Below are 52,839 nucleotides of genomic sequence, written 5' to 3'. Positions count from 1 at the left end.
GGGGACCATCGGTCCCCGCCCGCCGCGTCATGTCTGCCGGGGTGTCCTGGACACCGCACGTTGCTCAGCCGACCGGGGCGAATCCCGGCAGCCAGCGTTCCAGGATGCCCCGGTAGGGGGCCTTGGCCTCCAGCTGGCACAGCACCCCGATCGACCCGAGCGTCACCCGGTGGATGAGCAGGTACGAGGGCGGCAGGTTGAGCTGCCGACCGAGTTGGTACGCCGGGGAGCGAGGGCTGGCCAGTCGGGTGGCTTCGGCGCGCAGCCAGGCCCGGGTGAACTGGAACTCGTCGGCGGCGATCGGTTCCAGCATCGGACGCAGGAACTCCAGCAACGCCTGCGCGTCGATCGGCTCCGCGGTGCTCACGAAGCCCTCGGCCCGTAGCCCGGCCACCACCTCCTCGGCGTCGCCGCGCAGGGCCAGCCCGGCGATGCGGCCGATCGGCTCCGGCGTGCCCTCCGGCATCCGGGCCACCGCCCCGAAGTCGATCACGCCGAGTCGACCGTCGGGCAGCAGTCGGAAGTTGCCCGGATGCGGGTCGGCGTGCAGCAGCCCGGCCCGCGCCGGCGCGGAGAGGTGCAGCGTGGCCATCAGCCGGCCCGCCTCGTTGCGCTGCTCCTCGCTGCCGGACCTGATGATGTCGGCCAGCGGGGTACCCGCGATCCACTCGGTTACCAGCACCCGGGGCGAGGCGAAGAAGACCTCCGGTACGTAGATTTCCGAGTCGTCGACGTACCCGGCGGCGAAGGCTCGCTGCGACTCAGCCTCCAGCTCGTAGTCCAGTTCCTCGGTGATCCGTTCCCGCAACTCGGCCAGCAGGGGCTTGATGTCCAGCCCGGGCTGGATGGCCCGGAACATGCCGCCCAGCCGGGAGAGCTGCTTGAGGTCGGCGAGCAGGGCGTCGCCGGCACCCGGATACTGGATCTTCACAGCGGCGTCCCGGCCGGCGCCGTCCGGCAGCCGCCACACGGCCCGGTGCACCTGCCCGATGCTGGCCGCGGCCGCCGGTGAATCGTCGAAGCTGACGAACCGGTCCCGCCAGGCCGGCCCCAACTGCTCGGCCAGCACCTTGTGCACGCTTGCGGCGGGCAGCGGCGGCGCGGCCTCCTGGAGTTTCGTCAGCGCCTGCCGGTAGGGCGCGGCGATCTCCTCGGGCAGGGCCGCCTCGAACACCGACAGCGCCTGACCGAACTTCATCGCGCCGCCCTTGAGCTGGCCGAGGACGCTGAACAACTGCTCGGCGGTGCGTTGCTGGATCTCGGCGGAGATCACGTCGGAGGCGAGCCCGGTGACGCGCTTTCCCATGCCGAGGACGGTCCGGCCGGCGAAGCCGAGCGGCAGAGCGGCGAGCTTGGCGGTCCGGGACACGGCCCGGCGCGGGATGTCGGTCACTTGGTCATTGTTACCGACTCGGCCGGCCCGTTGCTGCCGTGCAGCCGCACCCGTTGCCGCCGGCGCACCTGTCATCCGCCGCAGCGGCAGCGCGGGTGCGGCGGCCAGTGACGTCGCCGGAGACTGCCGGGGGCCACCACCTCGACCGACCCGCCGAGGGTCTCGGGACTGCCGCCGTCGAGCTGACTCAGCGCCTCGCCGACGGCGTACCCGGTCGCGGCCAGCAGCAGACTCGCGGCGCAGGCCGGGACGGGCGGGGTGCTGGCGAGTTGGGCGGCGAGCGTCGGCCAGCCAGGGTCCCGGTCGGCCCGGTGCAGGTCCAGACAGCGCAGGCAGGGTCCGACCGGCGGGCGGACAAGTGGCCCGATCGTGGGAACCCCCTCGCGGATGTCCACGAACAGGTGCGGTTGTCGCCGTTGGGCGTGACCGGCGGCCAGCAGCGCGGCCGGTCGGTCGGAGCCGAGCTGCACGACCAGGTCGGGACGGGGTCTGCGGAGCGGGCCGGTACCGGTGCCGGGCGCGGCCCGTTGTACCGCCGCGCGAACCGCGGCGTCGAGCGGATGCCCGATCTCCGTGGCGGCGATACCGGTGCCGACGAGATCGACCGGGCGAACCGGTCCGGGCAGGTCGGGATGGACGTGTCCGACACCTGCCTGGGCGAGCGCGACAGCGATGGCGGGGCCGAGCGGGCCGCTGCCGGTGATCGTCACCCGGGCGGCCAGGCGGCGCCGGAGCACCTGGGCCGGGGTGCCCGGTAGCCGGGCGGTGGCCAGCGCCAGCGCGCCGGCCTCAGCAGCGAGCCGGGCCCGTCGTGGCCCGGTGAGATCCCGGGGTACGAGAGTGTGCGCCGGCACCACCAGGCCGGCGGTGCGCAGCGCGTCGAGCAGGGCCCGGGCGTGTTCCGGACGTGCTCCCGTCCCGGCCAGCACCTGCCGTTCGCTGTGGGCGCCGTCGAGCAGGTCGAGCAGCCGGGCCGCCCGGGGGTCGGCCACCTCGACCAGGACCGCGCGCTCCCGGCCGAGGCCGAGCTGAAGGGTGTGCCGGTCGCGCCAGAGCCGGGTCAGCCCGGGCAGCAGCCGGGGACGGGGAGACGGTGGACGTTCGGTGGATCGCGTCATGAGCACGAATAGTGATCGTGCCCATGCTTTCCGTCGATCGTTGTCCACAGGTGGGCGGCCCCAGATCCAGGGCTGTCCACAGGATTCGGCGAGTTATCCACAACCTGCGGGTAATGGAGTCGGTGGTCCGACAGTCACCGAAGACACGGATGGGGGTGGCCGCAGCCACCCCCATCCGCATGCGCGTACGTACGTCAGACCTTCGCCTTGCCCAGGATGCGGTTCACTGTTGTGCCACATACCGGACACTTGCCCTTGGCCATGTTCATGCCGGTCTTCGAGACCTCGACACGGCCCTCGAAGTCCCGCTTCTCCTTGCACTTGACGCAGTAACCGTTGTAGGTCTGGGCCTGGTCGGCCACGATGTGCCCTCCTCGTGTCGTCCACCGGTCGATAACGACCCGGTGGGTCTCCCGGTGGCGGTCGCTCAGGTCGCCGGCGCCGGGTTCTGTCCGGTGGCCACCTGCGTGACCACTGGTTGGCGGACCCTACCCAGGTCTGGGCGGTTCCATGTCAGCTGCGCATTGCCACTGTGAGCAAGGCGACGTCGAGAGTGTGCACGCCGAATTGGGTCAGATCAGTCAGTTTGGCGGGGACACGCCGACCGGTACCCCGCAATTGCGCTGGTGGTGCCGCCCGGACGGGCGATCGGCAGTCGATTTGAGGTCCGTCGCGGTGATCACTTAACGTGGTGGGCGGCTCAGGGTGTGACACCTCACCGGCCACCACGAAGGGTGACCGTGACGGCTGCTCCGGGTCCGGCAAGAAATTTTTCGGGACTCCTGGCGACCAATCCCCATTTTCCGGACGCGCGTCGGGGGGTTGACTCTTGCGGACCCCTGGTCACAACGCATTAGCTTGCCAACGTGACAGCAAACCGAGGCTGCGCGGTCCACTGATGGCAGGGCCGCGGAAGCCGGTCGTCGAGGTACGGCGCAGCCAGCGTCGGCGACGCACGGTGTCCGCCTACCGCGACGGTGAGCGGGTCGTGGTCCTCATCCCCGACCAGTTCTCCCGGGCCGAGGAGAGCGAGTGGGTCGACCGGATGCTCGCCCGGCTGGCCGCCCGCGAGGGACGCCTGGCCCGCTCGGACGCCGAACTGCTGGTCCGGGCCGGCCGGCTGATCAAGCTCTATCTCACCGAGTACGGCAACCAGGCTCTGCCGGCCAGCGTCCGGTGGGTGAGCAATCAGAACGGCAGGTGGGGATCCTGCACCCCGGCGGACCGTTCGATCCGGCTGTCGCACCGGATCCAGGAGATGCCGGACTGGGTGATCGACTACGTGCTGCTGCACGAACTTGTCCACCTCATCGTGTCCAGTCACAACGCACAGTTCTGGGCGCTTGTCGGCAGATACCCGAAGACCGAACGGGCGCGCGGCTACCTGGAGGGCGTGGCGGCCGTCGCCGGCACCCCCTGAGCGCCCCGTCGCCGCGGCGGTAGGGTCGGTGAATGGCCCGACGTGTGGTGGTGGCGCTGCTCGCGCCGGTGGCCTGGGCGCCACCCGGCGTCGACCCGGTGGATTGGCGAACCGCGCTGGCCGAGGACGTGGTGGACCTGCTCGCCATGCTCAACGAGGTGGACACCGCGGTGGCTGTCACGCGGGCGGACCGCTGGCTGGCCGACGCGGTGATCTGGCCCGGCACGACCGTGTACGAGGTGGCCGAGCCGACCCCGAACGCCGTGTTCGCCGCCCTGACCGGTGCCCGTGAGTCGGACGGGACGGCCGGCACGGACCGGCCGTCAGGTGCCGTTCCGGGCGGCGACCCGGCGACGAGCGAGCGCTACGAGCAGGTGGCGGTCGTCGCCGGCGACGCGCCCGACCTGCCCGGGCTCACCGTCGGCAAGCTGCTGCGTCCGCTGACCAGTCGGCCTGTCGCGGTCGCTCCGGCGGAGGGGGGCCTGCCCGGGCTGCTCGGGGTGGCGGCCCGGCTGCCCGTACCGTCCTGGTTGCCGCCGCTGGACATGGACGCCACGGTGCCCGCGGCCGTGCGGGCGGCGGCCCCGCGCCCCGGCGACCTGGCGGTGACACCCTCCTGGCACCGGCTGCGCGGCCCGGCGGATCTGGCCCGGCTCGATCCGGCGCTGGACGGGTGGGAGCACACCCGGTCCCTGCTCTCCGGTGCCGGCCGGACCGGCTGACGCCGCCCCCGCCGACTCGGCGCGACGACGTCAGCCGGGCGAATCGTCAGGAGCGGTCCTCGCCGCCCTCGGTGTCGTCGCGGCGTTCCGTCTCACCCGGGGCCTTCTCCTCCGGGCCGCCCGGCGCGGAGAAGTCGAAGTTCTCCAGCTCGGTCATCAGATCCACGTCAGCCATCGCGAAGGCCACCGGGTCGGCGAAATCGTCGTCGGAGGGCAGCAGGTCGGGGTGGCCCCAGAGCGCGTCCCGGCCGGCGATGCCCCGATGCTCGGTGAGCGCCGCCCAGAGCGCCGCGGCCTCGCGCAGCCGACGGGGCCGCAACTCCAACCCGACCAGGGCCGCGAAGGTCTGCTCGGCGGGCCCGCCGGCCGCACGGCGGCGGCGGAACGCCTCGCCCAGGGCCACGACGTTCGGCAGCCGGCCGGCTGCCGCCCCGTCGACCACGTGGCACACCCAACCCTCCACCAGGGCGAGGGCCGTCTCCAGCCTCGCCAGCGAGGCCTTCTGCGTCGGGCTGTCCTCCGGGGTGAAGATGCCCTCCAGGGCGATCGCCTGCATCGACTCGGGGTCGGTCGGGTCGACCCGACCCATCGCCTCCTCGATCGCCTCCCGGTTCACCCGGATGCCGGCAGCGTACGTCTCGACGGCGTTGAGGACGTGCCCCCGCAGCCACGGGACGTGCTCGAAGAGCCGCTGGTGTGCCGCCTCACGCAGGGCCACGTAGAGGCGGACCTCGTCCTCGGGCAGCTCCAGACCCTCGCCGTACGCCTTGATGTTTGCCGGGATGAGCGCGGCCGTGCCGGCGGGTCCGAGCGGCAGACCGATGTCGCCGGCCGAGAGCACCTCCGCGGCGAGTGACCCGAGTGCCTGGCCGAGCTGGCCGCCGAAGAGCGCGCCACCCAGGGTGGCCACCATCGACTGCATCGGGCCGAGCTGGGCCCGGGCCTCCGGTGGGACCAGGTCGCCCATCGCGCCGACCATCCGGCTGGCCACCGGGTCGCACAGCTTGCGCCAGACGTCGAGCGTTTTGAAGATCCACTCGTTGCGGTTCCAGGACACCGTCGTGCGGATGCCCGAAGGCAGCGCGGAGGCCGGCTCCAGCCAGAGGTCGGCGATGCGCAGCGCCTCCTCGACCGCGTGACGCTCGTAGGGCGAGACCGCCGGGTCGCCCGCGGCGGCGAGCTGACTGGCCGCCACCTGGCGGGCCAGATCCCAGTTGACCGGCCCGCTGCCCGACGCGGAGAGCAGGTGCTGCAACTGCGACATGAACTGCTGCATCTGCGCGGGGTCGTTGGGGTCGGGCGGCTGCCCACCCGGAAGCGCGAAACCGAACGGAATATCAGGCACGACGTCTACGGTACGCGCGCCACCACCCGGGCCGCCGCCACCGCGGTTGCGCTGAGGGCGAAGTCGTGCGTCGTGCCGGCCGGGAGGCGCGATCGGGATCGGTACGCTCTGCCGCATGAGACGTCGCGGCCTGACCGTCCTGCTCGGTGCTCTGCTCACCGCGCTGCTCAGCATCGGGGTGCTCGGCGCGCCCGTCCCGTACGTGGTGCTCGGCCCCGGCCCGACCGTCGACACGCTGGGCCAGGAGGACGGTAAGGAGGTCATCCAGGTCACCGGCCGGGAAACCTCCACCTCCGCGGGCCAACTGCGGCTGACGACGGTGGGGGTCCAGCCCGGCGTCAAGCTCCGCTCGGCCATCCAGGGCTGGCTCTCCGACGAGCAGGCGGTGGTGCCACGCGAACTGGTCTACCCGCCGGGGGAGAGTCAGGAGGAGGTGGAGCAGCGCAACGCCGAGGACTTCCAGGTCTCGCAGACCAGCGCGGAGACCGCCGCGCTGCGGGAACTCGGATACGAGGTGCAGGTCGTGGTCAAGACGGTGGCCACCGACGGACCGGCCGCCACCGTGCTCCGCCCGGGTGACGTGGTGACATCGGTCGACGGTGAACCGGTGCCGTTCGCCTCCCGGCTCACCGAACTGATCAGGGCCAAGCCGGCCGGCACGGCCCTGCGGATCGGGTACACCCGCGACGGCGCCGCGCGGACCGACACCATCACCAGCCAGGAACAGGACGGCCGGCCCCGGATCGGGATCGAGATCGAGCAGCAGCAGCCGCACCCGTTCACCCTCTCCTTCGATCTGAAGGACATCGGTGGACCCAGCGCCGGCCTGATGTTCGCCCTGGGCATCATCGACAAGTTGACCCCTGATGATCTGACCGGCGGCCGGATCATCGCCGGTACCGGCACCATCGACGACGCCGGGCAGGTCGGCCCGATCGGCGGGATCCCCCAGAAGTTGGTAGGAGCGAAGCAGGCAAACGCGACAGCGTTCCTGGTGCCCGCGGCCAACTGCGCCGAGGCGGTCCGTAACCGGCAGCCGGACCTGCCGTTGGTGAAGGTGGGCTCGCTCGACGAGGCGTTGGACGCGCTGGAGACGCTGCGTTCCGGTGGCGAGCCGGCGTACTGCTGAGTCGCGCGGTATGACCTTGCGCTCACGCTTTCAGGAACACCCCGTACTCTGGGTGCCTGGTCGGAGCCGATCATAACGAGCGTGCGGAGCCAACAGTGGTCATGCGTAGCAGCAGCCCCCTGCCGAGGATGAGCCGACGCGGACGCGTCACGATCGGGGTCCTGATCGGGGTGTTCGTTCTGTTCACCCTGCTCGGCTGGGGGGTGCAGGCCTGGACCGACTGGCTCTGGTTCTCCGAGGTCGACTACACCGAGGTCTTCCGGGGAGTGCTTGTCACCCGGCTGCTGCTCTTCCTGGCCGCGGGCCTGGCGATGGCGGCGATCGTCGGCGGCAACCTCTGGCTCGCGCAACGGCTGCGCCCACGGATGCGACCGCACTCACCGGAACAGGCCACCCTGGAGCGGTACCGGATGCTGCTCGGCCCCCGACTGGGGCTGTGGATCACGGTGGCCGCCGCCATCGTCGGCCTCTTCGCCGGTCTGTCGGCGCAGAGCCGCTGGAACCAGTGGCTGCTCTTCCTGCACGGCGGCAACTTCGGCGTCGACGACCCGGAGTTCGGCGTCGACATCGGCTTCTACGTTTTCCAGCTGCCGTTCTGGCGGTTCCTGCTGGGGCTCGGCTTCACCGCTGTGGTCCTGGCGCTCATCGGCGCGCTGGCCGTGCACTACCTCTTCGGCGGGGTGCGCCTGCAGGGCGTCGGTGACCGGATGAGCAACGCCGCCCGGGCCCACCTGAGCACGCTTGTCGCGGTCTTCGTCCTGCTCAAGGCCGTCGCGTACGTGCTGGACCGGCGGGCGATGCTGCTGGAGTACAACGACGGCGTGGGCGTCTACGGCGCCGGCTACGCCGACATCAACGCGCTGCTGCCGGCCAAGGAGATCCTCGCCTACATCTCCGTGGTGGTGGCGATCGCGATCATCGTGTTCTCCAACGCCTGGATGCGCAACCTGGTCTGGCCGGGCATCTCGTTGGCCCTGCTCGGCGTCTCGGCGGTGGCGATCGGCGGCATCTACCCGTGGGCGGTGCAGACCTTCGAGGTCAAGCCCAGCGCCCGGGACAAGGAGGCGCCGTACATCCAGCGCAGCATCGACGCGACCCGCGCGTCCTTCGGGCTGGACATCGCGCAGAGCTCGGCGTACGCCGCGAGCAATCTGAACCCGCCGGAGAGTCTGGCCACCGACACCTCGGTGGTACCGAACGTCCGACTGCTCGACCCGCAGTTGGTGAGCGAGACCTACACCCAGCTCCAGCAGGTCCGAGGCTTCTACGACTTCGGCCCGAAGCTCGACATCGACAGGTACACGATCGACGACGCCACCCAGGACTACGTGGTCGGCGTACGCGAGATCAACTACGGTGAGCTGACCGCCCAGCAGAGCAACTGGATCAACAGGCACACCGTCTACACCCACGGCTACGGCGTGGTGGCCGCACCCGCGAACCGGGTGGTCTGCGGTGGCCAGCCCTTCTTCGTCTCCGGATCGCTCGGCGAGCGGACGCAGGAGTCGTGCGCGTCGGCCACCGACCTGATCCCGGCGAGCCAGCCCCGGATCTACTACGGCGAGCGGATGGCCGCCGGTGACTACGCGATCGTCGGCAAGCCGAGCGAGGACGCCAACCCGGCAGAGTTCGACCGTCCGGCCGGTGAGAGTGGCGAAGGCGGTGAGGGGTCCGAGTCGTACTACACCTACACCGGTTCCGGTGGTGTCGACGTCGGCTCGTTCACCCGTCGCCTGCTCTACGCGATCAAAGAGCAGGAGGCGAACTTCCTGCTCTCCGAGGCGGTCAACGACAACTCCAAGCTGCTCTACGTGCGTAACCCCCGGGACCGGGTGGAGAAGGTCGCGCCGTTCCTCACCCTGGATGGTGACCCCTACCCGGCCCTGGTGGACGGTCGGGTGCAGTGGATCGTGGACGGCTACACCACAGCCGCGACCTACCCGTACGCGGAGCGGGTCAACCTCCAGCAGGAGACCACCGACGAGCTGACCGGCCGGGGCACCATCCAGCTGGCCCGGGAGAACGTCAACTACATCCGCAACTCGGTGAAGGCGACTGTCGACGCGTACGACGGCACTGTCGTGCTCTACGAGTTCGACGACAACGACCCGGTGCTCAAGGCGTGGAACAAGGCGTTCGGCGGTGACCTGATCAAGCCGCGCGCCGAGATCCCACCGGCACTCGCCGACCACTTCCGGTACCCGGCCGACCTGTTCAAGGTGCAGCGCAACCTGCTCACCCGGTTCCACGTCACGAACCCCGGCGACTTTTACTCCGGCCAGGACTTCTGGCAGGTGCCGAACGTGCCGGACGCGCCGGACAGCGGGCAGAAGCAGCCGCCGTACTACCTCTACACCCAGTTCCCGGGCCAGGACGCGCCGCGTTTCCAGCTCACCAGCGCGGTCACTCCGAACGGCCGGCAGAACCTGGCCGCCCTGATCTCCGGTTCGTACCAGGACGGCAAGCCGACGTTGCAGGTGCTGGAGCTGCCGGACCAGACGGCGATCTCCGGGCCGGTGCAGGTGCACCAGCGGATGACGAACACGAACGCCAACATCCGGCAGCAGCTGAACCTGCTCTCCTCCAACCAGGCCCAGGTGCAGTACGGCAACCTGCTCTCGCTGCCCTTCGCCAACGGGATGCTGTACGTCGAGCCGGTCTACGTCAAGAGCAACCAGCAGGACGCGTACCCGCTGCTGCAGAAGGTGCTGATGTCGTACGGCGACGGAGGTTCCTACGTCGTGCTGGCCGACAACGTGGCCGACGGCATCAAGCAGCTCGTCGAGCAGGGCAAGCAGGCGGCGGCAGGTAACCCGCCGCCGCCGGCCGGGGGCACCGAGGAGCCGCCCGAGGGCGAGGAGCCTCCGGCGTCGCCGTCGGCCACCCCGACGCCCGGCGACGCCCCGCCGCTCACCGGCGAGCTCGGCGCGGCCGCCGAGCGGGTGCGGGCGGCGATCACCGAGGTGCGTGCCGCGCAGGCGTCCGGCGACTTCGAACGCTACGGCCGGGCGCTGGCCGCGCTGGACGAGGCGCTCACCGCGTTCCAGCAGGCGCAGCAGGCGGCGGGCACCAACGGCACGCCGAGCCCGCCGGCTCCCTCCGGCAGTCCGTCACCCACCGGCTGACCAACTGCGAACGGTGCGGCCCACGGTCCGGCGATCCTCGCCGCCGTGGGTCGCACCGTTTCCGGCCGTCCTCGAAATGCCGCGCTGACCCGGGTGCGGCCTGACCGACGCGGTGCGGAACCGCGCGGTTCCGGCTGTCGTTTTGCGGGGGCCGGGGGTCGTACGCTACGGTGGATCTACCGACGCGGGGTGGAGCAGCTCGGTAGCTCGCTGGGCTCATAACCCAGAGGTCGCAGGTTCAAATCCTGTCCCCGCTACCACGCGAAAGAGGTCCCGGATTCGTCCGGGGCCTTTTTCGGTTCCGCACCTCGGTGACGCCGGTGACGGACGGGGCCGGTGACGAGTGGCGTGACGGATGGGGTAGGCTGGTCCTACCGACGCGGGGTGGAGCAGCTCGGTAGCTCGCTGGGCTCATAACCCAGAGGTCGCAGGTTCAAATCCTGTCCCCGCTACCACGCGAAAGAGGTCCCGGATTCGTCCGGGGCCTCTTTTTCTTTGCCCCGGGCGGCACCTGTCGACACGAGCGTCGTTCGGCCCGCCGAGGTTGCGCGGCTCAGCGAGGATGAGCCCATGTCTTCCTTCGGTAGGTGGTGGGGGCGGCTCGGCACGCTCCTGGGTACGGTCGTGCTGACGGTGTTCGTCCCGGTCGCGGCATGGGCCTCGACCGGCACCGGGGAACTGGTGGTGGAGGCGGCGCGACGGCGCGGGCGTGGCTCCGGCTTCTTCGGTTTCCTGAGCCTGCTCTGCTGTCTGGTGGTGGTGGCCGTGATCGTCCTGCTGGTGATCCGGATGACTCGCCGCCGGCGCTGACCAGGCGGACCGAGGGGACGTTCGTGCCCTGGCGGTCGCGCCGTGGACCGCCAGCGGTGGTACGTCAGGCGCGTGGTCTACTTGTCCGCGTGGAACTTCTGCACTCGGGCAAGGTGAGGGACGTCTACGCCGAGGGCGATGACCTGATCCTGGTCGCCTCCGACCGCGTCTCCGTCTACGACGTGGTGCTGCCGACCCCGATCCCGGACAAGGGCAAGCTGCTCACCGCGTTGTCGCTGTGGTGGTTCGAGCAGTTGGCCGACCTGGTCCCGAACCACGTCATCTCGGCCACCGACGTGCCGCCGGAGTTCGCCGGCCGGGCGATCCGGTGCCGTCGGCTCGAGATGGTCCCGGTCGAGTGCGTCGCCCGTGGCTTCCTCGCCGGCGGCGGCCTGAAGGAGTACGAGAGCACCGGGAAGGTCTCCGGTGTCGAACTGCCGCGCGGACTGGTCGAGGCCTCCATCCTGCCCGAGCCGATCTTCACCCCGTCCACCAAGGCGCCGGCCGGCGAGCACGACGAGCCGATGACCTTCGCCGAGGTGGTCGACAAGGTCGGCGCCCAGACCGCCGAGCGGCTGCGGCTGCTCACGATCGACGTGTACTGCCGGGGTGCCGAGCTGGCGGCCGACCGGGGCATCCTGGTCGCCGACACCAAGATCGAGCTTGGCTGGGCGTCGGACGGCACCCTGGTCCTCGGCGACGAGCTGCTCACCCCCGACTCGTCCCGGTTCTGGCCGGCGGAGTCCTACCAGCCCGGGCGCGCCCAGTTCTCCTACGACAAGCAGTACGTACGGGACTGGGCGGCGACCAGCGGCTGGGACAAGCGGCACCCGGCCCCGGAGGTGCCCGCCGAGGTGGTCGACGCCACCCGGGCGCGTTACGTGGACGTCTACGAGAAGCTGACCGGCACCCGCTGGTAGGGACCCGGGCGGCGGCGGACCGCCGCTATTCGCGGCTGCGGTGGCGTCCGACGTGCTGCTCGGCGGGGGTGGTCGCGGTGATGATGCGCACCGTGGTGCCGGCGGGTCCGGTATCCACGTCCATCGCGTCGGTCAGCTCGCGGGCCAGCCAGAGCCCCCAGCCACCGGCCGTCTCAGGCGCGGGCCGGCTGCGGTTGTCGAGGTCCTGTGTGCTGATGCCCTGACCGTGATCGGCGACCTCGCACAGCACCAGGCCGGGCTCCTCCCACAGCCGTAGCCAGCCCTGCCCGCCGCCGTGCCGCACCGCGTTGGTGATCAGCTCGTTGACCGCCAGCACGAAGTCGTCAAGCCGCTCGTCGCGCAGCCCGGCAGTGCGCGCGCAGGCGGCGACCGAGTGTCGGAGTTCGGTCACCTGGGCCTGGTCGAAGGCGTCGGCGATCAGGAGGGCGTGTTCGATGGGCACCACCGTACGCGGTGGGGGAGATCCTGCGTTCGTCATGGCCCCGTCCCGACAGAGATCGCAGAGGTTTACGCGGCTTTTACCACCGTACGTCAGGGTTGGTCGAGGTGCTCGGCCGCAGGGGGCTCCGACGGCCTGTGGCATCGTGGCGCACGTGCCCACTGCCGGTGGTTTCGAGGTCCCGCTCTGGCGGGCCGTCGCGGTCTTCCGGGTGGCTTCCCTGGCGTACGTCTGTGTGGTGTTGATCCGGGACGCGGACCGGTACGCCCACCCCCTCGCCGCTGGAGCACTGGTGCTGGTCATGGCGGCCTGGACCGGCGTCACCGCGATCGGGTACGCGGACCCGGCGCGGCGCGGCTGGCCACTGCTCCTGGCCGACCTGGCGGTTGTCGTGGCGATCCTGCTGGCCACCCCGTGGGTGATGGGCCGGCCGGCGCTCGACGCGGGACTACCCACCCTTCCGGTGGCCTGGCTGAGCGGACCGGTGCTGGCGTGGGCCGTCTCCGGCGGGCGGCGGCGTGGCGTGGTCGCGGCACTCGTGCTCGGCGCGACCGATCTCGCGACCCGGGGCATGGTCACCCCTGGCGCGTTCAACGGAGCGATCCTGATGCTGCTCGCCGGCGTGGTGGTCGGGCACGTCGCCCGGCTTTCGGTGACCGCCGGGGAGCGGCTGCACCGGGCGGTGGAGTTGGAGGCCGCCACCAGGGAGCGGGAACGGCTGGCTCGCGACATCCACGACTCGGTGCTCCAGGTGCTCGCCCTGGTGCAGCGGCGTGGCGCGCACCTCGACGGCGAGGCAGGCGAGCTGGCCCGGTTGGCCGGCGAGCAGGAGGTGGCGCTGCGTTCGCTGATCTCCGCTGCCGGGCCGGTCCCGGCCGGTGCCGCCGACGCGCCTGTCGACCTGCGTACCCTGCTCGGCCGGCACGCCTCGGCCACCGTGTCGCTGTCCGCACCGGCGGGCCCGGTGCCGTTGCCTCCGCCGGTGGCGCGTGAGCTGGCGGCGGCCGTCGGGGCGGCGCTGGACAACGCGGCCCGGCACGGTGGCGGTCGGGCGTGGGTGCTGGTCGAGGACGAGGGCGCGGTGGTCACCGTGTCGATCCGGGACGAGGGTCCGGGCTTTCCGCCCGACCGCCTGGCCGAGGCCGTGGCCCAGGGACGGCTGGGCGTCGCCCAGGCCATCCGGGGCCGGTTGGCCGACCTCGGTGGCACGGCCCGGATCAACTCGACACCGGGTGCCGGCACCGAGGTGGAACTCACCGTGCCGAGGAGGGAACCATGAGCGGCTTACGTGTGATGGTCGTCGACGACCACCCGATGTGGCGGGAAGGAGTGGCCCGCGACCTTACCGAGGCCGGCCACCAGGTGGTGGCCAGTTGTGGGGAGGGACGTCAGGCGGTCCGGGTGGTCGCCGCGGCCCGTCCCGACGTGGTGGTGCTCGACCTGCAACTGCCGGACATCTCCGGTGTGGAGGTGATCCAGGGACTGCGGGCGGCGCACCCCGACGTCCGGGTGCTCATGCTCTCGGCCAGCGGCGAGCAGCAGGGAGTGCTGGACGCGGTGAAGGCCGGCGCCACCGGCTATCTGCTCAAATCCGCCGGGCTGGCGGAGTTCCTGGAGGCGGTACGGCGTACCGCGGCGGGCGAGCCGGTCTTCACGCCGGGGCTGGCCGGACTGGTCCTCGGCGAGTACCGCCGACTGGCCACCGTCACCAGTCACGCGGCGGCTGACGCCGAGGACGCGGCACCCCGGCTCACCGACCGGGAGACCGAGGTGCTGCGTCTGGTCGCCAAGGGCATGTCGTACAAGCAGATCGCCGAGCGGCTCGGGCTGTCGCACCGTACGGTGCAGAACCACGTGCAGAACACGCTCGGCAAGCTTCAGCTGCACAACCGGGTCGAGCTGACCCGGTACGCGATCGAACGCGGCCTGGACGACTGAGCGGCGGTGCGGACCGGTGCTCGCTCGCCGCTCAGACCGAGTGCGGCGGCCGGGTCTCGTGCACGGCAAGTTCCTCGGCGCTGGCTCCGCCACCGGCGGCACCCGCGTCGTACGCGATCGAATCGGTCTCCTGGTCGGTGTGCGCCCCCTCGTCCGGTTCGACAAGCCGCCCGACCGTGGAGTCCACGCTGGTGCCGAGCTGGTCGTGGTCGTAGAGCGAGACCGGGGACTTCGGGTCGGAGGTGGGACCCGGGTCGATGACGTCGGCGTCGAGTTGCGCCTGCGCCGCCTGTTCCCGGCTGTCCGCCTCGGCCGCGATGTCCGGATCCACCGGCCCGGCCAGCGGATCGTCTACCGGCAGCTCGAACTGTTCCCGGCTCAGCTTGTAGTCCAACGACTCGCCGTCGAGCTGCTCCTCAGCAGTGGTGCCGAACTCGTCGACCGCCACCGGGGTCCGGTCACCGGGCAGCTGGGCCGGTGCCGGGCCGTCGGCCTCCCGTCCGGTGAGCACGTCGTCCCCGGCCGTCGAATCGTCGTCGGCGGTGTCGGGCAGGCCATCGGCCTCTGGATCGGACACGGGGGTCGGGTACTCGTCGTCGCGCATGACTGACCACTACCCGTTGCCCTCCCGCCGTAACCGGTCCCGCCGGGCGGATAGCCGGCCGGACGTCACCGGGTGCCGGCCCGAGCGCTCACCGGGTCAGTTTGCGGGCCAGCGCGGCGGCCGTGCCGACGGCGGTCCCGGCGGCGGCCAGCCCGAACACGGTGGAGATGCGGACCAGCTGGCGGCGTCGGCCGGCCCAGTCGCCCTCCGGCTGCGCCGTCGCGTCGGGGTGGAAGACGTTGCCCGTGGTGTCCGCCATCGGCGTCGGGCCGAACTGGGTGTACCGGCCGTACCACCCCAGAACGCGTTCGGCCAGCGCCGGGGCCAGCCGCCACTGCATGCCGATCAGGCGGGCGGCGCCACCGGCGTACGCCTCCCGGCGGGGTCGCCTCAGCAGCCGGACGATCGTCTCCGCGACCACCTCCGGCGGATAGACAGGTGGTGGCGGAACGACCTGCCGGCCACTGTGATTGGCGGCGTGCCGGAAGAACGGCGTGTCGATGGTGGCCGGGAGCACCGTGCAGATCGAGACGGACCCCCGACCGGTGGCGCGAAGTTCCTGGCGGATCGTGTCGGCCAGGCCCCGGACACCGTGCTTGGCCGCGTTGTACGGGGACTGGTAGGGCATCGCCACCTCGGCCAGCACCGAGGCGTTGTTGACCACGACGCCGCCGCCGGCCGCGCTCAGGTGTGGCAACGCGGCCCGGATCCCGTTCGCCGTGCCGAGCAGGTTGACGTCCAGCACCTGGCGGAACTCGGCCACCGGGATCTCGTCGAACAACCCGATGGTGCCCACTGCGGCGTTGTTGATCCAGGCGTCGATCCGGCCGAACTCCGCCACAGTTGTCGACGCGAGCCGTCGCATGGCCTCCGCGTCCGTCACGTCGGTGGGCACCACAAGGGTGCGGCCGCCCAGCTCACGGCAGTGTCGGGCCACCTCCCGCAGGGCCGGCTCGGTACGCGCGGCAAGCACCACTGTGCTGCCGCGCCGCGCCAGGGCGTACGCGGTCGCGGCACCGATGCCGCTGGACGCTCCGGTGATGACGATCGTGGCGTCGGCGAGTGCTCGGGCGAGGGGCATTCCTCATCGGTACCCCGTCATGTCCGGGTCATGCCGCCGGGCGTGCCCGCGATCTGCGAGGTTTCGGCTCGTCGGAGGCCGGTTAATGGGACGCTCTGACCGAAGACCACAGCCCTCATCCGCATGGAGGTGACCCATGCGCGTCGGCCTTGTCTGTGCCCACGCCGCTGCGCCGCCGTCCGGCGACGGAACCGTCGTCGGCACCTACCAGCACATCGCACGGGTCGCGGCCGAACTGGCCGGGCGAGGTCACGACGTGCGGGTGTACACCCGCCGGGACGACCCTGAGGTGACCGAGACCGACGTCGTGGACGGTTACCGGGTGGAGCGGGCCTCGGTGGGCCCGGTCGCGCCGATCCCCACCGCTGATCTGGTGCCCTACGTGCCCGAGTTCGGTGAGTGGCTGGCCGGCAGGTGGTCCCGCGACTGGACCCCCGAGGTGGTGCACGGCCACTACTGGATCGGCGGCCTGGCCGCCGCGCACGCCGTACGGGAGACCGACATCCCGATGGTGCAGACGTTCCACTCGATCGGCATGGAGCAACTGCGCCACCTCGGTGCCCAGTACGACGGTCCGGGCACCCGGATCCCGCTGGAGCGGGCGCTGACCCGAGCCGTGGACATCGCGGTTGCCCAGTGCAACGACGAGGTCGACGAGCTGACCCGGATGGGCCTGCAACGCACGTCTGTCGCGATGGTCCCCACCGGGGTCGACACGGAGCGCTTCCATCCCGACGGTGAGGCCGCCCCGCGTGAGCAGCGCCCCCGGATCCTCTCCGTGGGTGGGCTCGGGCGGGGTCACGGCCAGGAGGATCTGATCCGCGCGTTGCGCCTGGTCGGCGACGCGGAGCTGGTGATCGCCGGCGGGCCACCGACCGACCGGCTGGCCAACCACGCCGAGGCCCGTCGGCTGCGTGAGCTGGCCGACCGGGTCGGGGTCGGCGAGCAGGTGCACCTGGTCGGCGCGGTGCCGCACGAGCAGATGGCCACCTGGTACCGCTCGGCCGACGTGGTGGCCTGCACCCCGCACTACTCCTCGGCGGGCCGGGTGTCGCTGGAGGCGATGGCCTGCGGTGTCCCGGTGGTGGGCTACGCCATGGGTGGCATCGCCGACGCAGTGGTCGACGAGGTGACCGGCAAGCTGGTGCCGCCCGGCGACGTACGAACCCTCGGGATGACGCTGCGTCGACTCCTCACCGACAACGCCGGCCGGTTCGCGTACGGGCACGCCGCGGTCGATCGGGTGCGGTGCAGCTACACCTGGGAACGCACGGCCAGTGCTCTGGAGCGGCTCTACGAGCGGGTGGTGGGCCGACGCAAGCCGGTCGAGGCGGCCTGAGGCAGCGCGTCACCCACGCCGCTGCCCGCGCCCGCGACCTCGCAGCCCGCCGCCGTGGGCCGCGGGATGAGCGGCAGCGGGGCGTTGACCACCGCCCGGCTGGTCTCCTGGGCGACGGCGTGCTGATGCTGCGGCTCCGCGTACCGGGTGAGCCCGACGACGGCAGCGAGGGTGACCAGGAACCCGATCCCGGCGAGCCACTCCCGACCCGGCCAGATCTTGTCGTTGAGCAGCAGCAGCCCGACGATGGCGGCGGGCACCGCGCCGGCCGCGTCCATCGCGGCCACCGCTGCCGTTGTCGAACCGCGCTGCATCGCCAGCCCGAGCAGCAGTTGCCCGACCACGGAATGGGCGACGAGCAGGTAGAGCAGCGGGTGGCTGAGGAAGGCGTCCCAGCTCGACGCGGAGGCCAGCGGCCGGGCCGCCACCGCGGCGGCGGAGAAGGCCAGCCCGGCCAGCGATCCGAGCGCCACCGAGCCCGGCGCGCCGTGCAGCCGGACCGCGAAGAAGCCCAGCACCGCGATCACCGCCAGGGCCACCAGCAGGGCGATCATGCCCTCGGTGCCGAGGGCCTTCGACGGCGCCGGTCGGGCGGCGAGCACCAGCGCGGTGATTCCGGCGAACAGCAGCACCAGCAGCGCGACCTCGGCCGCCGGCAGCCGCCACTTCAGCAGGATCACGCCGAGCAGGGCGGTGACGCCGAGGCCGGCGGCCACGCTCGCCTGTACCAGGAACAGCGGCAGGTCCCGCCGGGACAGGAAGGCCAGGACGAATCCGGCGACCTGGCAGGCCAGCCCGACCAGGTAGGTGCGGTGCCCGGCCAGGCGCAGCAGCAGCCCGGGATCGAATGTGTGATGCACTGTGGTGCGGGCGGCGGCGACCGACTGCAACAGATTGGCGACGCCATACGCGACGATCATCGCCGCCAGGAAACACCAACCCGAGGTAGCCACCTGGCGAGGATAGAGGTTACCCGGCGTCAATGCTCGGCGGGCTACCGAGCCTTTCGAGGATGTCGGGATGCAACGCGCCGTTGCTGGCCAGCGTGCTGTTGTCGCCACCGGTCGGGGCCGGCTGACCGGCCAGATCGGTGATCGCGCCCCCTGCCTCGGTCACGATGGGTACCAGTGCGGCCACGTCCCAGAGGGACAACTCGGGCTCGATCATCACGTCCAGCGCACCCTCGGCCAACAGCATGTAACCGTAGAAGTCGCCGTAGGCGCGGCTGCGCCAGGTGTCCCGCATCAGTTGCAGCACGGCGTCGAGCCGGCCCGCCTTCTCCCAGCCGTCAAGCGAGGAGTAGCAGAGGCTGGCGTCGGCCAACCTGGTCACCCCGGAGACCCGGATGGGCGTACCGCGGGCCGCGTCCGGGCCCGCGTAGGCCCCGGTGCCCCGCGCCGCCCACCAGCGGCGCCCCAGGGCCGGTGCGGAGACCAGCCCGGCGACCGGGCGGCCCTCCTCCAGCAGGGCGATGAGCGTGGCCCAGATCGGCACGCCCCGGACGAAGTTCTTGGTGCCGTCGATCGGGTCCACCACCCACTGGCGGGTGCCGGCGGTGGGCGTCGCGCCGTACTCCTCGCCGAGCAGCCCGTCGTCGGGCCGGTGCTGGGCGAGCAGGGCGCGGATCTCGCGCTCCACGGCGGTGTCCGCGTCGGAGACCGGGGTCAGGTCGGGCTTCGACTCGACCCGCAGGTCCAGGGCGCGGAACCGGGCCGTCGACAGGGCGTCGGCGGCGTCGGCGAGCCGGTGGGCGAGGGTCAGGTCATCGGCGTACCCGGTCATGCCGGACACGGTAGCGACGCCGGCACCGGGACCACGCCGGGGGCCGGCGTCGGCGCGTCGGTGCTGGTGCCGACGTGAGGTGCCGCGTCGACGGGGTGGGCCCGCCGGATCACTCCGGGCGCCCGCGCGGGTCGGGCTCGGTGCGGGTGTCGGTCTCCCCGGCGCGGGAGGCCAGCAACCGGCGGTACGAGGCCAGCCGGCGGGGGTCGGCCCGCCCCGCCGCGACCCAGCCGTCGAGGGCGCAGTCGGCCTCGTCGGCGGTGTGCGGGCAGTTCGCCGGGCAGTCGGCGGTGGCCTCGACCAGGTCCGGAAAGCCGTGCAGCAGGCTCTCGGCCGAGACGTGGGCCAGCCCGAAGCTGCGTACGCCCGGGGTGTCCACGATCCAGCCCGGATCCTGCTCCGCGTCGGGTGACGCGGGCAGTCGCAACGCCACAGCGCTTGTCGAGGTGTGTCGTCCCCGGCCGATCGCGCTCACCGTGCCGACCGCCCGTTCGGCCTCCGGTACGAGGCGGTTGACAAGGGTCGACTTGCCCACCCCGGAATGCCCGACAAGCACCGACACCCGGCCGGCCAGCAGACTGCGTAGCGGGTCCAACGGCGAGTCCGGCCGCAGGAGCAGGTACGGCAGTTCCAGCTCGGTGTAGTAGTCGAGCACCGCCTCCGGCCCGGCCAGGTCGGCCTTGGTCAGGCAGAGCAGCGGTTCGATGTCCGCGTCGTACGCAGCCACCAGGCAGCGGTCGATGAACCCGGTGCGCGGCGGCGGGTCGGCCAGCGCGCTGACGATCACAAGCTGGTCGGCGTTGGCGACCACCACCCGTTCCAGCCGCCCCTCGGCGGTGCTGGCGTCGTCCTCGGCGGTGCGCCGCAGCACGGACCTGCGTGGTTCGATCCGGACGATGCGGGCCAGCGCCCCGGACGAACCGGAGGTGTCGCCGACCAGCCCGACCCGGTCACCGACCACCACCGACTTACGGCCCAGCTCGCGGGCGCGCATCGCGGTGACTGTGGGGTCGTCCGGCCCGGCACCGGGCAGCACGCAGGTGTACCTCCCGCGATCCACAGCGATGACGAAACCGTCCCTGGCGTCGGCGTGCCGTGGCCGGGTCCGGGTACGCGGGCGTGAGGATCTGCCGGGTCGGACCCGGACGTCGTCCTCGTCGTACTCCCGCCGTCTGGTCGCCAGGACCGCCCCTTCGTCCGCTCAGTTCTTGTCGGTCACCAGTGCCGACCATAGCGCCGGAAACTCGGGCATGGTCTTCGCGGTGCACGACACGTCGTCCAACTCGACGCCCGGCACCACCAGCCCGGCAACCGCCGCCGCGTGCGCCATCCGGTGATCGTGGTAGGTGCGGAACACGCCACCGTGCAGTGGTCGGGGCCGGATCTCCAGGCCGTCGGTCGACTCGGTGATGTCCGCGCCCAGCCCGGTGAACTCCCGGTTCAGCGCGGCCAGCCGGTCCGTCTCGTGGCCCCGGATGTGGCCGACGCCGGTGAACACCGAGGGCGAGTCGGCGAGCAGGGCCAGCGCGGTCAACGCCGGGGTCAGCTCGCTGACGTCGGACAGGTCGGCGTGCAGTCCCTTCACCGGGCCGGTGCCGCGCACCGTCAGCCCCTCGGTGGTGAGGGTGACCGCCGCACCCATCTGCTGCAACAGCGAGCGCAGTCGCTCCACCGGCTGGGCACTGCCCCGTGCCGGCCAGCCGCGCAGGGTCACCTCGCCGCCGGTGACCAGGGCGGCGGCGAAGAACGGCACCGCGCCGGAGAGGTCCGGCTCGATCTCCCACCCGCGCCCGGTGAGCGGCCCCGGCTCGACCGCCCAGACGTCGGGGGTGCTGTCGTCGACCGCGGCACCGGCGGCGCGCAGCATCTGCACGGTCATCCGCAGGTGCGGCGCGGAGGGCACCGGCGGGCCGACGTGCCGGACCACCAGCCCCCGGTCGAAGCGGGGGGCGGCGAGCAGCAGACCGGAGACCAGTTGACTGGAGGCCGAGGCATCGATCACGACCTCGCCGCCGGTCACCCGGCCGGCGCCCAGCACGACGAGCGGCAGGCTGCCCGAGGCGGGGGTGTCGACGCGTACGCCGAGCGAGCGCAGCGCCTCGATGAGCGGGCTGAGGGGACGGGTGCGGGCGGCCGGGTCACCGTCGAGGGTGACCTGCCCGTCGGCCAGCCCCGCGACCGGGGGTACGAAGCGCATGATCGTGCCGGCCAGCCCCACGTCGACCTGGGCCGGGCCGAACAGGCGGTGCGGTCGGACCAACCAGCGGTCGTCGTCGGCGATCGAGACGTGGGCGCCCATCGCCCGCAGCGCGGCGGCCATCAGCTCGGTGTCCCGGGCCCGCAGCGGCCGGGACAGGGTTGACGGCCCGGCCGCCAGCGCGCTGAGCACCAGGGCCCGGTTGGTCATCGACTTGGAACCGGGCAGCCGCAGCGACGCCGACACCGGATCGCTGGCCGTAGGTGCGGTCCACGGCTGTAGCGGCCGGGTCGCTGGCACATTCCCCACAGCTACATTCTGCCGTGCCGTCAGCCCCGCGTTGCCACGGCCATCGTCCGCTCCCGGGGAACGGGACAGCCGCCCGGCGGGCGGCGCGCTAGCGTGAACGGCATGTGCGGGAGGTACGCCACGACCCGGAGCGCCGGTGACCTGAGCGGCCTGTTCGAGGCCGTCGACGAGACCGGGGACGGGCTGGTCGCCGATCACAACGTGGCGCCTACCGATCCCGTGCCTGTCGTCCGGGTGAGGGCCGAGGGTCACCGGGCGCTCTCGCGGGGCCGATGGGGTCTGGTGCCGCAGTGGTCCCGGTCGCCCGCCGGAGCGGCCCGCATGATCAACGCCCGCGCCGAGACGGTCGCCACCAGCCGGGCGTACGCGCCGTCCTTCGCCCGCCGACGGTGCCTGGTTCCCGCCGACGGCTGGTACGAGTGGGTGCGGCTGGCCGACGGTTCGAAGCAGCCGTACTACATGACCCCGCGCGACGGCTCGGTGCTCGCCTTCGCTGGCATCTGGTCGCGCTGGGACGGCCCGGACACGACGCTGCTGACCTTCAGCGTGCTGACCACCGCGGCCCTCGGCGAACTGGCCGAGGTGCATGACCGGATGCCCCTGCTGCTGACCCCCGGGCGCTGGGCGGCCTGGCTGGGTGGCGGCGGCGACGCGGCCGAGCTGCTGGTGCCGCCGCCGACGGACTGGCTTGCCCGGTTGGAGATACGGCCGGTGGGCAAGGCAGTTGGCGATGTGCGAAACGACGGTCCGGAGCTGACCGCCCGGGTGCCGCTGAACCGTTCCACCGAGCCGTCGGAGATGACGCTCTTCTGATCACGGCCGGCACATTGTCGGGAGTGATTTGCTGCGGTTGCGGGCGAAAGGTGACTCCAACGTTCTGCCAAGTTCCCGGCAGAGTCTTGTCTCGGCGTACGTAAGTGCGATAGAACACAGCGCCGGTGGTGGGTGTCGTTCACGTCGGGTGAACGATCTCCATCGATCTTGCTGGTCCCACGGGGGAGGTGGGTGGATGACACGGGCGCGTATGCCCCGTCCGCACGAGGTGGCCGCCGCGCGGCGTGATCCGCGACTGTTGCGGGCGTTGCGTGAGCGGCGACAGGACGAAGCCTGGCGCACCAGAGGCACCTGTCAGAGCGTCGACCCGGAAACGTTCTTTCCGGCGCCGAACGAGCCGGCGGATGCGGCGGTGGCACTGTGCCGCAGCTGCGATGTGCAGGGCTCCTGCCTGGCCTGGGCGTTGGAGGTCGGCGATTGTCACGGCGTCTGGGGCGGCACCACGCCACGGGAGCGGCGGGCGATGCTCGTGGCCTGGCGCAGCGAGGTGCAACCCGACCCGGATGCCGCAGGTGAGCCGGGTCCGCCGGTGCGTGACCGGCTGCTCACCCTGGTGCCGTTGAGCTGATCCGCGGGGTGCCGCCCAGGTCGGGGCGGGTTCAATGGGGCGGTGCCACACGACGACGTCATCGCCACTCCGCGCGGTCCCGCCCGGGTCGACACCGATCACCCGTCCGGCCCGCCCCGGGCCCTGCTGGTGCTGGGGCACGGGGCCGGCGGCGGTGTCGATGCCCCGGATCTGATCGGCCTGCGCGACGCGGCGGTGCCCGCCGGGCTGGTGGTGGCCCGGGTGACCCAGCCGTACCGGGTCGCCGGCCGGCGTGCGCCCGCCCCGGCCGGGCACCTCGACGAGGCGTGGTCGACCGTCCTCGCCGTGCTGCGGCGACGGCATCCGGGCGTACCGCTGGTGGTGGGTGGTCGCTCCAGTGGCGCTCGGGTGGCCTGCCGGACGGCGACCGCGGTGGCCGCCGCCGGGGTGGTGGCGCTCGCCTTCCCGCTGCATCCGCCCGGGCGACCGGAGCGGAGCCGGGCCGGCGAGCTGATGACCGGCCTGCCGACCCTGGTGGTGAACGGGGACCGGGACCCGTTCGGTGTGCCCGAGCGGGGGCCGCTGGTACGGGTGCTGGTCCGGCCGGGGGAGCGGCACGACCTCCGGGGCGACCCCGCCGGTACGGCCGCGCTGGCGGTGGGCTGGCTGCGCGAGCACGGCTGGGCGACCTGACGGCACGCTGGCTGCCCGCGCGCCGCAGTGCCTCCCGGTGCCGTGTCCGCCGGCCGCGCCGCTTCGTTGCACCCGATGGTGTCCCAGTGCCCGGTCGGGCGGCGACACCGGGCTCCCAGGCCCTTCCTGGTCCCAGCCACGGTCGCACCGCCGGGGCGGGGACCAGGAACGCCCGGGCCGAGCCGGAATGTCCCGACCCGCGGCGCGCGTTGAACACCTCGGACAACCACTGTGCGAGGGGGTGACCGGTGCCGACCGAGATCCGGAACCGGGAACGCGACGAGCGGGAGGCACGGCAGCTCAGGCAGCTGCTGGCCGGCCCGAACTGGCCGGCGGCGGTGCCGCCGGCCGAGGTGGCGACGGGCACACCCGTCGGAACCGAATCTTCCGGAAGGTCGGTGCGCGTATCCTCGGCGGGGAAGCATCCAACCCGAGGGGATGTGCGGTTGACCACGGAGAAGACGGACGAGCGCAGGGCCCGGTTCGAGCGGGACGCAATGCCATTCGTCGATCAGCTGTACGCGGCCGGCCTGCGGATGACGCGTAACCCGGCGGATGCCGAGGACCTGGTCCAGGAGACCTACCTGAAGGCGTACGCCGCCTTCCACCAGTTCGAGCAGGGCACGAACCTGAAGGCCTGGCTCTACCGGATCCTGACCAACACCTACATCAACTCGTACCGCAAGCGGCAGCGCCAACCGGTCCAGGCGCCCACCGACGAGATCACCGACTGGCAGCTGGCCGAGGCGGAGTCGCACACGTCGAGCGGGCTGCGGTCCGCCGAGACCGAGGCGCTCGACCGGCTGCCGGACAGCGACGTCAAGGAGGCCCTCCAGCAGTTGCCGGAGGAGTTCCGGCTGGCCGTCTACCTGACCGATGTCGAGGGCTTCTCCTACAAGGAGGTGGCCGACATCATGGGCACGCCGATCGGCACGGTGATGTCGCGGTTGCACCGCGGGCGTCGTAATCTGCGCAAGCTGCTTGAGGGGTACGCCGCGGAGCGGGGTTTCTCCGCGGCCCAGCCGGCCCGGAGCTCGACCGCCGCGACCGGCCGGGAGGTGTGACGTGAGCTGTGGAGATCCGCACGAGACGGACTGCCGTGAGGTGCTCGCCGAGGTCTACCTGTACCTCGACCTGGAGTGCGCGCAGGAGCGGCGGACGCTGATCCGTCACCATCTCGACGAGTGCGGCCCCTGCCTGCGCGAGTACGGCATCGAGCAGGAGGTCAGGGCGCTCGTGGCGCGTTGCTGCGGCAACGAGTCCGCGCCTGACGAGCTGCGCGAGCGGCTACGGGTACGGCTCAGCGAGCTCGTCGTGTTCGAGAGCAGCGAGTCGCGCGAACTGGCCGACTGACCTGCACAGGTGCCCGGGTCGGAAGTGACCCGGGCACCTGTGGTCCGTCGTCCGATCGCGGCGGGCAGCCGCCCGCCGGCTCAGGAGTTGGGGCGCTTGCCGTGGTTCGCGGCGCTCTTCTTACGGGCCTTCTTCTTACGGGCCTTCTTCGCCATGGTGACCTCCTCGTGATGGCCGGATCGGCTGCGCGCGACCCCGCCGCCGGGGCGCTGTCGCCCTCGCCGGCGTCCGGGTCTGACCCGTTGATGCTAGTGCCGGCGGTCCCGGTGGGCCGCTCCCGGGGCCGCTCCACGCCCGCCGCCCGCCTGCGCATGATTGGATACGTCGCAGGAGCCGCGAGGGAAGGGGCCGAAAGATGGCCGAGGAGATCCGCGCCGAGATGGTGGCGAACGTCTGGAAGGTCGTCGCGTCGGCCGGGGACACCGTGTCCGAGGGGGACACCCTGGTGATCCTGGAGTCGATGAAGATGGAGATCCCGGTGATCGCCGAGTCCGACGGCGTCGTGCAGCAGCTCGCGGTGAACGAGGGCGACGTGGTGCAGGACGGTGACCTGATCGCGGTGATCGGTTGAGTGACCTGCTGATCCGCCCGGCCGAGCCGGCCGACTTCGCTGTGCTCGCCCGGCTCACCGTCGCGGCGTACGAGGCGGACGGCCAGCTCAAGGGCGAGACCGGCTACGCCGACGTGCTGGCCGACGTCGCCGCTCGGGCGGAGCACGGTGAGGTGCTGGTGGCCGTGGACCGGGCGACCGGGCAGTTGCTCGGCTCGGTCACCTTCGTGCTGCCCGGCACCCGGTACGCCGAGATGTGCGCCCCGGGAGAGGCGGAGTTCCGGATGCTGGCGGTGGACCCGGCCGCGCAGGGCCGGGGCGCCGGTGCCGCGCTCGTCGAGGCGTGTGTCGCACGCGCGATCGAGCTGGGCTGCGCCGCCGTGTCCATCTGCGTACGCGAGGGTCACGCCGAGCCGGCCCACCGGCTCTACCGCGGGCGCGGCTTCGTCCGCCAGCCTGAGCGGGACTGGAGCCCGCTGCCCGGAGTGGACCTGCTCGCTCTCCGCCTGCCGCTGCGCTAGCTGTTCCGTCCGGACAGGTCAGGGACGCGGGTGGGCGGTTCGGCGATCGCCGCGAGCAACTCGTCGGCGACCTCCAGAGCCACCTGCTTGCGCTCGGCGTCGGTGATGTCCGGGGTGCGTACGGCGAACCAGCTGCTGTGCACGGCGAACAGGGCCAGCACGGCCCGGAGCTGGGCACCGGGGGAGTCGTCACCCTGGCAGAGCGCGGTGGCCAGCCGGAACATCCGATCGCGCAGTTCCCGGCCGGCGGAGAGGCTCTTCAACGCTGTCTGGTTCTGCTCGAAGAACCGCATCACCGAGGGCTGCTCGCCACTGAACATGGCGTCGGCGTACCGCTCGATGACGGCTCGGCGGGTGGCCAGCGTGGCCGGCTGGCTCTCGGCCCAGGTGATCAGGGTGTCCATCCGCTCCAGCCGGTCCTCCACCACGCTGGTGACGATCTCGTCCTTGCTCTTGAAGTGGTAGTAGAGCGCGGCCTTCGTCACCCCGAGCCGTTCGGCCACCTCGCGCAGTGAGGTCGCCTCGTAGCCCTGCTCGGTGAAGAGCTCAAGCGCCACGGCCTTGATCCGCTCCCGCGTGCCGCCTGTGCTCTGGCTCACCCGTACCTGCCAATCCGGTTGACCGTCGTTACCTGTCCAACTTACCGTCCGGCTAGTAAGGTGACTAGCCGGGCGGCAAGTAAGTGCGCCGCATCTCGGGGGGAGCTTACCGATGGTCCAGCAGAACCAGGCTGCCGTGCGACCGAATGTCCGGGTCGTACTCTTCGGTCTGATGATCGCCATGATGCTGGCGATGCTCGACAACATGATCGTCAGTACCGCCCTGCCGCGCATCGTGGGGGAGTTCGGCGGGCTCAACCACTTCACCTGGGTGGTGACCGCGTACGTGCTGGGCACCACCGTCTCCACCCCGATCTGGGGCAAGCTCGGCGACCTCTACGGGCGTAAGGCGGTCTTCCTCACCGCTGTCGTGATCTTCCTGGTCGGCTCCGCGCTCTGCGGCATGGCCGGGTCGGGATTCCTCGGCGGTCCCGACGACGGCATGGTGCAGTTGATCGCTTTCCGGGCCGTCCAGGGTCTGGGTGCCGGTGGCCTGATGGTCGGCGTCATGGCGATCATCGGCGACCTCGTGCCGCCCCGTGAGCGTGGCCGCTACCAGGGCATGATCGCCGGGATCATGGCCATCGCGATGGTCGCCGGCCCGCTGGTCGGCGGTTTCATCACCGACCACCTCTCCTGGCGCTGGGCGTTCTACGTCAACCTGCCCCTGGGTGGGGTGGCGCTGGTGCTGCTGATCGCCACCATGCACCTGCCCCGGTACCGCACCGAGCACCGGATCGACTGGCTCGGCGCCGCACTGCTGTCGGTGGGCATCACCGGGATCGTGCTGATCACCACCTGGGGTGGCAACGAGTACGCCTGGGCCTCCCCGCAGATCCTCGGCCTCGCCATGCTGGCCGTCGTGGCGCTTGTGGCCTTCGGGTTCGTCGAGCGCCGGGTCCCCGAGCCGATCCTGCCGCTGCGGCTCTTCGCCAACCGGAACTTCGCCCTCATCTCGGTGATCGGCTTCCTGCTCGGCTTCGCGATGTTCGGCGCGATGAACTTCCTGCCGCTCTACCAGCAGACCGTGCAGGGCGCCTCGGCCACCGACTCCGGCCTGCTGCTGCTGCCGCTGATGTTCGGCATGCTGCTGGTCTCGCTCGTCGTCGGCCGGGCGATCACCCGGACCGGGCGGTACCGGATCTTCCCGATCGTCGGCGGCGTGGTGATGGCCGTCGGGCTCGCCCTGCTGAGCCTGCTGGACGTGGACACCAGCAAGGTCCAGTCGTCGCTCTACATGCTCGTGCTCGGCGCCGGTATGGGCTTCCTCATGCAGACCTCCATGCTTATCGCGCAGAACAGCGTCGCCCAGAAGGATCTGGGGGCGGCCAGCGGCGCGGCCACCTTCTTCCGCTCCATCGGCGGGTCGTTCGGCATCTCGCTGTTCGGCGCCATCTTCGCCAACCGGCTGGCCGGCTCGGCCGCCGGTGGCGCGTTCAGCGGTGGCGGCGAGGCCGGCGCGGCGATGAACATCGAACAGCTCAAGGAACTGCCGGCACAGGCCCGCGAGGTGGTGCTCGGTGGCCTCGCCGACGCGATCTCGCACGTTTTCCTCTGGGCGGTGCTCTTCGCCGTCGTGGTCCCGGCGCTCGCCTGGTTCATCCGGGAGATCCCGTTGCGCACCAGCAACGAACCCGAGCCCGACGCCAGCGGGCAGGAGCAGGCCGAGGCCGACCTGGCCCGGACACCTGCCGTCTGAGCCTGCCCGGTCCGCCCTCAGGGCATGCCGGGCGATCGTCTCCGCCACGGGGGCAGGAGACGACGCAGCAGGGCGCGCAGCGTGCCACGTCGCTGGCCGGCGGTCACGCCGGCCAGCGTGCGCGCCAGGGCGATGGTCGCCGGATCGAGATCCGGCGTGGCCAGCGCCAGGTGCGCCAGGGAGACGGCGTTCGGCACCGGATGTCGGCGGGCCGCCTCGGCCACCGTGGCCAGCCGCTCGGAGACCAGCGCGGCCACGTCGGGCCGGACGGCCGGGTCGACCCAGGCGGCGGTCACCAGGGCGAACAGGGCCGCCTCGGCGACCTCTGGCACCTCGCGCGACAACTCCACGAGCACCCGCCGCCGGGTCGACTCCGCCCACGGCTCGTCGGTCCGGTGGTGCAGCAGCCCGAGGCAGGTCCAGACCTGCACGCACCGCAACCACAGCGCCGGGTCCTGGCCGGCGAGCACCCGCCCCAGCGCGGTCTGCGGGGTCTCCGGTGGATGGGCCAGCAGGCCGAGCAGATCGGCCAGGTCGAGGGTGGCCAGGCCGACCGCCGCGTCGTACGCCGCAGGGGGGTGCGGCCAGGCCGGGTGGGCGAGTTCGCGCAGGCGGCGGGCGGCCTCCGCGGACGGCGGCGGCGGGGCAGGGAGGAGTGCCCCCCGCTCCGACCGGTCGAGGTGCCCGGTGCCAGGTGGTCCGGGGATCGCGCCGGCCGCCGGGGCCGGCGCGGCCGGCGTCAACTGACCCAGCCAGGGGCGTCCGCGGCAGCACTCGGCCAGGTCGCCGTGTTCGTGTGAGTCGTCCGGATGATCGCGGATGAAGTCCGCAAGCGCGACCAGGTGACGGACCGCGCCGTCCCGTTGGAACCGCAGGCGGTGTGCCGTGTGCACGGCGCAGTCGAAGGACGGGTTGCGGGCCAGGGCCCGCTCGATCCAGCTCAGCGCCTCCTCCAGCCGACCATTGTCGGCCAGGGTGCCGGCGATGTCGGCGTACACCGCCAGGTCGTCCGGGTCGTGCTCCACGGCCCGCCGCAAGGCGGCCAGCGCCTCCCGGGTCCGGCCGGCGCTGCGCAGCGCGTACCCGAGCCACACCTCGCCCATCTTCGACGGTGTCGCGCGTACTCCCCGGCCGGCCCAGTGGACCGCGAGCGGTACCTCGTCCACCCGCCGGGCCAGCGCGGACGCCGTACCCAGCAACAGCGCGTGCTCCGGGTGGACGGTGATCGCGTTGCGGGCGAGCGTGAGGTACGGCGACAGGGCCGCCCGGTTCGACGGTGGGACCGGATCCGGGATGGCGGCGCAGACCTGCATGAGCACCCGGGCGGCCTGCTCGGGGCCGAGGCGTTCGGCCAACTCGGGCGAGGTCACCCACGGCACTCCCGCCCAGTCCGCCCCGGGCGCGTGTGCGGTGGCGGCGACCAGCAGATCGAGTCCCTCGGCCGGGTGGCCGGCCGCGGCGAGCAGGTGCGCGCGGGCAACCACGGCACCGACGAACGTGTGGTGCTGCAACGGGAACAGGCCGATGCCGCCGTCGCCGCTGGCGGCGGCCAGCCGGGCGAGGGTCTCGTGCACCTCGGGCAGCGTCGGTGCCCGGGCCAGCGCCGCCGCGACGTGATCGGCGGCATGCGCCAGCTCGCCGGCGTCGAGGGCCCGTCGGGCCAGGGCCAGTTCCTCAGTCGCCGGCAGCGCCCGGTCGTCCGTTCCCTCGGCCACGTGGTCCTCTCGCTCGTCGGTACCGGTTGCGCGGTGAGGTCGGGTCAGCGTAGGTGACGAGGCCCAGTTTTGGTGATCCACTGCGCGATGCTGCTCGTTTTATTGCTCAGAATGGTCCAAAGGTGCAAGACTGAGCATCGTTCGCGCGGATATCGCGCAGGGGAGGAGTTTTCGTGACGCGCCCAGGCAGCGGCATGGCCGCCGACATCGACGAGCAGCCGGCCGGTTACGACCTGCTGCTCTCCACCGAGCACGCCGCGGATATCGCCCGGGTGGCCGGAATCGTCGCCGAGCGCCGCCCCCGACACGTGGTCTTCACCGCGCGGGGAACCTCGGACCATGCCGCGCTCTACGGCGCGTACCTCAGCGAGATCCGTCTCGGCCTGCCGGCCGGCCTGGCCTCGCCGAGCGCTGTCACCCTCTTCGGTGCCCGGCCGGACCTCTCCGACGCCCTGGTCGTCGGGGTCAGCCAGAGCGGCGGATCCCCCGACCTGACGGAGGTGCTCCGGGCCGCCCGCGACTCCGGTGCGCTCACCCTCGCCGTCACCAACGCCCCGGACTCCCCGCTGGCCACGACCGCGGAACTCGCCGTCGACATCGCCGCCGGGCACGAGCGGGCGGTGGCCGCCACCAAGACCTACACGGCCGAGCTGCTCGCCCTGCTGATGCTCGTGGAGGGGATCCGGGCCGGCGACGGCGTGCTGCCCGCCGAGGAGCGCCGGGCCCTGGCCGACCTGCCCGAGCTGGCCGCGCGCACCCTCAACGACCCGGTTCCGGCCCAGCTCGCGCCGCGTTACCGCTTCGCCGCCCAGATCGTCACCACCGGCCGGGGATACGCGTACCCGACCGCCCGGGAGGCGGCGCTGAAGCTGATGGAGACATCGTACCTGCCGGCGCTGGCGTTCTCCGGCGCCGACCTGCTGCACGGCCCGCTGGCGATGACCGATCCGGACGTACCGGTGCTGGCGGTGGTCGGCTCGGGGCCGGGCGGGCGGTCGATGGGCGAAGTCCTGCCCCGGCTCGGTGAGCGCCGCGCCGACGTGGTGGTGGTCGGCTCCGCCGAGGTCGACGGAGCCACCCGCCTCGCTGTGCCCGAGGTCGACGAGCGGTACGCCCCGCTGCTGGACATCCTGCCGTTGCAGCGGCTGGCGCTGGCGCTCGCGCTGACCCGCGGCGAGGATCCGGACGCGCCGCGTGGGTTGAAGAAGGTCACCGCGACGATGTGACGGTCGGCGTGGCACCCTGGTCGGCGTGTCAACGCTGCGCGATCTCGCCGAGGAGCACACCCGCCTGCGTCGGGTCGACATCGACCACCTGCACCGCATCGCCGGTGACTGGCAGTTGCTGTCCGACCTCTCCTTCGCCGACCTGCTGCTCTGGGTTCCGGTGGACGGTGAGGGCAGCTTCCTCTGCGTGGCCCAGGTCCGCCCGACCACCGCGCCCACCGCCTACCAGGACGACCAGGTGGGGCGGATCGTCGGCGGCCCGGAGGTGGCGCACCTGGAGGTCGCCTACCGGCAGGGACGCATCTGGCGGGAGGGTGACCCGGTCTGGTACGGCGACGTGCCCGCCCGACACGAGGCGATCCCGGTCCGGCTGCGCACGGCCGACGGCGAATCCGGCGAGGTGATCGCCGTGGTGGGCCGGGACACCAACCTGTCCACCGCGCGTACGCCCAGCCAGCTGGAGTTGAACTACCTGACCACCGCCGACGACCTGGCACAGATGATCGCCGACGGCACGTTCCCACCGCCCCGGCACCCGGGCGAGACCACGTCGGCGCCGCGGGTCGGTGACGGGCTGGTACGGCTGGACGCGGGTGGCAAGGTCACCTACGCCAGCCCCAACGCGCAGTCGGCGTACCGCCGTCTGGGGCACGCCTCGCTCCTGGTCGGCGAGGATCTCGCGGCGCTGCACCGGCGGCTGGCCGGCGATCCCCTGGAGGGCACCGACGCCGCGAACGGCATCCTCGCCGCGCTGCGCGGCGAGGCGCCACCCCGGCGGGAGATCGACGCGCGCGGGGCGACAATGCTCACCCGTGCCCTGCCGCTGATGCCCGCCGGGGTGCCGATCGGCGCGCTGGTGCTGGTCCGCGACATCACCGAGGTACGCCGGCGCGACCGCGCCCTGATCACCAAGGACGCCACCATCCGGGAGATCCACCACCGGGTGAAGAACAACCTCCAGACGGTGGCCGCGCTGCTGCGCCTACAGGCCCGTCGGGTGTCCATGCCCGAGGCGCGGGTCGCCCTGGAGGAGTCCGTACGCCGGGTGGCGTCGATCGCGCTTGTGCACGAGACGCTCGCCATGTCCAGCGACGAGGCTGTGGAGTTCGACGGGATCGTCGACCGGGTGGCAAACGCGGCGACCGAGGTGGCGGCGACCGAGGTGAGCGTCGCGATGCGCCGTACCGGCACCTTCGGCGTGCTGCCGGCCGAGATCGCCACCTCGCTGGTGATGGTCCTCAACGAGCTGCTGCTCAACGCCGTCGAACACGGTTTCCCACCGGCCGGTGACGACGACCCGCCGGTGATCGAGGGGCCAGCGAAGCCCGAGGTGGTGGTCTCGGCTCACCGGCTCCGCAAGATGCTGAACGTCACCGTCACGGACAACGGCCGGGGTCTGCCGGCCGGCTTCGACGCCGAGGGCGGCGCCAAGCTCGGCTTGCAGATCGTCCGGGCGTTGGTCACCGGAGAGCTGCGCGGCACCATCGAGTTGCGTCCCGGCGCCGACGGTGGCACCGAGGCGTTCCTGGCTCTCCCGCTGGCGCGCAGCGCCCCCGAGGGCCGCAGCGGCGGTTGACCGACGCGTCCGGCCCGGCCGCGACCGGCGCTCGTCGGTCAGGCCGCGCGGACTGCGGGTCAGCCGAGTCGGGTCAGCAGGGCGAGCGTGATGCCGGGGCGTGGCCACACCCGGGCCACCGCGAAGCGGTCGCGGAGCGCGTCGCCCTTGGCGCCGGGCACGGCGGCCAGCGGATCGGATCGTCGTCCGGCCAGCACCAGCCAGACCCGGTCGACCCCGGCCAGGCACTCCGCCGGCCGGTCGCACTCGGCGGCCCACAGGTCACCCCGACCTTCCTGCCCCTCGACCAGCAGCGTGTCCTGCGGGGTCCGGCCGCCGAGGTGATAGCGCAGGCCGAGGTCGAGAAAGAGCCAGCTGCCCCGGGGTGAGTAGACCACCGCGTCACCGGGCTGCCGATCGCTCGCGACGATCTCGGCCACCGCCCGGTAGTCCACAGTCGCGCTGCGTGGCCACTCGTGGGTACGGCGCAGCGCAGCCTGGTCGGGCAGGCCGAGCAGGCCGGTCAGGGCCACCACCGCGAGCGCGGCGGGCAGCCGGGCGGAGGCGAGCGCCGCGCCGGCCAGCAGGCAGCCGAAGGGCACCACGAAGACCAGATAGCGGGGTACCCAGAGGGGGACGACCAGCCCGGCGAGGAAGAGCAGCAGCACCGGTGCCAGGACGCAGCTCACCGGCAGCAGCCCTCGGCGGCCGGCCTGGGCCGCGCCGAGCGCGGCAAGTCCGAGCAGTACCCCGCCGACCACGGTGCTCTGCGCCACCCCGCCGGCCAGCGCGGCCAGGTCTCCGGGTCGGGCGGCGTCCACCCAGTCGAGCTGCCGGGCCCGCTGGCCTCGGGCGATCAGGGCCAGCGGCACCACCGCCGCGGTCACCGGCACCAGGGCGGCGAACCACAAGCGGAGCACCCGGCCCGGTGGTGGCGGCTGGCGTTGCCCACCGTCGCCCGACCCGTCACCCCGGCCGCCGGCCCGGACCGCCCTGGTCGCGGTCAGCACGGCGACCGCGTGGGAGGCGAGCAGGGTGAGGGCCACCAGGTGGGTGAGCCCGAGAGCGGTGGTCGCCGCGGCGTAGCCGAGCCAGCGACGCCGAGCGGGCCGCCGCAGCGCGTCGACGAGCAGCAGCGTGCTCAGCACGGCGAGGGCGCTGGCCAGGGCGTACGGTCGGGCTTCCTGCCCGTAGCGGGAGGTGCCGGGAAGCACCGCGAACAGCAGGCCGGCGAAGGTGCCGACGCGGGTGTCCCAGAGCCGTTGCCCCAGGACCGCGGTCAGGCCGGCGGCGGCGGCCATGGCCAGGGCGGAGGGCAGGCGCAGGGCCGTCACCGAGTCGCCGGCCGCGCTCAGCCAGGCGTGCATGAGCAGGTAGTAGGGGCCGGCGGCGGCGTCGATGGTGCCGGCCAGCCGGATCAGGCCGGCAAACCCTCGGGTGGCGGCACTCCAGGTGGCCAGCTCGTCGCGCCATGGCTGGGCGGTGTCCAGGCCGACAAGCGTCGCCAGCAGGGTTCCGGTCGCCGGCACCAGCCACACCGGCACCGAGCGAAGCCGTCTGCCGCTGAGCCGGACGCCGTCACCAACGACCGGAATAGACCTATCGGACAAATCCCCCACGTCGCGAGCCTGCCACACGGTGACGCTCGGAGGAGCCGGCAGCGACCGCCCGTGATGTGGGATCAGGCACGTGGTCATTGGCTGCCCCGCCCGAGGTGTGGCAGCATGACGTCCATGACTGCCGCTGTCGTGCGCCGCTTCGTGGCTCGTCGCCACGTTGATTACGGCCGCGTGCGCAGCGCCATCTGTCCGGCTCACTGACGACGCCCGACCATCCCTGCCTCGGGCACGCAGCGCGCCGGCCGTGCAGAGACATCGCTGTCCACGGTCCCTCCGGGAACCGGTCGTCGCGCCCGCTCAGCCCCACCGAGGCGCAGCAGACAACGGAGGACGCCGCGATGGCAGTCAGCGAGATTCCGGCCCGCCCGCCGCGAGCGCCTCGGCGCCCCCGCGGCGAGGGCCAGTGGGCGCTCGGGCACCGGGAGCCCCTCAACCCCAACGAGCGGATCAAGAAGGACGACGATCCGCTGAACGTCCGGGCCCGTATCGAGAACATCTACGCCCACCGTGGTTTCGCCTCCATCGACCCGCAGGACCTGCGCGGCCGGTTCCGCTGGTGGGGCCTGTACACCCAGCGGAAGGCGGGCATCGACGGCGGGCGTACCGCCGTGCTGGAGCCGCAGGAGCTGGAAGACGAGTTCTTCATGCTGCGGGTCCGCGTCGACGGAGGCCAGCTCGACCTGAGGCAGCTGCGGACGATCGCCGAGATCTCGCGGGAGTTCGCCCGGGACACCGCGGACATCACCGACCGGCAGAACATCCAGTACCACTGGATCCGGGTCGAGGACATGCCGGAGATCTGGCGGCGGTTGGAGTCGGTCGGGTTGCAGACCACCGAGGCGTGCGGTGACTGCCCCCGGATCGTGCTGGGCAGCCCGGTGGCCGGAGTGGCCGAGGCCGAGCAGATCGACCCCACACCCGCCATCGACGAGATCGTCAGCCGGTACGTCGGCGACAAGCAGTTCTCCAACCTGCCGCGCAAGTTCAAGTCGTCGATCTCCTGGCTGGTGGACACCCCGTACGAGGCGAACGACATCGCCTTCCTCGGTGTCGATCACCCGGAGCACGGCCCGGGCTTCGACCTGTGGGTCGGTGGGGGCCTGTCCACGAACCCGATGCTGGCCCAGCGGCTCGGCGCCTGGGTGCCGTTGTCCGAGGTACCCGACGTCTGGGCCGGCGTGGTGGGCATCTTCCGTGACTACGGCTACCGCCGGCTGCGCCACCGGGCCCGGTTGAAGTTCCTGGTCGCCGACTGGGGCGTGGCGAAGTTCCGGGAGGTGCTGGAGAAGGAGTACCTCGGCCGGACGCTGCTCGACGGTCCCGCCCCGGAGCTGCCGGAGCGGCCGATCGATCACATCGGCGTGCACCGGCAGCGCGACGGCCGCAACTACGTGGGTGCCGCTCCGGTGGTCGGTCGGGTCTCCGGCACCCAGCTCGCCCAGCTCGCGGACGTGGTCGAGGCGCACGGCAGCGACCGGGTGCGACTCACCCCGTACCAGAAGCTGCTGGTGCTCGACGTGCCACCGGAGCGGACGGAGTCGTTGGTCACCGGACTGCGCGGGATCGGCCTGGAGGCCCAGCCGTCGGCCTGGCGACGCGGCACCATGGCCTGCACCGGCATCGAGTACTGCAAGCTCGCCATCGTCGAGACCAAGGCGCGCGGCGAGGAACTGGTGGCCCGGCTGGAGCAGCGACTGCGTGACTTCGACGCGGACATCTCCATCCACATCAACGGCTGCCCCAACGCCTGCGCCCGTACCCAGGTCGCGGACATCGGCCTGAAGGGGCAACTGGTGACCGGGCCGGACGGCCGCCAGGTGGAGGGCTTCCAGGTGCATCTCGGCGGCGGGCTCGGCATGGCCGAGGGGCGTACCGCTGGCTTCGGACGCAAGCTGCGCGGCCTGAAGACGACAGCCGAGGAACTACCCGGGTATGTCGAGCGGCTGGCCGTGCGCTACCTGGCCGGCCGGACCGAGGGTGAGACGTTCGCCAACTGGGTGATTCGGGTCGACGAGGAGGAACTGCGATGAGTGGTGAGACTCGTTCCGTGCCGCTGTACTGCCCGTACTGCGGTGAGGAGGATCTGCGGCCGAGCGAGACCGGTCCCGGCGCGTGGGAGTGCCACGCCTGCGCGCGGGTCTTCACGGTCAGGTTCAGCGGCCTGCTCTCCCGGGCGGTGACCCGGTGAGCGCCCTGGTCTCCGCCGCCGGCCTCGGCCTGGTCGGCACCACCGCCGCGGCCACCGCGGATCCCTCCCGACGCGACCCGGACGAGCTGCGGGCGCTTGCCGAGCGGGCCGGCCGGGACCTGGAGGGTGCGCCCGCGCTGGAGATCGCCAGGTGGGCGGCGGAAACCTTCGGGGACCGGTTCTGCGTGACCAGTTCGATGGCCGACGCCGTCCTCGCTCACCTGGTCTCCCGGGTCGCGCCGGGGGTGGACGTGGTCTTTCTCGACACCGGGCTGCACTTCCCGGAGACCCTCGCCGTCCGCGACGAGGTGGCCCGCACGCTGCCGGTGAACGTCCGGTCCATCCGGCCGCGACTCACAGTGGGTCAGCAGGACGGCGAGTACGGACCGCGGCTGTTCAACAGGTCGCCTGACGAATGCTGCCAGTTGCGCAAGGTGGAGCCGCTGGAGCGGGCGCTGGCCGGCTATGACGCGTGGGCCGCCGGCCTGCGCCGCGACGAGTCGCCGACCCGCGCCAACACGCCTGTGGTCACCTTCGACGCGCGGCGGGGCAGGGTGAAGGTCAACCCGATCGCGGCCTGGACGCAGGCGGACGTCGACGCGTACATCGCCAGGTGGAACGTGCCGGTCAACGAGCTGTTCCGGCGCGGTTACGGCTCGATCGGCTGCTGGCCGTGCACCCGACGGACCGGGGCCGGTGAGGATCCACGGGCCGGCCGCTGGGCGATGTTCGAGAAGACCGAGTGCGGTCTGCACGTCTGACCGGTGGCGTCGGGCCGGGTGCCGATCGGGCCCGGCCCGACGAGCCCTGCTCGGACGGCGACCCGCTGCTGCTTGTCGCCCACGGCAGTCGCGACCCGCGCGCGGCCGAGGCCACCAGGGCTCTCGCCCGGGCGGTCGCCGCCGCGCGCCCGGATACGCCGGTGCTGGCGAGCTGGCTCGACCACACCGAGCCCGGCCCGACCGAGGCGCTGCGCGGGCTGGCCGCCGCCGGGTACTCCCGGGCGGTTCTGGTGCCGCTGCTGCTGACGGCCGCGTACCACCGTCGGGTCGACATTCCGGCGGCGGTGGCGGCGGCCCAGCAGGGCGACGCACCGATCCAGGTGCGGATCACCGACGTGCTCGGGCCGGTGCGGGGTGAGGTGGATCCGGCGTTGCTGGCCGGGTTGCGGCGGCGGCTGGGCGAGGCGCAGCCGGGTCGGTACGACGCCCTGGTGCTGGCCGCCGCGGGGACCCGTGACGCCGCGGCGCGCGGATCCGTCGGGCGGGTCGCCGCCGAGTTGGGCGCGGCCCTGAACCTTCCGACCCGGGTGTCGTACGCCTCGGCGGCGCCACCGGACGCCGGTGCGGCGGTGACCCGGCTCCGGGCGGCTGGCGCGCGGCGGGTCGCCGTGGCGGCCTACTTCCTGGCCCCCGGGCTGTTTCACGACGCGGTGACGGCATCGGCGCGGGACGCCGGCGCGGTCGCCGTGGCGTCCCCGTTGACCGACGCGCCGGACCTGGTGGACCTGATCCTCCGCCGCACCACCGCCACGCCCGCCCGCACCTGACTCCCCGCCGACCCGGCATCCGCACCCCTACCGAGGCGGGCACCCACGGGGACCATGAACGCGAGCCCGGCCGGAGCTGGGGGCAGCAGAACGCCCCGGCGGGCTGAACCCGGCCGGGGCGTCGCGCTTGGTACGTGTGTGGTGGTCAGGCGGAGTGAGCGCGCAGCACCCGGAGGCCGCCGCGACGCTTGACGGCGCGCCGCTCCTCCTCGCTCATCCCGCCCCAGACGCCAGCGTCCTGACCGGATTCCAGCGCCCACTGCAGGCACTGGTCGGTCACGGAGCAGCGCCGGCAGACGGCCTTGGCCTGCTCGACCTGCAGGAGAGCCGGACCGGACGTCCCGATCGGGAAGAACAGCTCCGGGTCCTCGTCGCGGCAGACAGCATGGTGACGCCAGTCCATGGCGGCAACACTCCTCATTCTGGATGGGTGGCAGATATTGCTTCTTGGTGCTTTTCCTATATGCATCCGCATTGCCGATGGTGACGGTTTGCGTCCGCCATTTCGGCAGTGCGTGAGCAGGCCGTTGGCCCCGGGCGCCTGCTGGAAAGGCTCAACTTGTTGAGCATGTCCAGGCAATGTCCCGGTAACTCAAGTTCGCTTGTGAATACTTTCACGAACTCACACGATGTCAAGGGTGGCGCTCGGAAAAACTCCGGACGGTGAGCAAGCCCACAACCCATTTGTCCGGGTTCCAGATCTCTCCGGCTACCCGTGGTATCACAGTCGAGGATCAATATAGTACAGTCCGCGCCACATTGCTGACATTTCCGGCATCCGTCCCGGGTGTCGCAGCCGTCGCGTCGGGGGTGACGCCGGCTACCGCACCCCGGTGGTACCGGAGACCTAACAGATTACTCTGAGTGCGGCGGGAACGGAGGTGAATCTGACTTTTTCCCGCTCGCCAAGATAGTCGCCATCGAGCTGAAACGCCTGCGGACGGCTTGCGACCAGCGTGAACTCGGCCACGTCGTGCAGCCGCAGCACCTGACGACCGTGCGGATCGGGTGTCGGAGAGAAGAATTGCGTCACGGTGCGTGTCGTGCTGGCGACACCGAGCTGGCGCAGGGCCAGCACATCGAGGCCGAGGTCGAACGACGCCGCCGGGTTCGGGTTGACCTCGCGCTCCCCGACGTACGTCCACGGGGCTGTGTTCTGCACGATGATCGTGGCCAGATCGCCCTCGGTCACCTCGCCCGGCCGCTCCAGCTGGATCGCCGGCCGCCGCCGTTCGTTGCCGAGCAGGAACTGCGCGGTGAACGCCCGGAAGTAGAGCGAGGGGGAGGGGACCCGCCCTCGGCGGCGCGCTTCCTCGACCCGGTGGATCACCGACGCGTCGAGCCCGAAGCCGGCGCAGAAGGTGAAGTAACGGTCGTCGGCCAGGCCGAGGCCGATCGTGCGGCGTCGGCCCAGCCGCAGTCCTTCCAGGATCATGCTGGCCCCCTCCGGCCACTCCCGGGGCAGGCCGAGCGCGCGGGCGAAGACATTCGTCGAACCACCAGGCACGGTGGCCAGCGCCGGCAGCCGGTCGGCGGTCGGCTCGGCGCCACCCGCGCTGGTCGCCGTCATCAGCCCGTTGACCACCTCGTTGACCGTGCCGTCACCACCGAGGGTGACAACCGCGTCGACACCCTCCTCGGCGGCCTCCCGGGCCAGCGTGGTGGCGTGGCCGCGCTGGCGGGTGTAGCGCACGGAGAGGTCGACCTCACTGCGCAGCGCTCGGACGAGCACGTCACGCGCGCGCTCACTGGTGGTGGTGGCCTTCGGATTGACCAGCAGGACGGCCCGCATGGGCGGCACAATACTCCGCGACCCCACCGGTATCGTGACCGCGTGACCATCGACTCCGACCCAACCCCCGTCACGCTCCGTTGGGCGGTCCGGCTGCTACGTGGCCAGGCGGTCGCGGTCGGGCTGGTCGCCGGCTGGTTGATCTTCGCCAACCTGACCGCCACCACCACCGACGTGACGTCGGCGCTGCTGGTGACGGCCTTCGCCATAGCTGTCGCGGTCGCCCTCTGGGCGCTGGGTGGCGCCTTGCTCCGGCGCCGGTCCGGCGCCCGCGCGCCGGCCATCGTGCTTCAACTCATGCTGCTGCCGATCGGCTGGTTCATGATCCAGGGTGGGCTCGGCTGGCTCGGTGTGCCGCTCATCGCACTCGGTGCCGGGGTCACCTGGTTGCTGGTGAGCCCGCCGACCACCCGCGCGCTGGGCTTCGAGTGAGCTGATCCGCGCGCCCGGGTCAGTGGACCGGCGCGGGCCGGGTCACCAGCCGGAGGCGCGCCGGGTGAGCAGCGAGATGGTCGCCCGTCCGTCGGCCGCTCTCGCGCCCGCCGAGGTGGTGAGCGCGGTGAGCACCTTCCACGCGAACGACGACTCCGCCGGTAGTCGGGCGTCGGGCATCGTCGGCACGGTCACCTCGACGGTGAGTGCGTCCTCGGTGACCGAGAAGCGGCAGTCAAGCTCGGCATCCCGGGCCGCGATGGCGAGCAGCATCGCGCACGCCTCGTCGACAGCGATGCGCAGATCCTCGATCTCGTCCAGGGCGAACTGGAGGCGAGCCGCGAGGCCGGCGGTGGCCGTACGGAGAACGCTCAGGTATCCACCGTCCGCGGGCACGGTGAGGTGCACGATGTCGTCATCGGTCGTCGGCTGGCCGGTCAGTTGAGTCACCACTCATCCCCCCGGTCGGGGACTCTACCCGCTCGGGCCGCCGGGCGGTTGATGACGGTCAGCGCGGCGGCCCCGGCGGCCCGGCGGACGGGTGGACCACGCCGGACGCGAGCGCCCGGGACGAGTCGTGCGGCCACAACGCGTCGGCGGTCGGCGCGTCCGCAACGGGACCCGCCGACCGCCGACGTGGTTGAGCCGGTTGGCGAGCGGCAGTTCTCAGCCGCCGTACGCCGGCGAGGTCACGCCTGCTTGGTCTCCCAGAAGATCTTGGAGATCTCGTCGATCTTCTGGAGCAGTTCGTCCGCCTTGGACGGGTCAGTGGCACCCTTGGCGCCGGCGGCCCCGGCCAGCTTGGTGGCCTCGTTGAACAACTGGTGCAGGTGCGGGTACTTCTCGAAGTGCGGCGGCTTGAAGTAGTCGGTCCACAGCACCCAGAGGTGGTGCTTGACCAGGTCGGCGCGCTGCTCCTTGATCAGGATGGCCCTGGTGCGGAACTCCGGGTCGGTGTTGGCCTGGTACTTCTCGCAGATCATTTTCACCGACTCGGCCTCGATGCGGGCCTGCGCGGGGTCGTAGACGCCGCAGGGCAGGTCGCAGTGGGCGCTGGCGCTCACGCGGGGCGTAAGGATGCGTGGAAGTCGCATCGGGATCCTCCATGGGAAGTTTGCGATGATCCAAGACGACATTACTCCTGGACGGTGGTCCCCGAGGCCGCTGGAGGTGAAACCCGTGCCCGCACCCCGACTGCGGTGGCCACTGTCGGCCGTGCTGGTGACCGGTCCCTCCATGTCACCCACGCTGCGTCACGGTGACGCGGTGCTGGTGCGCCGGGGTGGCCGGGGGATCCGACCCGGTGACGTGGTGATCGCGGTGTTCCGCAGCCGACCTGACCTGCTGGTGGTCAAACGCGCGGTCCGCCCGGTCGACGGTGGCTGGTGGCTGTCCGGAGACAACGGCCTGGTCACCGACGACTCCCGGGCGTACGGCGTGGCTGACGTGCAGGGCCGGGTGCTCGTCCGGTACTGGCCCCGACCCGGCCGGGTGTCGCCAAGACCGTTATGAACCTGCTCACATACTGGACCCCCGGGCCTGACTATGCTCGGAAGTGCCCGGGTGACCCCCCGCACCGCCGCCGCTCGCTCGCCTCACCGTGCGCCCGACCGGCCGGCCCAGTTGCTCGATCATTCTGGAGTCACCATGTCTTCGTCCACCGTGGACCCTGCTGATCCCGTCTTCCAACTGCACCGAGGCGGCAAGATGGCGGTCGTCTCGACAGTGCCGCTGACCAGCCGGGACGACCTTTCCCTCGCGTATACCCCGGGTGTGGCCCGGGTCTGCGAAGCGATCGCCGCCGACCCGGCCCTCGCCCACGACTACACCTGGGCCTCGCGCGCCGTCGCGGTCGTCACCGACGGTTCGGCCGTACTCGGTCTCGGCAACATCGGCCCGAGCGCCGCGCTGCCCGTGATGGAGGGCAAGGCGGTGCTGTTCAAGCAGTTCGGAGGGGTCGACGCGGTACCGGTCTGCCTGGCCACTCAGGACGTGGACGAGATCGTCGCGGTGGTCACCGCGCTGGCGCCGTCGTTCGGCGGCATCAACCTGGAGGACATCAGCGCACCCCGGTGCTTCGAGGTGGAGCGGCGACTCGACGAGGCGTTGGACATCCCCGTCTTCCACGACGATCAGCACGGCACCGCGATCGTCGTGCTGGCGGCGTTGCGCAACGCCGCGACGCTGCTCAACCGCAAGCTCGGCGACCTGCGGGTGGCCGTGAGCGGCGCGGGAGCGGCCGGCGTGGCGGTGACCAGGATGCTGGTGGCGGGTGGCGTGGACCCGGAGCGGGTGGTGGTCTGCGACTCCCGGGGCATCATCTCCCGGCAGCGCACCGGCCTCACCGGGACCAAGGCCGAACTCGCCGAGCTGACGAACGCCGACGGTCGGCAGGGCGACGTCGCCGAGGCGCTGCGCGACGCCGACGTGCTGATCGGGGTCTCCGGCGGGCTGATCCCCGAGCGGGCGGTGGCCGGCATGGCTCCGGGCGGCATCGTGTTCGCACTGGCCAACCCCACCCCTGAGGTGGATCCGGAGGTGGCCGCCCGGCACGTCGCGGTGGTCGCCACCGGCCGCAGCGACTATCCGAACCAGATCAACAACGTGTTGGCCTTCCCGGGCGTGTTCCGGGGCGCACTCGACGCCCGGGCCACCCGGATCACCGACGCCATGAAGGTCGCCGCGGCCGACGCGATCGCCTCGGTGGTGGCCGAGACGCTCACGCCGGAGGCGATCGTGCCCTCGCCGCTCGACCCGCGGGTGGCCCCGGCGGTGGCCGACGCGGTCGCCGAGGCGGCCCGCCGGGACGGTGTGGCCCGCGCCTGAGGTGTGCGGAAGGGCCCTGTCCGCGCGGACAGGGCCCTTCTTAACGCACGCTCAGCTTGTTACGGTGCGGATCATGCGTGCCGCCTTCGCCTCCCGATTCGACGACGCCGACCCGCTCGCCGCGCTCACCGTCGGTGAGCAGCCCGAGCCGAGCCTGCCCGACGACGACTGGGTGACGCTGCGCGTCACGGCCAGCTCGCTCAACCATCACGACCTCTGGTCGCTGCGCGGCGTCGGGCTCCGTGCCGAGCAACTGCCGATGATCCTCGGCTGCGACGCGGCCGGAGTGGACCCGGAGGGCAACGAGGTGGTCGTCTACCCCGTGGTGCCGACACCTGGCGACCCGCGCGGGATGTCCATCCTCTCCGAGCACTTTCCCGGCACGCTCGCGGAACGGGTGGCCGTACCCCGGTGGAACCTGCTGCCGCTGCCGGCGGGGCTGCCGGCGACCGACGCGGCGTGCCTGCCGACGGCCTGGCTGACGGCCTGGCGGATGCTCACCACCAAGGGCCGGGTCGCCGACGCCGACGCCGTCCTGGTTCAGGGCGCCGGTGGCGGCGTGGCCACCGCGGCCGTCGCGCTGGCCGCCGCGATGGGCAAGCGGGTGTACGCGACCAGCCGCGACGCCGCCAAGCGGGAGCGCATCGCCGGGCTGGGCGCGACCGCCCTGGAACCTGGCGCGCGGCTGCCCGAGCGGGTCGACGTGGTGATCGAGACGGTCGGTGCGGCCACCTTCGACCACTCACTGAAATCGGCAGCCCTGGGTGCCCGGATCGTGGTCTCCGGTGCGACCGCCGGCCACGAGCCGACCGTCAACCTGCGCCGGGTCTTCGCCATGCAGTTGGAGATCCTGGGCACCTCGATGGGCACCCCGGACGAGCTGGCCGCTCTGCTGAGCTTCTGTGCCGAACGGGGAGTGCGTCCGGTGGTGGACAGCGTCGTGCCGTTCAGCCGCGTCGGCGACGCCTTCGCCCGCCTGCACTCCGGCGACGTCTTCGGCAAGGTGGTCGTCGACCACACCGCGTGAGCACCCTGGCCGGCGCGACCCCGACGGCGGATCAGGGCACTCGCCGGCCCGTGGCCTACAGGTTGTCGTCCAGGGTGGCGATGTCGTCGCGGGCGGCGGCGGTGGCTATGCGCTTCTTGGCTTCGACGTCGCCGTAGAGCGTCCAGCGCAGGAACTCGGTGGTGGTCTCGGCGACCACCCGCAGCGACGCACCCTCACCGCGCAACAGCGCACGACCGTGGTCGCCGTCGGGCAGGCTCAGCATCGCCTTCGGCCACGGCACCTTGTCGTACACGGCCTTGCCGGCGGCGTACTGCACCACCTCGTCGGCCTCGCCGTGCACGAACAGCTGCGGGGCGGCGGCACCGGCGAACGCGGTGCCCACCCCGAGGGCGGTGCCGGCGAAGACGACTCCGGCCGCCAACCGCTCGTCGCGGCCGGTGGTGAACAGCCCGATGGTGGTCACCCCGCCCGCCGAATGACCGGCGGCGGCCACCCGGTCGGTGGCCAGCCGGCCGCGCAGCGGATCACCGTCGCGGGTGTCGAGGGCGAGCACCCGGGTCAGCGCGTACGACACGTCGGCGGGCTGGTTGAGCACGTCGAGCACGTTCGGGCCGTCCCCGCCGCGGGAGGTCTTCGGAAAGGTCGGCGCGGCCACCACGAAACCGGCGGACGCCCATCGGGTCAGCAGCGCCTGGTAGTCGTCGGGACGGCCGCCCAGTCCGTGGCTGAACATGATCACCGGGAACTTCCCGTCGGCGGCGTCGGCGCCACTCTTCGGCTTCCCACCGGCCCGGCCGGCCGCCGGATACCAGACGGTCACCGGAAGCGGCCGGTCGCCGTCGCGGTTCAGCTTGAGCTGCCGTACGCCGAGCGCGAAGGTGCCGTCCGGGGCGCTGCCGGCGGGGATCGCCGGTGCCGACGGCGTGGCAGCGGCGGTGGCCTGTGGTGTCGGCGCACCCGCCCCCTCGCTGGGCTCACGGTCGGCGGAACACCCGACCAGAGCGCTGGCGACGAGGACGGTGGCGACCAGAGCAGCGGCAGCACGACGTGACATGACTCCGATTGTGCCCGGCCCGATCTCCGGCACCGCCGGTCCGGTCACGTGGATCTTGCACTTCTGGTCGCCCGAATGCCGGTTCTGATGGTTTTTGTCGAGACGGAAGGTGCAAGATCGCGGGAGGTCTCGGGCATGAGGGCTGGACCGGTTTCGCTAAGGTTCCCGGCATGGCTGAGAACTACACCGACCCGAGCGGCAACACCGAGGCGTTCCGGGCCTTCGCCAACCCGGAGACGGCTCCGGCGGAGGCTGCGTCGCGTACCAGTCTGATCATCGGGGCGGCCGTGGTCGCCGCGGTGCTGCTCGCCCTCGCCACCTGGCTGGCCTTCGGCTGACCGGTCCGCTCGTCGACCGCCCCCGCCGTCGTCCGCGGTACTCCGGCCGCCCGCCGGTCGGCGGTCGTCCGCTCGCTGCGGTCGTCCACTGGTCTGCGTCCTGGCTCGCGGGTGCTCGTGCGGCGAGCCGGCGGGCTGGTCGCGCCGGGTCGTCAGCTGCCGCCCGTGACCACGGCCCGGGCGGCGCGGGCGATCTCCCGCTCCTCGTCGGTGCCGATCACGCAGACGGCGACCTCCGCGCCGTCCGGCGAGATGAGCCGGTCGCCGCTGCCCGCGTTGCGTTCCGGGTCCACGGTGATGCCCAGTCGGCCCAGTCCGGCCAGCGCCGCCGTGCGTACCGGTGCGGCGTGCTCGCCGACACCTGCGGTGAAGGTGACCGCGTCCACCCGGCCGAGCAGCGCGTAGTACGCCCCCACGTAGCAGGTGATCCGGCGGCAGTAGACGTCGAAGGCGAGCGCCGCGGCCTCGTCGCCGGCCGCCCGACGGGCGAGTAGTTCGCGTACGTCGTTGACCCCGCTCAGCCCGAGCAGGCCGCTGCGGTGGTTGAGCAGGTCGTCGATCTCGTCGACGCCCATACCGCCCTCGCGGCGCAGATGGAACACGATCGTCGGATCGAGGTCGCCACTGCGGGTGCCCATCACCAGGCCCTCCAGCGGCGACATCCCCATCGAGGTGGCGACGCTCCGGCCGCCGGACACCGCGCACGCGCTGGCGCCGTTGCCCAGGTGCAGCGTGATCGTGTTGACCTCGTCGTACGGGCGGCCCAGCAGTTCCGCGGTGCGCCGGGACACGTACGCGTGGGAGGTGCCGTGGAAGCCGTACCGCCGGATCCCGTACCGCTGCGCGACGTCGCGGTCGATCGCGTAGGTGGCGGCGGAATCGGGCAGCGTGTGGTGGAACGCGGTGTCGAAGACGGCTACCTGCGGCACCCCCGGCAGGGCCTCGCGGGCCACCTCGATACCGGCGAGGTTCGCCGGATTGTGCAACGGGGCGAGCGGCACCAGGTCGCTGATGGCGGTCAGCACGGCGTCGTCGACGAGCGTCGGCGCGGTGAACCGCCGCCCGCCGTGCACCACCCGGTGACCCACGACCGTGAGACCTGTCAGGTCCAGCCCGCCCAGGATCTGCCGGATCGCGCCGGCATGGTCACTCGGCCCGCCACCGGGTTCACCGATCCGTTCGACGGTGCCCTTGTCCAGCACCCGGTCGCCGTCGTACAGCAGGTACTTGATCGATGACGACCCGCTGTTGAGCACCAGCACCTTGCTCACTTGTCCACCTCGGTGAGTGCGGCGGCCTGGATGGCGGTGATCGCCACGGTGTTGACGATGTCCGGCACCGTGGCGCCCCGGGAGAGATCGTTCACCGGCCGGCGCAGGCCCTGCATGACCGGCCCGACGGCCACCGCTCCGGCGGAGCGCTGCACCGCCTTGTACGTGTTGTTGCCGGTGTTGAGGTCGGGAAAGATGAAGACCGTCGCGCGGCCGGCGACGGCGCTGCCCGGCAGCTTGGTGGCCGCCACGGCCGGATCGATGGCCGCGTCGTACTGGATCGGACCCTCGACCGCCAGTTCGGGCCGGCGCTGGCGGACCAGCGCGGTGGCTGCCGCGACCTTCTCCACGTCTTCGCCCGCGCCCGAACTGCCTGTCGAATACGACAGCATCGCCACCCGGGGTTCGATGCCGAACCGGGCCGCCGTGTCGGCCGAGGAGATGGCGATGTCGGCGAGTTGGGCGGCGTCCGGATCGCGGTTGACCGCGCAGTCGCCGTACACCAGCACCCGGTCGGCGAGCAGCATGAAGAAGACGCTTGAGGCGACGGAGACCGCCGGCAAGGTCTTGACGATCTCGAAGGCCGGCCGGATGGTCGCCGCGGTGGTGTGGGTGGCCCCGGAAACCATCCCGTCGGCATGGCCCGCCCACACCATCATGGTGCCGAAGTAGTTCGGTTGGGCGACGATGTCGTGCGCCAGTTCGGCGGTGACCCCCCGGTGTGCGCGCAGCTTCGCGTACGCCTCGGCGAACTCGTCACGCCACGGGCTGCTCGCCGGGTCCACCACGCGGGCCGCGCCGATGTCCACCCCCAGTTCCCGGGCGCGTCGGGCGACCTCCTCGGGCCGGCCGAGCAGGGTCAGGTCTGCCACCCCCCGGCGCAGCAGGATCTCGGTGGCGCGCAGGATCCGTTCCTCGGTCCCCTCCGGCAGCACGACGTGCCGCCGCCGGGCCCGGGCGCGGTCGATCAGGTCGTACTCGAACATCAGCGGGGTGACCCGTGCGGAGCGGCTGACCCGCAGCCGGCCGGCCAGTTCGACGGTGTCCACGTGTGCCTCGAAGGCGCCGAGCGCGGCCTCCACCTTCCGCGGGTTGCCGGTGCTGGGCCGGCCCTCGATCCGGCTCGACGCGGCAACCGTGTGGTAGCTGTCGCTGGTCACCGAGAGCACCGCGAGCCGGGCGTTCAGCGCTTCCACCAGGCGCATCGACCGAGGGTCGGGCGGCACCCCGAGGGTGAGCACCAACCCGGCCAGCGACACCTGACCGGCGACGTGCGCGGCGCTCGCCGCCACCAGCAGATCGTCCCGGTCACCCGGCATGATCAGCAGCGCGCCCTCGGTCAGGTGCTCCAGCAGGGTCGGCACGTGGGCCGCACCGACCACGTAGTCGAGCACGTCGCGGGCGAGCGCGGTCTCGTCACCGGCCAGCAGCGTGGCGCCCAGCGCCCCGGCCACCTCCGCCACAGTCGGCGCGGACACGCTCGGCACCTCCGGAATGGCGTACGCGGGGACCGGCAACCGGGGCAGCGTCATCGCCTCGGGGACCCGGTTGGCCAGCACCGCGAGCACCGTCGCGCCGAGGTCCGCCAAGTCGTGGTACGCGCCGCGGGCGGCGGCGGCGATCGACTGCGGCTGCTGCCCGTACCCGTCGACGACAGGTACCACGACGCTGCCGAAGTCGGTGGCCAGGCGGGCGTTGAAGGCCAGCTCGCGCGGGCCGGCGGTGTCACCGGCGGCGGCGAAGTCACTGCCGACCACGACCATCGCCGCGAACCGTCGCTCCACGTCCCGGTAACGCTCGACGATCCGGGAGATCAGCTCCTCCCGGCGACCGTCGGCGACAAGCGCGGTGGCCTCGGCGTACGTGGTGCCGTGCAGGTCCGCCACCGGCAGCCCCACCCGGTAACGCTCGCTGAGCAGGGTGAGGATCGGATCGGGTCGATCCGGCGCTACCAGCGGACGGAACACCCCGATCCCGCCGACCTGCCGGGACAGCAACTCCGCGAGGCCGAGGGCGATTGTCGACTTCCCCCCGCCCGAGCCGACACTGGTCAGGTACACGCTCCGGGCCACGGACCCACGCTACAAGATCAGGGTTGTTCCCCGGGTGGGTCCTCGGACCCGCCTGCCCGGGCCGTCCGGCGTCCGCTCGTCCGCCCCGGGGCGCTCCGGTGATCGTCGGCTCGGCCGGGGAGATCTTTATTTCGGTCCGACCGACCAGGGTCGGCGGTCGGACCGTCCGGGTCCTGGTGGCCGCCGGCACGAGGACGACCAGGCCGTTTGACCTGCTCGCGGCGGGTTTCGGTGGGTCCGGCAGGCCGGGTCGGCGAGGCGACGCGCCTGCCGGTCGAGGTGTTCATCGCTCTCCGTGAACCGACGCTCACCCCGGCGGCGGCGGTTGCCCCGCAAACTGGGATTCCGGTCGCATCGGCCAACTCCGCGAGTAAGCCGAGGAATGTTCACTCCTAGACTCCGGCCATGACTGCGGACCCTCTGACCAGCGCCGATGCGGCGAACGGCGCGCGGGGAGACGAGCCAACCGCAGCCGACGACCTGGCCGCGTCGGAGCCGCCCACGCTTGTCCGGCCGGCCGTGCCTGACGCATCGACACCGGGACAGCCCGCCGTGCCGGACACACCCACGGTGGTGCAGCCGGCGGTGGTGGACGCGCCGACTGTGGCGCGGCCGGCGGTGGTGGATGCGCCGACTGTGGCGCGGCCGGCGGTGGTGGATGCGCCGACTGTGGTGCAGCCGGCGGTGGTGGACGCGCCGACTGTGGTACGTCCAGCGGTGCTGGACGCACCCACGATTGTGATGTCGACGGACAGCCCCACGACAGTGATGTCCGCGGTGTCCCAGCCGCCGCCGGTCTTCGTCGATCCGAGCGGCAGGCGTCGGTCCCGGTTGCGCTGGCTCGCGTACGTCCTGGGTCTGGTGAGTCTGATCTACACCGGCCTGGTGGTGGCGAGCTTCGCCGGCGGCCCGGTCAACGCTGACACGGTGCTGCCCTTCGTGGAGCCGACCCGCCGGTCCTGGCAACCGCCGCCGGCCCCGTCGATCCCCGCTGCGGAGGCGCCACCGACCACTGCCGCGCCGCGGCCGACGAGCAGCGCCGTGCCGCGCCCACGCGTCACCCCGTCCCGGGCACCCACGACGGTGACCAGCGCACCGACGACACCTCGCCGCACCCCCTCGTCGGTGCCTGCACCGCCCCGACCCTCGCGGTCGACCGCACCGGCGACCCCGCCCAGCGTCGAACCGACAACCACGGAGCCGGCGCCACCGACGGTCGATCCGTCGAGCGTCGCCGACGTGGCCGCTCCCGCCGATGACTGAACCGCCGGCGCGCCGGTCCCGCCGGACGGTACGAGGCCGCCGGGTCGTACCGTCGCCGAGCTGGGCCCTTCTCGGCGTCCTCGGCGCGGTGCTGGCCGCCGTACTGCTCGTTGGCGCGTACGCCAACGCGTCCTTCGCGCCGGATCGTCAGCAGCAGACCCACCACGGGCAGCGTGAGGTGCCGACGACTGTGGTCTCCGGTGGCCCGATCATCAGCAGCACGAGTGACCAGACCCGGTCGTACCGACTGCCCCCGCGCACCGTCGCCCTCACCTTCGACGACGGACCGGACCCGGTCTGGACCCGCGAGGTGCTGCGGGTACTGGCCGCCCATCAGGTTCCGGCCACCTTCTTCGTGGTCGGTTCGCAGGTGGCCCGCCACCCGGAACTGGTACGGGAGCTGACCGCCGACGGTCACGAGATCGGCGTGCACACCTTCACCCACCCGGATCTGACAGTGCTGCCCGACTGGCGACGCCGGATGGAGTACACCCAGACCCAGTTGGCCATCGCCAGCGCGGCCGGGGTCCGCACCTCGCTGATCCGCTTCCCGTACTCCTCGTACGCGATGGCCATCAACGACCTGGACTGGCCGGTCTTCGCCCAGGCCGGTGAACTGGGCTACCTGAGCGTGCTCAACGACACGGACAGTCGGGACTGGGCGCTGCCCGGCGTGGACCAGATCCTGACGAACGTGACGCCGTCCGGATACTCGGGGGCGATCACCCTCTGGCACGACGCGGGCGGCGAACGGGCCCAGACCGTCGCCGCGCTCGACAGGTTCATTCCGCTGATGAAGGAGCGCGGCTACCGCTTCGTCACGGTCAGCGGCGGCCTGAACCTGGCCCTCGCCGAGACCGGCATCGACCACCGGGTCGACGCCGGTCAGCCGGCCAGCGCGGGGGAGCGCTGGCGAGGGCGGATGCTGATCTGGGGAGTGCAGGGAGCGGACCGCACGCTGGGCTGGCTCGGAGTGATCTTCCTGACGGTGGGCGCGCTCACTGTGGGTCGTACCGTGCTGCTGCTCGTGCTCGCCGGACGGCACGCACGCCGACGGCGGGCGGCGAACTGGGCGTGGGGGCCGCCGGTGACCGAGCCGGTCTCGGTGATCGTGCCCGCGTACAACGAGAAGGAGGGGATCGCCGCGGCCGTCCGCTCGCTGGCCGGGGGCGATCACCCGGGCGGCATCGAGGTGATCGTGGTCGACGACGGCTCCACCGACGGTACGGCGGAGATCGTCGAGGCGTTGCGGTTGCCGAACGTCCGGGTCGTTCGCAAGCCGAACGGCGGCAAGCCGAGCGCGTTGAACACCGGGGTGGCGCTGGCCCGGCACGAACTGATCGTGATGGTCGACGGGGACACCGTGTTCGAGCGGGACTCGGTGCGTCGGCTGGTCCAGCCGTTCGCGGACCCGCAGGTCGGCGCGGTCGCCGGCAACGTCAAGGTGGGTAACCGCGACAGCCTGATCGCCAAGTGGCAGCACATCGAGTACGTCATCGGCTTCAACCTCGACCGCCGGCTGTACGAGACCCTGCGCTGCATGGCCACGGTGCCCGGGGCGATCGGGGCCTTCCGTCGGCAGGCGCTGCGTTACGCCGGTGGCCTGACCGACGACACGCTGGCCGAGGACACCGACATCACGATGGCGCTCGGCCGGGCCGGCTGGAAGGTGGTCTACGAGGAGACCGCTCGGGCGTGGACCGAGGCCCCGGCGACGTTGGGGCAGCTGTGGAAGCAGCGGTACCGGTGGAGCTACGGCACCATGCAGGCGATGTGGAAGCATCGGCGCTCGCTGCTCGACAGCGGGGCCTCCGGCCGCTTCACCCGGCGCTGTCTGCTGTTCCTGAGCCTGTTCGGGGTGCTCCTGCCGCTGCTGGCTCCGGTGATCGACCTGCTGGCGCTCTACGGCCTGTTCTTCCTCGACCGGACCGCGACGGCGTTGGCCTGGCTGGTCATGCTCGCGTTGCAGACGCTCACCGCCGTGGTGGCGTTCCGGCTGGACCGGGAGAAGCTCAGCGTGCTGTGGGTGCTCCCGTTGCAGCAGTCCGTCTACCGCCAGCTGATGTACCTGGTGATGATCCAGTCCGTGACCACAGCCCTGACCGGCGGCCGCCTCGGCTGGCAGAAACTCCGCCGCACCGGCCTCACCCCCACCCCCACCAGCTCGCGTTGATCATGAGGTTAGCGGGGACTTTTGTCCGTTTCGCTGCCGCTAACCTCATGATCAACGCGGGTCAGGGGTGGGCCAGGGAGATGGCGTAGGTGGGCCAGAACTCGCCGCTGGGGGGCTCACCGGGGCGGCAGTCGCCGTCGGACTCGCCGGGGAACTTGATCCAGAGCAGGGCGTCCACCCGGGGCAGGCCGGGGTCGGCTGTGGGTTCGGCACCGATCGCCCGGCCGGGGGGATTGCACCAGCTCGGCGCACCGCCCACCCGTTCGGCGGGATAGGGGCCGTTGCCG

53 protein-coding genes and 2 tRNA genes (1 of these 55 running past the window's edge) are annotated in these 52,839 nt (G+C 72.1%); 32 read left to right on the top strand and 23 right to left on the bottom strand.

What is annotated here, in order from left to right:
- Positions 1-64: 64 nt before the first annotated feature.
- The 3 genes from Van01_RS18010 to Van01_RS18000 form a co-directional block, all read right to left on the bottom strand.
- Positions 65-1,393 (bottom strand): ABC1 kinase family protein, encoded by a 1,329-nt coding sequence (locus tag Van01_RS18010; RefSeq protein WP_204008537.1) that lies wholly within the window; start codon positions 1,391-1,393, stop codon positions 65-67.
- A 71-nt stretch (positions 1,394-1,464) separates the two neighbouring features.
- Positions 1,465-2,511, bottom strand: a complete 1,047-nt coding sequence (locus tag Van01_RS18005; protein WP_204008535.1) for a hypothetical protein — start codon at positions 2,509-2,511, stop codon at positions 1,465-1,467.
- A gap of 194 nt (positions 2,512-2,705) precedes the next feature.
- On the bottom strand, positions 2,706-2,873 hold the full coding sequence (locus tag Van01_RS18000) for a DUF5679 domain-containing protein (RefSeq protein ID WP_012014940.1): 168 nt from the start codon (positions 2,871-2,873) through the stop codon (positions 2,706-2,708).
- A 536-nt stretch (positions 2,874-3,409) separates the two neighbouring features.
- Between Van01_RS18000 and Van01_RS17995 the strand changes: the two genes are divergently transcribed.
- Both Van01_RS17995 and Van01_RS17990 read left to right on the top strand, forming a co-directional pair.
- Positions 3,410-3,931, top strand: coding sequence for a M48 metallopeptidase family protein (locus Van01_RS17995; protein WP_204008533.1), 522 nt, complete (start codon positions 3,410-3,412; stop codon positions 3,929-3,931).
- Positions 3,932-3,963: 32 nt separating this feature from the next.
- Positions 3,964-4,653 carry a hypothetical protein gene (locus tag Van01_RS17990; RefSeq protein WP_204008531.1) on the top strand — a complete coding sequence of 230 codons (690 nt, stop codon included), beginning with the start codon at positions 3,964-3,966 and terminating at the stop codon, positions 4,651-4,653.
- A gap of 46 nt (positions 4,654-4,699) precedes the next feature.
- On the opposite strand, the gene Van01_RS17985 is transcribed toward Van01_RS17990, so the two are convergent.
- The gene (locus Van01_RS17985; RefSeq protein WP_505745408.1) at positions 4,700-5,929 is read right to left on the bottom strand and encodes a zinc-dependent metalloprotease; all 1,230 of its coding nucleotides are present in this window, start codon (positions 5,927-5,929) and stop codon (positions 4,700-4,702) included.
- Positions 5,930-6,113: 184 nt separating this feature from the next.
- Between Van01_RS17985 and Van01_RS17980 the strand changes: the two genes are divergently transcribed.
- The 6 genes from Van01_RS17980 (at position 6,114) to Van01_RS17955 (ending at position 11,982) form a co-directional block, all read left to right on the top strand.
- Positions 6,114-7,127: a YlbL family protein gene (locus Van01_RS17980; protein WP_204008526.1), complete on the top strand. Its 1,014-nt coding sequence runs from the start codon at positions 6,114-6,116 to the stop codon at positions 7,125-7,127.
- A gap of 101 nt (positions 7,128-7,228) precedes the next feature.
- Positions 7,229-10,252 carry a UPF0182 family membrane protein gene (locus tag Van01_RS17975; protein ID WP_204008524.1) on the top strand — a complete coding sequence of 1,008 codons (3,024 nt, stop codon included), beginning with the start codon at positions 7,229-7,231 and terminating at the stop codon, positions 10,250-10,252.
- Positions 10,253-10,435: 183 nt separating this feature from the next.
- A tRNA-Met gene (locus Van01_RS17970) sits at positions 10,436-10,512 on the top strand.
- A gap of 118 nt (positions 10,513-10,630) precedes the next feature.
- A tRNA-Met gene (locus tag Van01_RS17965) sits at positions 10,631-10,707 on the top strand.
- A 115-nt stretch (positions 10,708-10,822) separates the two neighbouring features.
- Positions 10,823-11,062, top strand: coding sequence for a hypothetical protein (locus Van01_RS17960; protein WP_204008522.1), 240 nt, complete (start codon positions 10,823-10,825; stop codon positions 11,060-11,062).
- 89 nt (positions 11,063-11,151) lie between these two features.
- On the top strand, positions 11,152-11,982 hold the full coding sequence (locus Van01_RS17955; RefSeq protein WP_204008519.1) for a phosphoribosylaminoimidazolesuccinocarboxamide synthase: 831 nt from the start codon (positions 11,152-11,154) through the stop codon (positions 11,980-11,982).
- 25 nt (positions 11,983-12,007) lie between these two features.
- Here the strand turns inward: Van01_RS17955 and Van01_RS17950 are convergent, their stop codons facing one another.
- Positions 12,008-12,481: an ATP-binding protein gene (locus Van01_RS17950; RefSeq protein WP_204008510.1), complete on the bottom strand. Its 474-nt coding sequence runs from the start codon at positions 12,479-12,481 to the stop codon at positions 12,008-12,010.
- A 115-nt stretch (positions 12,482-12,596) separates the two neighbouring features.
- On the opposite strand from Van01_RS17950, the gene macS reads away from it, so the two are divergent.
- A complete protein-coding gene (gene macS, locus Van01_RS17945) occupies positions 12,597-13,721 on the top strand; it encodes a MacS family sensor histidine kinase (protein ID WP_239099140.1) in 1,125 nt (374 codons plus the stop codon).
- Entirely contained in the window at positions 13,718-14,380 is a 663-nt protein-coding gene (locus Van01_RS17940) for a response regulator (RefSeq protein WP_204008505.1), read from the top strand. The genes macS and Van01_RS17940 overlap by 4 nt, the downstream gene beginning before the upstream one ends.
- Before the next feature lie 31 nt (positions 14,381-14,411).
- Here the strand turns inward: Van01_RS17940 and Van01_RS17935 are convergent, their stop codons facing one another.
- The gene (locus tag Van01_RS17935) at positions 14,412-14,984 is read right to left on the bottom strand and encodes a DUF5709 domain-containing protein (protein WP_204008503.1); all 573 of its coding nucleotides are present in this window, start codon (positions 14,982-14,984) and stop codon (positions 14,412-14,414) included.
- Between the two features lie 88 nt (positions 14,985-15,072).
- Positions 15,073-16,065: an SDR family oxidoreductase gene (locus Van01_RS17930; RefSeq protein WP_204008500.1), complete on the bottom strand. Its 993-nt coding sequence runs from the start codon at positions 16,063-16,065 to the stop codon at positions 15,073-15,075.
- Positions 16,066-16,201: 136 nt separating this feature from the next.
- Between Van01_RS17930 and Van01_RS17925 the strand changes: the two genes are divergently transcribed.
- Entirely contained in the window at positions 16,202-17,404 is a 1,203-nt protein-coding gene (locus Van01_RS17925) for a glycosyltransferase (RefSeq protein WP_204008498.1), read from the top strand.
- Here Van01_RS17925 and Van01_RS17920 read toward each other — a convergent pair.
- The 4 genes from Van01_RS17920 to aroA form a co-directional block, all read right to left on the bottom strand.
- A complete protein-coding gene (locus Van01_RS17920) occupies positions 17,359-18,324 on the bottom strand; it encodes a hypothetical protein (protein ID WP_204008559.1) in 966 nt (321 codons plus the stop codon). The genes Van01_RS17925 and Van01_RS17920 overlap by 46 nt on opposite strands.
- 49 nt (positions 18,325-18,373) lie before the next feature.
- The gene (hisN, locus tag Van01_RS17915; RefSeq protein ID WP_204008496.1) at positions 18,374-19,186 is read right to left on the bottom strand and encodes a histidinol-phosphatase; all 813 of its coding nucleotides are present in this window, start codon (positions 19,184-19,186) and stop codon (positions 18,374-18,376) included.
- A gap of 109 nt (positions 19,187-19,295) precedes the next feature.
- On the bottom strand, positions 19,296-20,222 hold the full coding sequence (gene rsgA, locus Van01_RS17910) for a ribosome small subunit-dependent GTPase A (protein ID WP_239099142.1): 927 nt from the start codon (positions 20,220-20,222) through the stop codon (positions 19,296-19,298).
- A 165-nt stretch (positions 20,223-20,387) separates the two neighbouring features.
- Positions 20,388-21,692 (bottom strand): 3-phosphoshikimate 1-carboxyvinyltransferase, encoded by a 1,305-nt coding sequence (gene aroA, locus Van01_RS17905; protein ID WP_204008494.1) that lies wholly within the window; start codon positions 21,690-21,692, stop codon positions 20,388-20,390.
- A gap of 102 nt (positions 21,693-21,794) precedes the next feature.
- Between aroA and Van01_RS17900 the strand changes: the two genes are divergently transcribed.
- The 5 genes from Van01_RS17900 (at position 21,795) to rsrA (ending at position 25,101) form a co-directional block, all read left to right on the top strand.
- Positions 21,795-22,505 (top strand): SOS response-associated peptidase, encoded by a 711-nt coding sequence (locus Van01_RS17900; protein ID WP_204008491.1) that lies wholly within the window; start codon positions 21,795-21,797, stop codon positions 22,503-22,505.
- Positions 22,506-22,701: 196 nt separating this feature from the next.
- Positions 22,702-23,094, top strand: coding sequence for a WhiB family transcriptional regulator (locus Van01_RS17895; protein ID WP_093405204.1), 393 nt, complete (start codon positions 22,702-22,704; stop codon positions 23,092-23,094).
- Positions 23,095-23,136: 42 nt separating this feature from the next.
- Entirely contained in the window at positions 23,137-23,748 is a 612-nt protein-coding gene (locus Van01_RS17890; RefSeq protein ID WP_204008489.1) for an alpha/beta hydrolase family protein, read from the top strand.
- Between the two features lie 248 nt (positions 23,749-23,996).
- Complete coding sequence (locus tag Van01_RS17885; RefSeq protein ID WP_204008487.1) at positions 23,997-24,812, top strand: sigma-70 family RNA polymerase sigma factor; 816 nt, start codon at positions 23,997-23,999, stop codon at positions 24,810-24,812.
- A gap of 1 nt (position 24,813) precedes the next feature.
- Complete coding sequence (rsrA, locus tag Van01_RS17880) at positions 24,814-25,101, top strand: mycothiol system anti-sigma-R factor (RefSeq protein ID WP_204008484.1); 288 nt, start codon at positions 24,814-24,816, stop codon at positions 25,099-25,101.
- Between the two features lie 80 nt (positions 25,102-25,181).
- Here rsrA and Van01_RS33800 read toward each other — a convergent pair whose 3' ends face one another.
- Entirely contained in the window at positions 25,182-25,256 is a 75-nt protein-coding gene (locus Van01_RS33800; protein ID WP_370461611.1) for a 50S ribosomal protein bL37, read from the bottom strand.
- 200 nt (positions 25,257-25,456) lie between these two features.
- Between Van01_RS33800 and Van01_RS17875 the strand changes: the two genes are divergently transcribed.
- Both Van01_RS17875 and Van01_RS17870 read left to right on the top strand, forming a co-directional pair.
- Positions 25,457-25,672, top strand: coding sequence for a biotin/lipoyl-binding carrier protein (locus Van01_RS17875; RefSeq protein ID WP_093405215.1), 216 nt, complete (start codon positions 25,457-25,459; stop codon positions 25,670-25,672).
- Complete coding sequence (locus Van01_RS17870) at positions 25,669-26,172, top strand: GNAT family N-acetyltransferase (RefSeq protein ID WP_204008482.1); 504 nt, start codon at positions 25,669-25,671, stop codon at positions 26,170-26,172. The genes Van01_RS17875 and Van01_RS17870 overlap by 4 nt, the downstream gene beginning before the upstream one ends.
- Here the strand turns inward: Van01_RS17870 and Van01_RS17865 are convergent.
- Positions 26,169-26,771: a TetR/AcrR family transcriptional regulator gene (locus Van01_RS17865; RefSeq protein WP_239099139.1), complete on the bottom strand. Its 603-nt coding sequence runs from the start codon at positions 26,769-26,771 to the stop codon at positions 26,169-26,171. The two genes, Van01_RS17870 and Van01_RS17865, sit on opposite strands and share 4 nt — an antisense overlap.
- A gap of 112 nt (positions 26,772-26,883) precedes the next feature.
- Between Van01_RS17865 and Van01_RS17860 the strand changes: the two genes are divergently transcribed.
- Positions 26,884-28,470, top strand: coding sequence for an MDR family MFS transporter (locus tag Van01_RS17860; protein WP_204008478.1), 1,587 nt, complete (start codon positions 26,884-26,886; stop codon positions 28,468-28,470).
- Between the two features lie 17 nt (positions 28,471-28,487).
- Here the strand turns inward: Van01_RS17860 and Van01_RS17855 are convergent, their stop codons facing one another.
- Positions 28,488-30,185 carry a tetratricopeptide repeat protein gene (locus Van01_RS17855; protein ID WP_204008476.1) on the bottom strand — a complete coding sequence of 566 codons (1,698 nt, stop codon included), beginning with the start codon at positions 30,183-30,185 and terminating at the stop codon, positions 28,488-28,490.
- A gap of 194 nt (positions 30,186-30,379) precedes the next feature.
- Here Van01_RS17855 and Van01_RS17850 point away from each other — a divergent pair, with 194 nt between their 5' ends.
- Together Van01_RS17850 and Van01_RS17845 are read left to right on the top strand one after the other, a co-directional pair.
- On the top strand, positions 30,380-31,411 hold the full coding sequence (locus Van01_RS17850) for an SIS domain-containing protein (protein WP_204008549.1): 1,032 nt from the start codon (positions 30,380-30,382) through the stop codon (positions 31,409-31,411).
- A gap of 25 nt (positions 31,412-31,436) precedes the next feature.
- Positions 31,437-32,987: a PAS domain-containing sensor histidine kinase gene (locus tag Van01_RS17845; RefSeq protein WP_204008474.1), complete on the top strand. Its 1,551-nt coding sequence runs from the start codon at positions 31,437-31,439 to the stop codon at positions 32,985-32,987.
- Positions 32,988-33,046: 59 nt separating this feature from the next.
- On the opposite strand, the gene Van01_RS17840 is transcribed toward Van01_RS17845, so the two are convergent.
- Positions 33,047-34,561, bottom strand: coding sequence for a glycosyltransferase family 39 protein (locus tag Van01_RS17840; protein WP_239099141.1), 1,515 nt, complete (start codon positions 34,559-34,561; stop codon positions 33,047-33,049).
- A 362-nt stretch (positions 34,562-34,923) separates the two neighbouring features.
- Between Van01_RS17840 and Van01_RS17835 the strand changes: the two genes are divergently transcribed.
- The 4 genes from Van01_RS17835 to Van01_RS17820 are packed head-to-tail and all read left to right on the top strand — an operon-like array spanning position 34,924 to position 38,322.
- A complete protein-coding gene (locus tag Van01_RS17835; RefSeq protein WP_204008470.1) occupies positions 34,924-36,615 on the top strand; it encodes a nitrite/sulfite reductase in 1,692 nt (563 codons plus the stop codon).
- A complete protein-coding gene (locus Van01_RS17830; RefSeq protein WP_204008468.1) occupies positions 36,612-36,773 on the top strand; it encodes a hypothetical protein in 162 nt (53 codons plus the stop codon). The genes Van01_RS17835 and Van01_RS17830 overlap by 4 nt, the downstream gene beginning before the upstream one ends.
- Entirely contained in the window at positions 36,770-37,534 is a 765-nt protein-coding gene (locus Van01_RS17825; RefSeq protein ID WP_204008466.1) for a phosphoadenylyl-sulfate reductase, read from the top strand. Before Van01_RS17830 ends, Van01_RS17825 begins: the two co-directional genes overlap by 4 nt.
- Positions 37,516-38,322, top strand: a complete 807-nt coding sequence (locus Van01_RS17820; protein ID WP_204008464.1) for a sirohydrochlorin chelatase — start codon at positions 37,516-37,518, stop codon at positions 38,320-38,322. Before Van01_RS17825 ends, Van01_RS17820 begins: the two co-directional genes overlap by 19 nt.
- A gap of 145 nt (positions 38,323-38,467) precedes the next feature.
- On the opposite strand, the gene Van01_RS17815 is transcribed toward Van01_RS17820, so the two are convergent.
- Both Van01_RS17815 and Van01_RS17810 read right to left on the bottom strand, forming a co-directional pair.
- The gene (locus tag Van01_RS17815) at positions 38,468-38,725 is read right to left on the bottom strand and encodes a WhiB family transcriptional regulator (protein ID WP_007072794.1); all 258 of its coding nucleotides are present in this window, start codon (positions 38,723-38,725) and stop codon (positions 38,468-38,470) included.
- A gap of 444 nt (positions 38,726-39,169) precedes the next feature.
- On the bottom strand, positions 39,170-40,114 hold the full coding sequence (locus Van01_RS17810) for a diacylglycerol/lipid kinase family protein (RefSeq protein ID WP_204008462.1): 945 nt from the start codon (positions 40,112-40,114) through the stop codon (positions 39,170-39,172).
- 42 nt (positions 40,115-40,156) lie between these two features.
- On the opposite strand from Van01_RS17810, the gene Van01_RS17805 reads away from it, so the two are divergent.
- Complete coding sequence (locus tag Van01_RS17805; RefSeq protein ID WP_204008460.1) at positions 40,157-40,546, top strand: hypothetical protein; 390 nt, start codon at positions 40,157-40,159, stop codon at positions 40,544-40,546.
- 42 nt (positions 40,547-40,588) lie between these two features.
- Here Van01_RS17805 and Van01_RS17800 read toward each other — a convergent pair whose 3' ends face one another.
- Both Van01_RS17800 and sodN read right to left on the bottom strand, forming a co-directional pair.
- Entirely contained in the window at positions 40,589-40,996 is a 408-nt protein-coding gene (locus Van01_RS17800; RefSeq protein ID WP_204008458.1) for an ATP-binding protein, read from the bottom strand.
- A 239-nt stretch (positions 40,997-41,235) separates the two neighbouring features.
- Positions 41,236-41,640, bottom strand: coding sequence for a superoxide dismutase, Ni (sodN, locus tag Van01_RS17795; protein ID WP_099849980.1), 405 nt, complete (start codon positions 41,638-41,640; stop codon positions 41,236-41,238).
- A gap of 25 nt (positions 41,641-41,665) precedes the next feature.
- Here sodN and Van01_RS17790 point away from each other — a divergent pair, with 25 nt between their 5' ends.
- The 3 genes from Van01_RS17790 to Van01_RS17780 all read left to right on the top strand — a co-directional run bounded on the left by Van01_RS17790 (position 41,666) and on the right by Van01_RS17780 (position 44,399).
- Positions 41,666-42,058 (top strand): S24/S26 family peptidase, encoded by a 393-nt coding sequence (locus Van01_RS17790; protein WP_204008456.1) that lies wholly within the window; start codon positions 41,666-41,668, stop codon positions 42,056-42,058.
- A gap of 135 nt (positions 42,059-42,193) precedes the next feature.
- Entirely contained in the window at positions 42,194-43,372 is a 1,179-nt protein-coding gene (locus Van01_RS17785; protein ID WP_204008454.1) for an NAD(P)-dependent malic enzyme, read from the top strand.
- Between the two features lie 64 nt (positions 43,373-43,436).
- Positions 43,437-44,399: a zinc-binding dehydrogenase gene (locus Van01_RS17780; protein WP_204008452.1), complete on the top strand. Its 963-nt coding sequence runs from the start codon at positions 43,437-43,439 to the stop codon at positions 44,397-44,399.
- A 55-nt stretch (positions 44,400-44,454) separates the two neighbouring features.
- Here the strand turns inward: Van01_RS17780 and Van01_RS17775 are convergent, their stop codons facing one another.
- Positions 44,455-45,435: an alpha/beta hydrolase family protein gene (locus Van01_RS17775; RefSeq protein ID WP_204008450.1), complete on the bottom strand. Its 981-nt coding sequence runs from the start codon at positions 45,433-45,435 to the stop codon at positions 44,455-44,457.
- Positions 45,436-45,605: 170 nt separating this feature from the next.
- Here Van01_RS17775 and Van01_RS17770 point away from each other — a divergent pair, with 170 nt between their 5' ends.
- Positions 45,606-45,773, top strand: coding sequence for a hypothetical protein (locus tag Van01_RS17770; RefSeq protein WP_204008448.1), 168 nt, complete (start codon positions 45,606-45,608; stop codon positions 45,771-45,773).
- 152 nt (positions 45,774-45,925) lie between these two features.
- Here the strand turns inward: Van01_RS17770 and Van01_RS17765 are convergent, their stop codons facing one another.
- Positions 45,926-47,044 carry an acetate/propionate family kinase gene (locus Van01_RS17765; RefSeq protein ID WP_204008446.1) on the bottom strand — a complete coding sequence of 373 codons (1,119 nt, stop codon included), beginning with the start codon at positions 47,042-47,044 and terminating at the stop codon, positions 45,926-45,928.
- Entirely contained in the window at positions 47,041-49,116 is a 2,076-nt protein-coding gene (gene pta, locus Van01_RS17760) for a phosphate acetyltransferase (protein WP_204008444.1), read from the bottom strand. Before pta ends, Van01_RS17765 begins: the two co-directional genes overlap by 4 nt.
- 405 nt (positions 49,117-49,521) lie before the next feature.
- On the opposite strand from pta, the gene Van01_RS17755 reads away from it, so the two are divergent.
- Complete coding sequence (locus tag Van01_RS17755) at positions 49,522-50,379, top strand: hypothetical protein (RefSeq protein WP_204008442.1); 858 nt, start codon at positions 49,522-49,524, stop codon at positions 50,377-50,379.
- Positions 50,372-52,552, top strand: coding sequence for a bifunctional polysaccharide deacetylase/glycosyltransferase family 2 protein (locus Van01_RS17750; RefSeq protein ID WP_204008440.1), 2,181 nt, complete (start codon positions 50,372-50,374; stop codon positions 52,550-52,552). Before Van01_RS17755 ends, Van01_RS17750 begins: the two co-directional genes overlap by 8 nt.
- A 61-nt stretch (positions 52,553-52,613) precedes the next feature.
- Here Van01_RS17750 and Van01_RS17745 read toward each other — a convergent pair whose 3' ends face one another.
- Positions 52,614-52,839 carry the 3' end of a glycoside hydrolase family 6 protein gene (locus tag Van01_RS17745; RefSeq protein WP_239099138.1) on the bottom strand. The gene runs 848 nt beyond the window's last position, so only the last 226 of its 1,074 coding nucleotides appear in the window; its start codon lies off the right edge, out of view; its stop codon occupies positions 52,614-52,616.

This window comes from Micromonospora andamanensis, from assembly GCF_016863495.1.
Taxonomy (GTDB): domain Bacteria; phylum Actinomycetota; class Actinomycetes; order Mycobacteriales; family Micromonosporaceae; genus Micromonospora; species Micromonospora andamanensis.
Note: the sequence above shows the minus strand (reverse complement) of the source record. Positions and strands in the feature narration are given on the sequence as shown.

Excerpts from the sequence above, each read along its gene's own strand:
- Van01_RS17860 (WP_204008478.1), top strand. The coding sequence starts at position 26,884 with ATGGTCCAGCAGAACCAGGCTGCCGTGCGACCGAATGTCCGGGTCGTA.
- Van01_RS17990 (WP_204008531.1), top strand. The coding sequence starts at position 3,964 with ATGGCCCGACGTGTGGTGGTGGCGCTGCTCGCGCCGGTGGCCTGGGCG.
- Van01_RS17925 (WP_204008498.1), top strand. The coding sequence starts at position 16,202 with ATGCGCGTCGGCCTTGTCTGTGCCCACGCCGCTGCGCCGCCGTCCGGC.
- Van01_RS17835 (WP_204008470.1), top strand. The coding sequence starts at position 34,924 with ATGGCAGTCAGCGAGATTCCGGCCCGCCCGCCGCGAGCGCCTCGGCGC.
- Van01_RS17940 (WP_204008505.1), top strand. The coding sequence starts at position 13,718 with ATGAGCGGCTTACGTGTGATGGTCGTCGACGACCACCCGATGTGGCGG.
- Van01_RS17950 (WP_204008510.1), bottom strand. The coding sequence starts at position 12,481 with ATGACGAACGCAGGATCTCCCCCACCGCGTACGGTGGTGCCCATCGAA.
- Van01_RS17995 (WP_204008533.1), top strand. The coding sequence starts at position 3,410 with ATGGCAGGGCCGCGGAAGCCGGTCGTCGAGGTACGGCGCAGCCAGCGT.
- Van01_RS17875 (WP_093405215.1), top strand. The coding sequence starts at position 25,457 with ATGGCCGAGGAGATCCGCGCCGAGATGGTGGCGAACGTCTGGAAGGTC.
- Van01_RS17895 (WP_093405204.1), top strand. The coding sequence starts at position 22,702 with ATGACACGGGCGCGTATGCCCCGTCCGCACGAGGTGGCCGCCGCGCGG.
- Van01_RS18005 (WP_204008535.1), bottom strand. The coding sequence starts at position 2,511 with ATGACGCGATCCACCGAACGTCCACCGTCTCCCCGTCCCCGGCTGCTG.
- Van01_RS17960 (WP_204008522.1), top strand. The coding sequence starts at position 10,823 with ATGTCTTCCTTCGGTAGGTGGTGGGGGCGGCTCGGCACGCTCCTGGGT.
- sodN (WP_099849980.1), bottom strand. The coding sequence starts at position 41,640 with ATGCGACTTCCACGCATCCTTACGCCCCGCGTGAGCGCCAGCGCCCAC.
- Van01_RS17755 (WP_204008442.1), top strand. The coding sequence starts at position 49,522 with ATGACTGCGGACCCTCTGACCAGCGCCGATGCGGCGAACGGCGCGCGG.
- Van01_RS17750 (WP_204008440.1), top strand. The coding sequence starts at position 50,372 with ATGACTGAACCGCCGGCGCGCCGGTCCCGCCGGACGGTACGAGGCCGC.
- Van01_RS17900 (WP_204008491.1), top strand. The coding sequence starts at position 21,795 with ATGTGCGGGAGGTACGCCACGACCCGGAGCGCCGGTGACCTGAGCGGC.
- Van01_RS17980 (WP_204008526.1), top strand. The coding sequence starts at position 6,114 with ATGAGACGTCGCGGCCTGACCGTCCTGCTCGGTGCTCTGCTCACCGCG.
- hisN (WP_204008496.1), bottom strand. The coding sequence starts at position 19,186 with ATGACCGGGTACGCCGATGACCTGACCCTCGCCCACCGGCTCGCCGAC.
- Van01_RS17775 (WP_204008450.1), bottom strand. The coding sequence starts at position 45,435 with ATGTCACGTCGTGCTGCCGCTGCTCTGGTCGCCACCGTCCTCGTCGCC.
- Van01_RS17850 (WP_204008549.1), top strand. The coding sequence starts at position 30,380 with ATGGCCGCCGACATCGACGAGCAGCCGGCCGGTTACGACCTGCTGCTC.
- Van01_RS17830 (WP_204008468.1), top strand. The coding sequence starts at position 36,612 with ATGAGTGGTGAGACTCGTTCCGTGCCGCTGTACTGCCCGTACTGCGGT.
- Van01_RS17985 (WP_505745408.1), bottom strand. The coding sequence starts at position 5,929 with ATGCAGCAGTTCATGTCGCAGTTGCAGCACCTGCTCTCCGCGTCGGGC.
- Van01_RS17975 (WP_204008524.1), top strand. The coding sequence starts at position 7,229 with ATGCGTAGCAGCAGCCCCCTGCCGAGGATGAGCCGACGCGGACGCGTC.
- Van01_RS17930 (WP_204008500.1), bottom strand. The coding sequence starts at position 16,065 with ATGCCCCTCGCCCGAGCACTCGCCGACGCCACGATCGTCATCACCGGA.
- Van01_RS17935 (WP_204008503.1), bottom strand. The coding sequence starts at position 14,984 with ATGCGCGACGACGAGTACCCGACCCCCGTGTCCGATCCAGAGGCCGAT.
- Van01_RS17920 (WP_204008559.1), bottom strand. The coding sequence starts at position 18,324 with ATGATCGTCGCGTATGGCGTCGCCAATCTGTTGCAGTCGGTCGCCGCC.
- Van01_RS17785 (WP_204008454.1), top strand. The coding sequence starts at position 42,194 with ATGTCTTCGTCCACCGTGGACCCTGCTGATCCCGTCTTCCAACTGCAC.
- Van01_RS17815 (WP_007072794.1), bottom strand. The coding sequence starts at position 38,725 with ATGGACTGGCGTCACCATGCTGTCTGCCGCGACGAGGACCCGGAGCTG.
- Van01_RS17810 (WP_204008462.1), bottom strand. The coding sequence starts at position 40,114 with ATGCGGGCCGTCCTGCTGGTCAATCCGAAGGCCACCACCACCAGTGAG.
- Van01_RS17790 (WP_204008456.1), top strand. The coding sequence starts at position 41,666 with ATGATCCAAGACGACATTACTCCTGGACGGTGGTCCCCGAGGCCGCTG.
- Van01_RS17770 (WP_204008448.1), top strand. The coding sequence starts at position 45,606 with ATGGCTGAGAACTACACCGACCCGAGCGGCAACACCGAGGCGTTCCGG.